This is a genomic window from Burkholderia singularis (assembly GCF_001718875.1).
GTDB lineage: Bacteria > Pseudomonadota > Gammaproteobacteria > Burkholderiales > Burkholderiaceae > Burkholderia > Burkholderia singularis.
In genome coordinates this window covers 112,621-169,400 of sequence record NZ_CP013448.1, presented here as the reverse complement: position 1 = coordinate 169,400, position 56,780 = coordinate 112,621, and the positions used below count along the sequence as shown (strand labels likewise).

The 56,780-nt window shown below is 67.1% G+C and carries 51 protein-coding genes (1 of these 51 running past the window's edge); 30 read left to right on the top strand and 21 right to left on the bottom strand.

Translation table 11 applies throughout. The features are described 5' to 3' along the window. The first annotated feature begins 218 nt into the window (after window positions 1–218). Window positions 219–938, top strand: a complete 720-nt coding sequence (locus tag AQ611_RS00790; RefSeq protein WP_069233488.1) for a PepSY-associated TM helix domain-containing protein — start codon at window positions 219–221, stop codon at window positions 936–938. Window positions 939–995: 57 nt separating this feature from the next. Here AQ611_RS00790 and AQ611_RS00785 read toward each other — a convergent pair whose 3' ends face one another. The 5 genes from AQ611_RS00785 to AQ611_RS00765 all read right to left on the bottom strand — a co-directional run bounded on the left by AQ611_RS00785 (window position 996) and on the right by AQ611_RS00765 (window position 7,363). Then, window positions 996–1,847 carry a carbohydrate ABC transporter permease gene (locus AQ611_RS00785; protein ID WP_069233487.1) on the bottom strand — a complete coding sequence of 284 codons (852 nt, stop codon included), beginning with the start codon at window positions 1,845–1,847 and terminating at the stop codon, window positions 996–998. Window positions 1,848–1,856: 9 nt separating this feature from the next. Then, the gene (locus AQ611_RS00780; protein WP_374755099.1) at window positions 1,857–2,840 is read right to left on the bottom strand and encodes a carbohydrate ABC transporter permease; all 984 of its coding nucleotides are present in this window, start codon (window positions 2,838–2,840) and stop codon (window positions 1,857–1,859) included. Between the two features lie 53 nt (window positions 2,841–2,893). Beyond that, window positions 2,894–4,153 carry an ABC transporter substrate-binding protein gene (locus tag AQ611_RS00775; protein WP_069233486.1) on the bottom strand — a complete coding sequence of 420 codons (1,260 nt, stop codon included), beginning with the start codon at window positions 4,151–4,153 and terminating at the stop codon, window positions 2,894–2,896. 84 nt (window positions 4,154–4,237) lie between these two features. Further along, window positions 4,238–6,220, bottom strand: a complete 1,983-nt coding sequence (locus AQ611_RS00770) for a beta-galactosidase (RefSeq protein WP_069233485.1) — start codon at window positions 6,218–6,220, stop codon at window positions 4,238–4,240. 9 nt (window positions 6,221–6,229) lie between these two features. After that, the gene (locus AQ611_RS00765) at window positions 6,230–7,363 is read right to left on the bottom strand and encodes an ABC transporter ATP-binding protein (protein WP_059517324.1); all 1,134 of its coding nucleotides are present in this window, start codon (window positions 7,361–7,363) and stop codon (window positions 6,230–6,232) included. 185 nt (window positions 7,364–7,548) lie between these two features. Between AQ611_RS00765 and AQ611_RS00760 the strand changes: the two genes are divergently transcribed. After that, window positions 7,549–8,586: a LacI family DNA-binding transcriptional regulator gene (locus tag AQ611_RS00760; RefSeq protein WP_069233484.1), complete on the top strand. Its 1,038-nt coding sequence runs from the start codon at window positions 7,549–7,551 to the stop codon at window positions 8,584–8,586. Between the two features lie 224 nt (window positions 8,587–8,810). Here AQ611_RS00760 and AQ611_RS00755 read toward each other — a convergent pair whose 3' ends face one another. The 7 genes from AQ611_RS00755 to AQ611_RS24295 form a co-directional block, all read right to left on the bottom strand. Continuing rightward, on the bottom strand, window positions 8,811–9,836 hold the full coding sequence (locus AQ611_RS00755) for an XdhC family protein (protein WP_069233483.1): 1,026 nt from the start codon (window positions 9,834–9,836) through the stop codon (window positions 8,811–8,813). Window positions 9,837–10,042: 206 nt separating this feature from the next. Continuing rightward, the gene (gene bcaP / locus AQ611_RS00745; RefSeq protein WP_059517332.1) at window positions 10,043–11,446 is read right to left on the bottom strand and encodes a branched-chain amino acid transporter BcaP; all 1,404 of its coding nucleotides are present in this window, start codon (window positions 11,444–11,446) and stop codon (window positions 10,043–10,045) included. 200 nt (window positions 11,447–11,646) lie between these two features. Then, a complete protein-coding gene (gene rqpR, locus AQ611_RS00740) occupies window positions 11,647–12,303 on the bottom strand; it encodes a response regulator transcription factor RqpR (RefSeq protein WP_059517334.1) in 657 nt (218 codons plus the stop codon). After that, window positions 12,300–13,142, bottom strand: a complete 843-nt coding sequence (locus tag AQ611_RS00735) for a sensor histidine kinase (protein ID WP_069233481.1) — start codon at window positions 13,140–13,142, stop codon at window positions 12,300–12,302. The genes rqpR and AQ611_RS00735 overlap by 4 nt, the downstream gene beginning before the upstream one ends. 413 nt (window positions 13,143–13,555) lie before the next feature. Then, complete coding sequence (locus tag AQ611_RS00730) at window positions 13,556–14,326, bottom strand: ferredoxin--NADP reductase (protein WP_059517954.1); 771 nt, start codon at window positions 14,324–14,326, stop codon at window positions 13,556–13,558. A gap of 214 nt (window positions 14,327–14,540) precedes the next feature. Continuing rightward, entirely contained in the window at window positions 14,541–15,350 is an 810-nt protein-coding gene (locus tag AQ611_RS00725; protein WP_059517338.1) for an endonuclease/exonuclease/phosphatase family protein, read from the bottom strand. Window positions 15,351–15,355: 5 nt separating this feature from the next. Further along, entirely contained in the window at window positions 15,356–16,051 is a 696-nt protein-coding gene (locus tag AQ611_RS24295) for a hypothetical protein (protein WP_231935879.1), read from the bottom strand. A 340-nt stretch (window positions 16,052–16,391) separates the two neighbouring features. On the opposite strand from AQ611_RS24295, the gene AQ611_RS00715 reads away from it, so the two are divergent. The 10 genes from AQ611_RS00715 to AQ611_RS00670 all read left to right on the top strand — a co-directional run bounded on the left by AQ611_RS00715 (window position 16,392) and on the right by AQ611_RS00670 (window position 27,862). After that, the gene (locus AQ611_RS00715) at window positions 16,392–17,372 is read left to right on the top strand and encodes an AAA family ATPase (RefSeq protein WP_069233479.1); all 981 of its coding nucleotides are present in this window, start codon (window positions 16,392–16,394) and stop codon (window positions 17,370–17,372) included. Window positions 17,373–17,496: 124 nt separating this feature from the next. Continuing rightward, a complete protein-coding gene (locus AQ611_RS00710) occupies window positions 17,497–18,609 on the top strand; it encodes an NAD(P)/FAD-dependent oxidoreductase (protein ID WP_082711930.1) in 1,113 nt (370 codons plus the stop codon). A 295-nt stretch (window positions 18,610–18,904) separates the two neighbouring features. Continuing rightward, entirely contained in the window at window positions 18,905–19,219 is a 315-nt protein-coding gene (locus AQ611_RS00705) for a high-potential iron-sulfur protein (RefSeq protein WP_059517348.1), read from the top strand. 191 nt (window positions 19,220–19,410) lie between these two features. Beyond that, window positions 19,411–20,706 carry an MFS transporter gene (locus tag AQ611_RS00700; RefSeq protein ID WP_069233478.1) on the top strand — a complete coding sequence of 432 codons (1,296 nt, stop codon included), beginning with the start codon at window positions 19,411–19,413 and terminating at the stop codon, window positions 20,704–20,706. 160 nt (window positions 20,707–20,866) lie between these two features. Next, the gene (locus tag AQ611_RS00695; protein ID WP_059517352.1) at window positions 20,867–22,495 is read left to right on the top strand and encodes an ABC transporter substrate-binding protein; all 1,629 of its coding nucleotides are present in this window, start codon (window positions 20,867–20,869) and stop codon (window positions 22,493–22,495) included. A 112-nt stretch (window positions 22,496–22,607) separates the two neighbouring features. Next, entirely contained in the window at window positions 22,608–23,618 is a 1,011-nt protein-coding gene (locus AQ611_RS00690) for an ABC transporter permease subunit (RefSeq protein WP_069233477.1), read from the top strand. A 97-nt stretch (window positions 23,619–23,715) separates the two neighbouring features. Further along, window positions 23,716–24,633 (top strand): ABC transporter permease subunit, encoded by a 918-nt coding sequence (locus AQ611_RS00685; protein WP_059517356.1) that lies wholly within the window; start codon window positions 23,716–23,718, stop codon window positions 24,631–24,633. An 82-nt stretch (window positions 24,634–24,715) separates the two neighbouring features. Next, on the top strand, window positions 24,716–25,708 hold the full coding sequence (locus AQ611_RS00680) for an ABC transporter ATP-binding protein (protein ID WP_069233476.1): 993 nt from the start codon (window positions 24,716–24,718) through the stop codon (window positions 25,706–25,708). Beyond that, window positions 25,705–26,721 (top strand): peptide ABC transporter ATP-binding protein, encoded by a 1,017-nt coding sequence (locus AQ611_RS00675; protein ID WP_059517360.1) that lies wholly within the window; start codon window positions 25,705–25,707, stop codon window positions 26,719–26,721. The genes AQ611_RS00680 and AQ611_RS00675 overlap by 4 nt, the downstream gene beginning before the upstream one ends. A gap of 40 nt (window positions 26,722–26,761) precedes the next feature. Continuing rightward, window positions 26,762–27,862: a TraB/GumN family protein gene (locus AQ611_RS00670; RefSeq protein WP_374755100.1), complete on the top strand. Its 1,101-nt coding sequence runs from the start codon at window positions 26,762–26,764 to the stop codon at window positions 27,860–27,862. Between the two features lie 201 nt (window positions 27,863–28,063). On the opposite strand, the gene AQ611_RS00665 is transcribed toward AQ611_RS00670, so the two are convergent. From AQ611_RS00665 to pxpB, 5 genes are all read right to left on the bottom strand, one after another. Next, a complete protein-coding gene (locus AQ611_RS00665; RefSeq protein ID WP_069233474.1) occupies window positions 28,064–29,020 on the bottom strand; it encodes a DUF979 domain-containing protein in 957 nt (318 codons plus the stop codon). Beyond that, window positions 29,017–29,829, bottom strand: coding sequence for a DUF969 domain-containing protein (locus tag AQ611_RS00660; RefSeq protein ID WP_083237192.1), 813 nt, complete (start codon window positions 29,827–29,829; stop codon window positions 29,017–29,019). The genes AQ611_RS00665 and AQ611_RS00660 overlap by 4 nt, the downstream gene beginning before the upstream one ends. A 303-nt stretch (window positions 29,830–30,132) precedes the next feature. After that, window positions 30,133–30,879, bottom strand: coding sequence for a 5-oxoprolinase subunit PxpA (gene pxpA, locus AQ611_RS00655; protein WP_069235074.1), 747 nt, complete (start codon window positions 30,877–30,879; stop codon window positions 30,133–30,135). Between the two features lie 56 nt (window positions 30,880–30,935). After that, window positions 30,936–32,012 (bottom strand): 5-oxoprolinase subunit C family protein, encoded by a 1,077-nt coding sequence (locus AQ611_RS00650; protein ID WP_069233473.1) that lies wholly within the window; start codon window positions 32,010–32,012, stop codon window positions 30,936–30,938. Next, window positions 32,009–32,665, bottom strand: a complete 657-nt coding sequence (pxpB, locus tag AQ611_RS00645; protein ID WP_069233472.1) for a 5-oxoprolinase subunit PxpB — start codon at window positions 32,663–32,665, stop codon at window positions 32,009–32,011. The genes AQ611_RS00650 and pxpB overlap by 4 nt, the downstream gene beginning before the upstream one ends. An 880-nt stretch (window positions 32,666–33,545) precedes the next feature. Between pxpB and AQ611_RS00635 the strand changes: the two genes are divergently transcribed. Together AQ611_RS00635 and AQ611_RS00630 are read left to right on the top strand one after the other, a co-directional pair. Beyond that, window positions 33,546–35,264: a type III effector HrpK domain-containing protein gene (locus AQ611_RS00635; RefSeq protein ID WP_231935877.1), complete on the top strand. Its 1,719-nt coding sequence runs from the start codon at window positions 33,546–33,548 to the stop codon at window positions 35,262–35,264. 22 nt (window positions 35,265–35,286) lie between these two features. After that, entirely contained in the window at window positions 35,287–35,748 is a 462-nt protein-coding gene (locus tag AQ611_RS00630; protein ID WP_069233470.1) for a GNAT family N-acetyltransferase, read from the top strand. 274 nt (window positions 35,749–36,022) lie between these two features. Here the strand turns inward: AQ611_RS00630 and AQ611_RS00625 are convergent, their stop codons facing one another. Next, a complete protein-coding gene (locus AQ611_RS00625) occupies window positions 36,023–36,622 on the bottom strand; it encodes a 5-formyltetrahydrofolate cyclo-ligase (RefSeq protein WP_059517372.1) in 600 nt (199 codons plus the stop codon). Window positions 36,623–36,643: 21 nt separating this feature from the next. Here AQ611_RS00625 and AQ611_RS00620 point away from each other — a divergent pair, with 21 nt between their 5' ends. The 4 genes from AQ611_RS00620 (at window position 36,644) to AQ611_RS00605 (ending at window position 41,766) form a co-directional block, all read left to right on the top strand. Further along, window positions 36,644–38,599, top strand: coding sequence for a lytic transglycosylase domain-containing protein (locus AQ611_RS00620; RefSeq protein ID WP_069233469.1), 1,956 nt, complete (start codon window positions 36,644–36,646; stop codon window positions 38,597–38,599). 219 nt (window positions 38,600–38,818) lie between these two features. Beyond that, the gene (locus tag AQ611_RS00615; RefSeq protein WP_069235072.1) at window positions 38,819–39,778 is read left to right on the top strand and encodes a complex I NDUFA9 subunit family protein; all 960 of its coding nucleotides are present in this window, start codon (window positions 38,819–38,821) and stop codon (window positions 39,776–39,778) included. Window positions 39,779–39,880: 102 nt separating this feature from the next. Further along, complete coding sequence (locus tag AQ611_RS00610; RefSeq protein WP_069235071.1) at window positions 39,881–40,528, top strand: glutathione S-transferase family protein; 648 nt, start codon at window positions 39,881–39,883, stop codon at window positions 40,526–40,528. Beyond that, window positions 40,525–41,766 carry a multifunctional CCA addition/repair protein gene (locus AQ611_RS00605; RefSeq protein WP_069233468.1) on the top strand — a complete coding sequence of 414 codons (1,242 nt, stop codon included), beginning with the start codon at window positions 40,525–40,527 and terminating at the stop codon, window positions 41,764–41,766. The genes AQ611_RS00610 and AQ611_RS00605 overlap by 4 nt, the downstream gene beginning before the upstream one ends. Window positions 41,767–42,143: 377 nt before the next feature. Here AQ611_RS00605 and AQ611_RS00600 read toward each other — a convergent pair whose 3' ends face one another. The 3 genes from AQ611_RS00600 to flgA form a co-directional block, all read right to left on the bottom strand. Further along, a complete protein-coding gene (locus AQ611_RS00600; protein WP_069233467.1) occupies window positions 42,144–42,584 on the bottom strand; it encodes a flagella synthesis protein FlgN in 441 nt (146 codons plus the stop codon). 79 nt (window positions 42,585–42,663) lie between these two features. Then, entirely contained in the window at window positions 42,664–42,987 is a 324-nt protein-coding gene (gene flgM / locus AQ611_RS00595) for a flagellar biosynthesis anti-sigma factor FlgM (RefSeq protein ID WP_059517382.1), read from the bottom strand. A gap of 133 nt (window positions 42,988–43,120) precedes the next feature. After that, window positions 43,121–44,482, bottom strand: coding sequence for a flagellar basal body P-ring formation chaperone FlgA (gene flgA / locus AQ611_RS25280; RefSeq protein ID WP_069233466.1), 1,362 nt, complete (start codon window positions 44,480–44,482; stop codon window positions 43,121–43,123). Window positions 44,483–44,715: 233 nt separating this feature from the next. On the opposite strand from flgA, the gene flgB reads away from it, so the two are divergent. The 12 genes from flgB to flgL form a co-directional block, all read left to right on the top strand. After that, a complete protein-coding gene (flgB, locus tag AQ611_RS00585) occupies window positions 44,716–45,201 on the top strand; it encodes a flagellar basal body rod protein FlgB (RefSeq protein WP_069235070.1) in 486 nt (161 codons plus the stop codon). 125 nt (window positions 45,202–45,326) lie between these two features. Next, window positions 45,327–45,752 carry a flagellar basal body rod protein FlgC gene (gene flgC / locus AQ611_RS00580; RefSeq protein ID WP_059517386.1) on the top strand — a complete coding sequence of 142 codons (426 nt, stop codon included), beginning with the start codon at window positions 45,327–45,329 and terminating at the stop codon, window positions 45,750–45,752. A 76-nt stretch (window positions 45,753–45,828) separates the two neighbouring features. After that, complete coding sequence (flgD, locus tag AQ611_RS00575) at window positions 45,829–46,656, top strand: flagellar hook assembly protein FlgD (RefSeq protein WP_069233465.1); 828 nt, start codon at window positions 45,829–45,831, stop codon at window positions 46,654–46,656. 27 nt (window positions 46,657–46,683) lie between these two features. Then, window positions 46,684–47,928, top strand: a complete 1,245-nt coding sequence (flgE, locus tag AQ611_RS00570) for a flagellar hook protein FlgE (RefSeq protein ID WP_059517390.1) — start codon at window positions 46,684–46,686, stop codon at window positions 47,926–47,928. 27 nt (window positions 47,929–47,955) lie between these two features. Then, window positions 47,956–48,717 (top strand): flagellar basal-body rod protein FlgF, encoded by a 762-nt coding sequence (gene flgF / locus AQ611_RS00565; RefSeq protein ID WP_059517392.1) that lies wholly within the window; start codon window positions 47,956–47,958, stop codon window positions 48,715–48,717. 41 nt (window positions 48,718–48,758) lie between these two features. Beyond that, entirely contained in the window at window positions 48,759–49,547 is a 789-nt protein-coding gene (flgG, locus tag AQ611_RS00560) for a flagellar basal-body rod protein FlgG (RefSeq protein WP_059517394.1), read from the top strand. A gap of 196 nt (window positions 49,548–49,743) precedes the next feature. After that, window positions 49,744–50,415: a flagellar basal body L-ring protein FlgH gene (gene flgH, locus AQ611_RS00555; RefSeq protein ID WP_059517966.1), complete on the top strand. Its 672-nt coding sequence runs from the start codon at window positions 49,744–49,746 to the stop codon at window positions 50,413–50,415. A 200-nt stretch (window positions 50,416–50,615) separates the two neighbouring features. After that, window positions 50,616–51,803, top strand: coding sequence for a flagellar basal body P-ring protein FlgI (locus AQ611_RS00550; RefSeq protein ID WP_069235069.1), 1,188 nt, complete (start codon window positions 50,616–50,618; stop codon window positions 51,801–51,803). An 11-nt stretch (window positions 51,804–51,814) separates the two neighbouring features. Further along, the gene (gene flgJ / locus AQ611_RS00545) at window positions 51,815–52,768 is read left to right on the top strand and encodes a flagellar assembly peptidoglycan hydrolase FlgJ (protein WP_069233464.1); all 954 of its coding nucleotides are present in this window, start codon (window positions 51,815–51,817) and stop codon (window positions 52,766–52,768) included. A 220-nt stretch (window positions 52,769–52,988) separates the two neighbouring features. Continuing rightward, window positions 52,989–53,747, top strand: a complete 759-nt coding sequence (locus tag AQ611_RS00540; RefSeq protein ID WP_069233463.1) for a flagellar brake protein — start codon at window positions 52,989–52,991, stop codon at window positions 53,745–53,747. Between the two features lie 283 nt (window positions 53,748–54,030). Continuing rightward, window positions 54,031–56,022, top strand: a complete 1,992-nt coding sequence (gene flgK, locus AQ611_RS00535; RefSeq protein ID WP_069233462.1) for a flagellar hook-associated protein FlgK — start codon at window positions 54,031–54,033, stop codon at window positions 56,020–56,022. 16 nt (window positions 56,023–56,038) lie between these two features. Beyond that, window positions 56,039–56,780: the 5' portion of a flagellar hook-associated protein FlgL gene (flgL, locus tag AQ611_RS00530; protein ID WP_069233461.1), read on the top strand. The gene runs 491 nt beyond the window's last position; 742 of the gene's 1,233 nt are visible here — the first part of the coding sequence; the start codon lies at window positions 56,039–56,041; the stop codon falls past the right edge of the window.

Below are 56,780 nucleotides of genomic sequence, written 5' to 3'. Positions count from 1 at the left end.
CCGTGGCGCACGTTCAGGCCGTGTGCCGCACCAGCCAAACCGGGAAACCTGCCGCGCGTCGATACGCCAGCGCGCCGTGCGTCACCGGCACATCCGCGTTTTCCGGATTGAACCTCGCGTCATTTTATGTAATGATATCCATTCTCATTTAATTCAAACGGGCGGCACGCGATTCGATTGCGCGCCGCCCGCTGTTTTGTGCGAATGGAATCCGAAGCGTGAACGCGCCTGACTCGATCGAAAAAAATGCCCGCGTCGTCGTGCCGTATCCAGGGGCGGCGCGCCGTCTGGACGCCGGTGCGCTGGCCGAGCGCCGGCGCCGTTCGCGTCGCGCGACGTTCATCAAATGGTTGCGCAAGGTACACGGCTGGATTGGCCTCTGGGGCGCGGCGCTGGGCCTGCTGTTCGGCATAACGGGCGTGCTGCTCAATCATCGCGCGCCGCCGATGAAAATTTCGACCGGCGAGCCGCAGGTCACGCAATTGCAGCTCGCGCTGCCGTCGCCCGCGCCCGCGACGCCCGCCGCGCTGGCCGATTGGGTGCGGCGCGAACTCAAGGCCGATGGTCAGCTCGGCCGGGTCCGCAAGGAGCCGGCGCAGCCGGTGGCATGGGGCGAGCGGCGCGTCACGCAGCCCGAGCGCTGGCAGTTCGGCTTTTTCGGCCCAAGCGGCAACGTGCAAGCCGAATATTGGGTGGGCAACGGCTACGTGTCGGTGAAGCGCACCGAGAACGGCTTTCTCGCGACGATGAACAACCTGCACCGCGGCACCGGAATGAATCTGTTCTGGATTCTGCTGACGGACACGATCGCCGGATCGATCGTGCTGCTGTCGCTGACGGGCGTGCTGCTGTGGACCGAACTCAATAAGCGCCGCACGATCGGTGTCGTGCTGGTGGCGGGCTCGATCGCGGCGGCGTTGGCGGCGGGGTTCGCGTAAGCGCCGCCGGTTGGGCAGGCGCGATGCGCATCGCCCGAGGCGGCGCATCCAATCCGCTTATCCTTTCGTTGCGCCGAACGTGATGCCCGCGACGAAATTCTTCTGCATCGCAAAGAACATTGCCACCGACGGCAGCGCGGCGAGAATCGAGCCCGCCGACACCAGGTTCCACGACGTCGTCCATTGCCCCTTGAGCGCCGCGACGCCCGCCGTGATGGGCGCCGCGTCGTCACCCTGCGTCAAGCACAGCGCCCAGAAATAGTCGTTCCAGACGAACGTGAACACCAGGATCGCGAGCGCCGCGAGCGCGGGCCGGATCAGCGGCAGCACGATCCGGTAAAACACGGTCCATTCGCCCGCGCCTTCGACGCGCGCCGCCTCGATCAGCTCGAACGGCAGTTGCTTGATGAAGTTGCGCAGGAACAGCGTGCAAAAGCCGGTCTGGAACGCCACGTGAAACAGAATCAGCGCTTCCACGGTGTTGAAGAGCCCAAGCCTGAGCGACAGATCGCGCACCGGAATCATCAGCACCTGCACCGGCACGAAATTGCCCGCGACGAACGTGCCGAACAGCGCCGTGTTGCCGCGAAAACGGTAGGTCGCGAGCGCGTAGCCGGCCATGGCCGCGAGCGCGATCGAGCCGAGCACCGACGGCACGGTGATTTGCACGCTGTTCCAGAAGTAATGCAGCATCGGCGAGGTCGTCAGCGCGTCGCGATAGTTTTCGATCATCGACAAATGTTGCGGCCAGCCCCAGTAATGGCCTTGCGCGAGTTCCTCGGTCGAGCGTACCGACGTGACGAACACCGCGAGCATCGGCAGCAGCCACAAGACGAGCGCCACGGGCAGCGACAGCTTGTACAGGCCGCGCGGCACGGGCTTCCATTGTTGAACCGGCAGCGGAAACATCGCGGCACCTCACTGTTCGTTGCGCAGCATGCGGCGCAGTTGGAAGACGATATAGACGAGCATGATCGCGAACAGCACGACGGCGATCGATGCGGAATAGCCGAGGCGGTAGTACTTGATCGCCTGGTCGTACATGTAATACGCGAGCACGGTCGAGCTTTCGAACGGCCCGCCGCCCGTCATCACCGAGATCAGATCGAAGCTGCGCAGCGCGCCGATCACGGTGACCACGATCGCCATGAAGGTGGTCGGCCGCAGTTGCGGAAGCACGACGTGCCAAAACAGCGTGAAACCGCGCGCGCCCTCCATCCGCGCGGCCTCGATCTGCTCGGCGTTGAGCGTGGTGAGGCCCGTCAGGTAGAGGATCATGCAATACGCCGTTTGCGGCCATAGCGCGGCGAGCACGATGCCGAGCGTCGCGTAGCGCGCATCGCCGAGCACGGGCACGCCGTGCCCGACGATCAGCGCGAGCAGGCCGAAGGTCGGATCGTAGAACCACGAGAAGATCAGCCCGACGACCACGCCGGACAGCACGAACGGCGCGAAGCACAGCGATTTCACGAGCCGGATGCCGCCGACCGATTGGTTCAGGTACAGCGCGAACGCGAGGCCCGCCGCCGGCGCGAGCATGAAAAGCGCGAGCCAGATCAGGTTGTTTTTGAGCGCGGTGTAGAACGTCGGCGCGTGCAGCAGCTCGACATAGTTCGCGATGCCGACGAACGTGCGCTCGGTCATGCCATCCCAGTTGTAAAGGCTCAGCCATGTCGTCGACAGGATCGGCCAGATCACATAGACAGCCACCATCGCGCAAGCGGGCGCGAGAAAGAAGCAGGCCGCGCGCCGCTGCGCGCGCGCGGCGCGCGAGGGCCGCCGCCGTGCGGGCGCAGCGGCGGCGCCGAAAGCGGCGGGGCGCGCCTCGGTTGCGGCGGCGTCCCGGCTCGGTGAGGCGGCTGAATGAGCGTCGGTTTTCGGGGAGGCGATCGATCGGGTCACGGCGGGCTCCTGAGCCGGGGGGGCGGCGGCGCGTGGCCGCCGCATCGTCACTGTCACTTGTTGTAGATCCGCTTGCGCACCTGCTCGAGCTGCGCGAGCACGGTATCGAGCTGCGCCGGATCGGCGACGAACCGTTGCATCGCCTTCATCCCTTCGTCGGCCATTTCCTTCGTCATGTCGCGATCGTAGAACTGGGCGACGCCGCCCTGGGTGTTCGCGAGGATTCGGAAGCCGATGCGCGAGATCGGGTCCTCGGGCTCCGGCGACTTGCTGTTCGCCGACAGCGAGCCGAGCCCCTGCGCAAGCTTCGCGCCGATCTCCGGCGTTTCGACGAACGCGAGAAACGTGCGCGCGTCGGCCTTGTTCCTGGCCTTGGCCGGAATGTGCAGCGATTCGACGGGGCCGTCCTCGGCGCCCGGCACCTTCGGATCGATGGTCGGGAACTGGAAATAGCCGATTTGCTGCTTCATGCCGGACGGAAAGCCCGCCGCGATGAACGTGCCCATCAGCATCATCGCCGCCTTGCCTTGAAACAGGAATGGCTGCGCGCCGTCGAGATCGTAGGACAGCGCGTTGTCGATGAAATAGCCGGCGTCGATCAGCGATTTCCATGTCGTATAGACCTTTTTCACGCGCGCATCGGTGTAAGGCACGTCGCCTGCCATCAGCCGCTGATGGAATGCGTTGCCGTTGATGCGCAGGTCCAGATAGTCGAACCAACCGGCGAGTGTCCACGCGTCGCGCCCGCCGACGGCGATCGGCGCGATGCCGGCCGCCTTCAACTTTTTGCACGCGTCGATAAACGCGTCCCACGTCTTCGGCTCGTCGGCGACGCCGGCTTTGTGCAGCAGATCCTTGCGGTAGAACACGCCCCACGAGTAGTAGACGGTGGGCGCCGCGTATTGCTTGCCCCGATACGACGACGCATCGCGCGTGGACGCGTACATCGTGTTCCAGCCGTGGCTTGCCCAATCGGCGCTGAGATCCTCGAACAGGCCGCGCCGCGCGTAATAGGCCATCCGCTCGCCCGCGTGCCAGTTGACGACGTCCGGCGCGACAGTCGTGAGCCACGCCGGCAGCTGGACCTTGTATGCCTCCTCGTCGACGAACGTCGCTTTCACGTCGATATCGGGGTGCGCGCGGTGGAATGCGTCGAACGTCGCCTGCCATACCGCACGCTGGCTCGCCCCCTTGAACGCGACGTTGATTGCGAGCGTGCCCGCGTGCGCGGGCGGCGCCGCGCCGGGCGCGGTCATCGCGACGGCGGCCGCGGCGGCGAGCCCGGCGGCGAAACGGATGGGGCGATGGGTCATGGGTTGTCTCCGATGTCGTTGGTGTGAATGAGCGGCGCGGCGTCTCGGCGGCCGGATGCGGGGGGGCGGGCGTCGATATCGATGTCAGTGCCGAAAAACGGCGACGCCGCGCGGCTCGACCTGCGCCGTGCCGAGCACGAACGCGCCTGGCGCGACGGAGTCGAGCGCGTAGGGCGCGTCGCCGTAGTTGAAGACGTAGGTGAGCCCGCCGCGGCGGCTCATGCGCACGCTGTCGCCAAGCGGCACGGGCGCGAGGCCTGCTTCGGCGGCCGCATCGGCGAGCAGGCGCCCGGTGGTCGTATCGTCAAAGAGCGCGGCCCAGTACTGAAGGCGGCCGGATGCGATGCACGCCGGATGGCCGTCGGCGAAGCGCGCGCGCACGTCGGCGCGCGCTTCGTCGCGCAGCTCGACGAGATCGCGCCAGCAGCGCGCAGAGCCGGTGAACGCGGAGCCGTCGCGCGCCTTGCCGGTCACGCGTTCGGCCACGTTCGGCCGCAGCGATTCGACCCGCCACACGCGGACCGGCATCAGCGGCGCGAGCGGGCCGGGCGGCAGCGTCGGCGGGATTTGCAGATCGCGCGTCTTCGAGCCGGTGCGCGGCCCGAACACGACGTGCGCGCTCGTCGCCGCGAGCCGGGCGGCGAAATCGTCGGGCACGATGGGCAGCGGCGGCACCATGACGAGCCGGTAGCCGTCGAGCGGCGCATCGGCTGGGATCACGTCGACGTCCAGGCCGAGCGAGCGCAGCGCCGAGTAATACTCGAACGCGATGCGCGGATAGTGGAAGTCCGCGCCTTGCGGATGCACGTCGAACAGCCACTTCGCTTCGTAGTCGTAGATCAGCGCGACCGGCGCGCGAACCGCGCCGTCGGCGCCGCCGCCGGTGGCGGCGCGCAGCGCGGCTATCTCCTGCGCGACCTGCGCCGCTTCGTGGCCGCCTGCGTCAAGCTGGTTGTCCGGCGTATTGAGGCCGGCGTGCATCTGCTCCTGCGCGAACGGCGCTTGCCGCCAGCGGAAGTACGACACGCAACCCGCGCCGTGCGCGAACGCCTCCCAGCTCCACAACCGCACCATTCCCGGCAGCGGCGCCGGATTCCAGCTTGCCCAGTTGACGGGGCCCGGCTGCTGCTCCATGACCCAGAACGGCCGCTTCGACATCCCGCGATAGACGTCGTGATTGAACGAAGCGAAATCCGGATGCCCGGTGCGCAGCCAGCGCGCCTTGACCTGCGGCGCGAACCATTGCTCCTCGAGCGCGCCGAGCGGATAGCTGTCCCAGGCGGCGAAGTCCAGATCGCGTGCGACCTGGTAATGATCGAATTCGGTGAACAGTTGCATGAAGTTGTGCGTGACGGCGCGCCCCGGCGAGTGCGCGCGGATCACGTCGACCTGCATCCGGTGATAGCGCGCAAGCTCGTCGGACGCGAATCGCCGGTAATCGAGACGATGCGACGGATGCGCTTCGGTTACCGTGCCGACTGGCGCGTCGATCTCGTCGAAGCTGCGGTATTCCATGCTCCAGAACACCGTGCCCCATGCGCGGTTCAGTGCGTCGATCGTGCCGTAGCGCGCCTTCAGCCATTCGCGAAAGCGCGCCAGCGCCGCGCTCGAGTAGTTGACCACAGTCAGGTGGCAGCCCAGTTCGTTGTCGGTCTGCCAGTAACGCACGGCCGGATGCCGACCGTAGCGCTCGGCGATCGCCGTGCAGATGCGTTTCGATTCGTCGTAATACACCGGCGACGAGAAATCGTAATGGCGGCGCGAGCCGAACCCGCGCGGGCGGCCGTCGGCGCCGATCGGCAGGATGTCCGGATGGCGATCGATCAGCCATTTAGGCGGCGTCGCGGTGGGCGTGCACATCACGACGTCGAGCTGTGCCGCGCCGAGCACGTCGATCGCGCGATCGAGCCAATCCCAATCGTATTCGCCCGGCGACGGCTCGATGCGGCTCCACGCAAACTCGCCGATGCGCACCTGCTCAATGCCGAGCGCTTTCATTCGGCGGGCGTCGTCCGCCCACATCGATTCGGGCCAATGTTCCGGGTAGTAACAAACGCCGATGCGCATGCCGAGTCCTCAAACGTGATGATGGTGAGCGTCGGCGCACGCGGGCACCGCGCGGCCGTTTTCGGTGAACAGATGCAGCGCGCTTGCATGAAGCCGCACGCGCTCGCCCGCGTGCAACCGGGCATCGCCGGGCACTTTCGCGACGATCGGCGCGCCGTCGGGCGCGTCGAGATGCACATAGCTCAGCTCGCCGAGCGGCTCGACGAGCGTGACAGTGCGCGTGAGCGTGGCCGGCCGTTCGCCGGCGAGCGACAGATGCTCGGGGCGCACGCCGAGCGTCACGGTTTCGCCGGGGCGCAGCGCTCGGCCGTCGCACGGCACCGTCACCGTTTCGCCGCCGGCAAGCGTGACGGCCGCGCCGTGCGCATCGCGCGCGGCAACGATGGCCGGCAGGAAGTTCATTTGCGGCGAGCCGAGAAAACCCGCGACGAACCGGCTGCTCGGGTGGTGATAAAGCTCGAGCGGCGTGCCGATCTGCGCGATGCTGCCGTATCGCGCGGCGTCGTCGCCCGCGTGCAACAGCACGATCTTGTCCGCGAGCGTCATCGCTTCGGTCTGGTCGTGCGTGACGTAGACGACACTCGCGTTCGCGAACTGCTGATGCAGCCGGGCGATCTCGATGCGAGTTTGCACGCGCAACGCCGCATCGAGGTTGGACAGCGGCTCGTCGAACAGAAACACGCCGGGCTCGCGCACGATCGCGCGGCCGATCGCGACGCGTTGCCGCTGGCCGCCCGATAGCGCTTTCGGCTTGCGTTCGAGAAGCGCGTCGAGCTGCAGGATGCGTGCGGCGTCGCGCACTCTGCGGTCGATCTCGGGTTTCGGCATGCGCTTGAGCTTCAGGCCGAACGCGATGTTTTCGTAGACCGTCATATGGGGAAACAGCGCGTAGCTCTGGAACACCATCGCGACGCCGCGCTCGGCGGCGGGCACGTCGTCGACGCGCCGGCCGTCGATCCACAGCTCGCCGTCGCTCGGCTCCTCGAGCCCGGCGATCATCCGCAGCAACGTCGATTTACCGCAGCCGGACGGCCCGAGGAATACGCAGAATTCGTGCTCGGCGATGTCCAGGTCGACGTCGCGAATGACGGGCGTATTGTCTCCATAAGCTTTCTGCACGCGTCGCAACGAAATGCTCGCCATTGTCTCCGTCTCCATGCTCTAATATGCGCATGATTAAGCGCTTAATCGTTTATCTCAAAAAAGCGCGCGCCAGAATTTGCGCATGCGTGTTGCCCGTGCTGCGGCGACCCGATGTGCGACGATGTTGGGCCAGTTTCTGACGCGAATCAAATATTGGATAGTTTTCCCAAATAATAGGATGCCGAATGACGACATTGAGCGAAGTCGCGCGGCGCGCGGGCGTGACTGCCGCCACCGTGTCGAACGTGCTGCGCGGCCGCGGCCGCGTGGGTGCCGATACGCGCGAGCGCGTGCTGGAAGCCATCCGCGCGCTCGGCTACCGGCCGCATCTTGCCGCCCGTGCATTGGCCGAGGGGCGTGCGCCAACCGTCGCGCTGATGGTATCAAGCATTGCGAACCCGTTCTATCCGGAATTCGCGCTGGCGGCCGAAAAGGCCGTGCGGCGCAACGGGCAGTTCCTGATCGTCTGCAATACGAACAATAATCCGGCGCAAGGGCGGGCGTACCTCGATCAGATCGCCGGCACGATTTCCGAAGGCATGCTCGTGACGAATGCGAACCTGCATCTGCCGGATCTGCTCGACGTGTTCCGGCGCGGCGTGCCGGTGGTCCTGTGCATGTGGGAGCGCCCGGAGGCGCCGCCGCACGCGTTGCCCTGCGTGGCGGTCGATTTCCGGCTGGCGGGGCGGCTGGCGGCGCAGCATCTGATCGCGCTCGGGCATCGCGAGGTGGGCGTGATCGTCGGCGGCGGCTCGCAAACGGGCGTGCACGCCGCGCGATTCGACGGCTTTGTCGACACGATGCGCGAGCACGGCCTGCCGATCGCGGCCGTCGAGTGCGCGCCGGACACGATCGACGGCGGCGCGTGCGCTGCGCATCGTCTGCTCGAGGCGAAGCCGCGTCTGACCGCGCTGTTCGCGACGAACGATCTGCCCGCGATCGGCGCGCTGCATACGGCGGCCGAGTGTGGCAGACGGGTGCCGGACGATCTGTCGGTCATCGGCATAACGAACATTCATCTGGCGAGCGACGTGCGCCCCGCGTTGACGACCGTGGCGATTCCGATCGACGAGGCAGCGGATCTGGCGGTTGAACTGCTGAACGAGTTGCGCGAGGAGAGCGGCCGGATTGACGACAGGCCGCGCGGCGGCGCGCGCGTGCGCACGACTCGCGCGCCGCAGTTGCTGGTGAGGGGATCGACGGCGAGGGCGGCGCGTCAATGAAGGCGGGTTATGCGTTGCGCGCCAATACGTGGCGCAGCTCCCAGCCGGTGTGACTTCCGTGAAAATCCTGCAAATAAGTTCCGGCCACGGACGCGCTTGCCGGATGGGTTGCGCGATCGCTCACGGAATTTTCCTCACGCACGCAATCAGCGTAAACGAAGCGGCACGCGTTGCCCGAAGTTTGCAGTTGGACATAGCCGTTGCCCGCCTATGCACCGCGTCGATCAAATTCCACAAACCGCGCCGTTGGCCGCATCGCGCTCGCGTGCCGCTTTTGCCCCTTCGACTTGCAGGATCGTCGGCAGCGACACGCCGTTCTTCGCCGCCGTGACCTCGGCAAGGATCGACACCGCGATCTCCGGCGGCGTGCGGCTGCCGATGTAGATACCCGCCGGTCCATGTAGCCGCGCCAGTTCCGCGGCGCTCAAATCGAACTCCCGCAGCCGCTCGCGCCGTGCCGCGCTGTTGCGCCGCGAGCCGATCGCGCCTACGTAGAACGCCGGCGTTTTCAGCGCTTCCATCAGCGCCAGATCGTCGAGCTTCGGATCGTGCGTGAGCGCGACCACTGCCGAGCGGGCGTCGAGCCGCATGTCGAGCACCGCGTCGTCCGGCATCGTGCGCACGAGCTGCGTGCCCGCCACATCCCATGCGTGCGTGTATTCTTCGCGCGGATCGCACACCGTCACCTGGTAGTCGAGCCCCACCGCGATCTGGCACAGATACCGCGACAGTTGCCCTGCGCCGATCACGAGCATCCGGTAGCGCGGGCCATGCACCGTCACGAGGCGCGCGCCGTCGAATGCAAGCCCGTCGCTCGCGCGCGCGGGCGCGAGCGTTGTCGCCCCCGTGGCCAGTTCGAGTGTGCGCGTGACAAGCCCGCCGCGCGCAAGCGCGTCGCACAGCGCCGCAATGCCGGATGCCTCCGACAGCGGCTCGAGCACCAGCTCGATCGTGCCGCCGCACGGCAGGCCGAAGCGGTGCGCCTCCTCGGCCGTCACGCCGTACTTGATCGCCTCGGGCCGCACGAACGACGCAATCCCCGATGCCTGCACGCGCGCGATCAGATCGTCCTCGATGCAGCCGCCCGACACCGAGCCGACGACGAGGCCGTCGTCGCGCACCGCGAGCATCGCGCCTTCGGGGCGCGGCGACGAGCCCCAGGTCCGCACCACCGTCACCAGCAGCGCGCGGCGGCCGTCGGCTAGCCAGCGCGCGCTCGTGCGCAGTACGTCGAGATCCATGCTTTCCATGATCCGGTTCCTTCGATGGCGCGGCCGCCGGCAGGCGGCCGCTCGATGGCGCGATTATGGCGCGTCCGGAAAAAGCGTGCAGATGCCGGCGCGCATGCCAAAAAACAAACCCCTCGTTTCGAAAAACGAGGGGTTTGCCGGCGATCGCCGGAAGCGGCGGGGCCGCCGCGCGGAGGCATCGCGAAGCGGCGGCGGGCGCTGACGTTTCAGTCCGTCTGCACGCCTTGCCCGAGCTTCGAATGGCGGCGCGAGTACGCGAAGTACACCACCAGGCCGATCACGAGCCACACGACGAATGCAATCCACGTCGTCGGTTGCAGATTGAGCATCAGGAACAGGCACGCGGCCACGCCGAGCAGCGGCACGACGGGCACGCCCGGGCAGCGGAACGCGCGCGGCAGGTGCGGGTGCGTGCGGCGCAGCACGAGCACCGCGACCGATACCATCGAGAACGCGGCGAGCGTGCCGATGTTGATCAATTCGGCGAGCACGTTGAGCGGGATCAGCGCGGCGATCAGGCCGAAGAACAGGCCGACGAGCCAGGTCGTGAGAAACGGCGTCGCGAAGCGCGGATGCACGCGCGACAACGCGCCGGGCAGCAAGCCGTCGCGCGACATCGCATAGACGATCCGCGTCTGGCCGTAGCTCATCACGAGAATGACGGTCAGCATCCCGACCACCGCGCCAAGATCGATGAAGCCCGCAACCCATTTCTGGCCCGCCACCTGCAGCGCGTAAGAGATCGGATGCGAGACGTTCGCGTAGTTCGACCACGGCACGATGCCCGTTGCGATCGCCGCGACCGATACGTACAGGAACGCGCACACGGCGAGCGATGCGATGATGCCGATCGGCAGATCGCGCTTCGGATTCTTGACTTCCTCGGCCGCCGACGACACCGCGTCGAAGCCGATGAACGCGAAGAACATCACCGCTGCCGCGCCGAATACGCCCGACAGGCCGTGCGGCATGAACGGCTTCCAGTTCGCGGGCGTCACATGGAACGCGCCCACCACGATCACGAGCAGCACGACCGCGACCTTGACGAACACCATCAGGTTGTTCACGCGCGTCGATTCACGAATGCCGATCGACAACAGCGTCGTGATGACGAGCATCACGGCGAACGCGGGCAGGTTGAACCACGTGACGACGCCCGGCAGCGCGCCCGGCGCGGCGGTGAGCGCGGTCGGCAGCGAGAGGCCGAAGCCTTGCAGCAGCGACTGCAGATAGCCGGACCAGCCCACCGACACCGCGGACGCGGCAAGCCCGTATTCGAGCATCAGATCCCAGCCGATGATCCACGCGGCGAGTTCGCCGAGGGTGGCATACGAATAGGTATAAATCGAGCCGGCGACGGGGATCGTCGACGAGAATTCGGCATAGGACAGCGCGGACAGCCCGCACGCGATCGCCGCGATCACGAACGACAGCATCAGTGCGGGGCCGGCCTGCACGGCGCCCGTGCCGGTCAGCACGAAAATGCCGGTGCCGATGATCGCGCCGATGCCGAGGAAGGTGAGGTCGACTGCGCCGAGGGCTTTTTTCAGGCCGGCTGCCTGTGCGCCGGCAATCATCCGGTCGACGTTTTTCTTGCGAAAGAGGGACATTACGGGAAAAAGTGCCTGCGGCGCGCGGGGGCACCGGACGAGTGGAAAACCCGCCATTTTAACGGATACGGCGCGTCTGCCGATGCATCGCGTTACGCGTGCGCGTTGCGGGAAGAAAATGAATCGCTCAATGAAAACAACCGGTTGCGCATGGCGGCGCAATGCGGCGCGCGTGCGGCGTGATGGGCGGCAGGCGTGCGCTATGCGCCGATCGCGGGATTCATGTCGACGAGCCGGTTGCTCATCACGTAGAACGTCAGCTCCGCGTTGTTCGACAGCTTCATCTTTTCCAGCAGCCGGGTGCGGTACACGCTGACCGTCTTCACCGATAGCGACAGCGTATGCGCGATATCGGTCAGGCGCTTGCCCGATGCGATCATGCAAAGCGTCTGATACTCGCGGTCGGACAGCTTTTCGTGCGGCAGCGGCTCGTTTTCGAACGACACATATTCGGCAAGCGCCTCGGCCATCGCCGGGCTCACGTATTTGCGGCCCGACGCGACCTGGCCGATCGCCGACACCATCTGCGACGCATTGGCCGTCTTCGACAGATAGCCCGCCGCGCCTGCCTTCAGCGCGCGCACCGCATACTGATCCTCGCGGTACATCGAAAACATCAGCACCGGCGTGCGCGGCAGCTTGCGCTTGAGGCGCTTGAGCACTTCGAGCCCATTGATGTCGGGCAGCGAGATATCGAGGAGGATCACGTCGAAGCCGGTCTTCTCGACTGCGGCGAGCGCGTCGGCGCCGTTTTCCGCCTCGACCACGTCGCGCGCGATGCCGCGGTCGATCAGCAACTGGCGCACGCCCTGGCGGACGATCGCGTGATCGTCGATGAGCAGAATGTTCAGACTCATCGTGCCTCCTGCCACGGACTTTCGGCCGGCGCGGCAACGAGCGCCGCCCACGCGAAGCGCGCGCGCAGCGTGGTGCCGCCGGTGTTCGGTACGCCGAGCATGAGCGTGCCGCCCGCCGCTTCGCAGCGCGCGCGCATGCTGCCGATTCCGTAGCCGTGCCGGCATGCGAGCGGGATGCCCGTGCCGTCGTCGGCGACGGTGAGGCTCAGATGCGTGGTGTCGGCGTCGATGCGCACGTCGACCGCCGAGGCGCGCGCGTGCTTTGCAACGTTTGCGAGCGCTTCCTGCGCGACGCGAAAGACGGTGAGCGCGCCGTCGGCGCTCAATCGCGCGATGCGTGCGTCGGCGGCGCAGACGAAGCGGGTGCGCAAGCCGGTGCGCTCGCCGTGCGCGCCGATCCATGCGGCGAGCGTGCGGGCAAGCCCGAGATCGAGTGCCGGCGTGCGCAGCGTGTCGATCAGGCGGCGGTTCGTCGCCGTTGCTGCATCGAGCGCCTGCTGCGCGAGCGCGAGCGCGCGGCGGCACGCGTCAGGCGAATCGGCGGGCAGCCAGGTCTCGACGTTTGCGAGCGCGAAGCGCGCGGCGGTGAGTTCGGCGCCAAGCCCGTCGTGCAGTTCGCCGGCGAAGTGGCGGCGCATGGATTCGTCGTCGGCGGCGTGCTCCGCGGCCGCGCGTTCGGCATGCGTGCGGACGCCGCGCGCGCTCGCGCGGCGGCGCGCAACCGGCACGGCGTGATGCTTGGCGGGACGGGAAACGAAGGGAAAGGCGGCATCGGCCGACGCATCGATCGACGGCGCGGCGGCGTGGGCCTGGGACGGCGCAATAGACGGCGTATCCATGACTCTCCCTTTCGGTCAGAAAGCTAATCAGACACACAATGGGACGGCTGCCGACCCAGTCAACCGGCGCGGCCTTACCGGATCGAATCAGCGATGCGCCCTGGAAATATTATTTACAACTAGTAACATTTGGTCTGGCACTGTAACAGTGCATGGGACCGTTTTCACGCGCCGCGCATGATATCTCAAAATTACCGCTTCGGTCATGCCAGACGGACGTTTCCAGTCGGATAACGTGACTCGCCGGCATTTCCGGTGTAGGAATAATACCGACAAGCGGTTTCCTGAAACGACGCGCAAACTTGTAACTATTTTGAGATACAAATATGACGTTTTGTAACTATGTTGCCAAGAGCTGACATAAAAAAACCGGAGACTGAGGCTCCGGTTCTTGACGTGGGTCGAAAAAAAGATCAGTCGACGAACGCGCGTTCGATCACGTAATGGCCCGGGGCGCTGTTCTTGCCCTCGACCAGGCCCGCTTGCTTCAGCAGCTCGGTCGTGTCGCGCAGCATGGCGGTGCTGCCGCACAGCATCACGCGGTCATGCTCGGGCGAGAACGGTGCGACGCCCAGATCGGAGAACAGTTTGCCCGTCGCGATCAGATCGGTGATCCGGCCTTCGTTCTCGAATTCCTCGCGCGTGACGGTCGGGTAGTAAACGAGCTTCTCCTTGATCACGTCGCCGAGGTATTCGTGGCCCGGCAGATCGTGCTTGATGAAGTCCATGTAAGCGAGTTCGCCTTTCAGCCGGCAGGTGTGCGTGAGAATTACCTTGTCGAAGCGCTCGTAGATATCCGGATCGCGAATGATCGACATGAACGGCGCGAGGCCCGTGCCCGTCGACAGCAGCCACAGCGTCTTGCCGGGCAGCAGGTTGTCGGCAACGAGCGTGCCAGTCGGCTTTTTGCCGATCAGCACGCTGTCGCCCACCTTCAGGTGCTGCAGGCGCGACGTGAGCGGGCCGTTCTGCACCTTGATGCTGAAGAACTCGAGGTGCTCCTCGTAGTTCGGGCTGACGATGCTGTACGCGCGCGCGAGCGGCTTGCCGTCGACTTCGAGGCCGACCATCGTGAATTCGCCGTTGTTGAACCGCAGCCCTTGATCGCGGGTGCAGGTGAAGCTGAACAGCGTATCGGTCCAGTGATGGACGGACAGGACGGTAGCGATGTCGTATTTGCTCATGGATTCGAAAACGGCGAAAAACGAGAGCACCGGCGCGTGATCCGCAGACCGCGGCCGACAGGCGGGCGCGAAGCGCGCGCCTACTCGATATAACTGACGATTGGAAGACCGGCTATTTTACCTTGCTTGCGCGAATCGCGGGTCCGATTGCCGGGACGGCGTCAAGGCTTTGGGCGCGCGCGGCCGCGCCCGCGCGCGCCGGGGAGCGGCGCGCCTAGTCGAAGCGCAGCCGCGCAACATACGGCAGATGGTCGGACAGCCACGCCGCCTCGTCGGCCGGCGCGCGCCATTCGAGCGGCGTGAGCCCGCGCACGAACATCTTGTCGAGCGCGAGCGCGGGCGAGAATGCGGGGAACGTGCGTCCCGATTCGCCGAGCAGCGTCGCGACTTCGGATAAGCCGATCTCGTTGAAAAGGGGGATCGAATCGTTGCGCCAGTCGTTGAAGTCGCCCGCGAGGACGAGCGGCCCCGTGTTCGCGTTGCGCTCGATCCAATGCGCGATCCAGTTCATCTGCCGCAGGCGCGCGGCGCGCGTGAGCGCCAGGTGCGCGCACATCAGCGTGACGGGCTCTGCCGCGCCCACCAGCGTCGCGCGCGCGACGAGCAGGCCGCGGCGCTCGAAACGGTGCGCGGAGATGTCCCAGCGGCCGCCGAGATCGAGCGGATGCGGCGACAGGATCGCGTTGCCGTGCCGCCACGACGGTTTGAAGACGTTCAGTCCGAGCGCGATCTGCCAGTCGAGCGAGCGCGCGATCTCGGTGGCCTGGCAATGCCAGACATCGTCGACCGGCTCCTCCATCTGCGCGCCGAAGCCCGGCGCGAGCACGGGCCGCGGCATGCGCCGCGCCATCGCTTCCTGCAGGAAATAGACGTCGGCGTGCGTTGCCTGCACCCAGCTGCGCATCGCATGCCATGCGGTGAAGCCGAGCGGCGAGCGGCCCTTGTGCAGGTTCCAGCTCACCGCGGTGATTTCGTTGGCGACAGGCCGCGGTTCGGCGAGCGCGAGCGGTTCGGGCACGTGCATATCGGTCAATTCTCGACGACGCGGGCGCGCACGCGGTAGACGAGTCGCGGATCGCGCTCAGCGAGCGTCCAGTCGGTCCACTGGACGGCGCGCGCGTTCAGGCCCGGATGGCTCGCGACGATGCGTCGCGGCGAAGCGGAGCACGGCGCGCTGCTCGCCGTGCGCGCGGCGTCGCTGTCGGGGAACGTTTCCTGCACGTCGATCGCGAGCGAGACCGCATCGTTTTCGACGTAGAGCGGCGCGACCGTGATCGTTCGTGAAGGCACGGCGGCGGGGCGGGCGGACGATGTGTCCTCGGTTGCGGCCGGCGCCGATGCGGATGCCGCATCGGCGCTCGCCGCATTCGACAGGCCGACGGATGCGCCCGGCGCCGCCGCCCCGTCCGATGCTCCCCATGCGCGCGCCGTGTCCGTTGCCGTGCCCGCCGTGCCGCAATCGCCGCCGGACGCGGCGGCAAAGCGGTGCGTATCCGAGCGCGCTTGGCCGACTGTGGTTTTCTGCTTGAACGTGTCGACCGTTTGACCGTCGCGCACGACTTGAATCTCCCAATCGATGACGGGCTGCGAGCCGGGTTGAGACGCGGGCGATGAATCCGGCTGTGAAGCGCTCTGCGCATACGCGCCGCCGGCCGCGCCGACGAGCGCGGCCGCCGCGCCGGCGTCGAGCAGCAATTTTCTGGCGAGGGCGAGGCAGGCAGGCATCTTGCGTCTAAACGAATGAACCAACTTCAGACCGTGCGGGTTCGGGCGCGGTTCATCTTTTTTCCGCGCCGCCGCGATCGGCAGCTTTAACGGGATTGAGTGCGCCGCGCGGCGTTCCAAGCGCGCGTGCGCGGCAAACCAACGAAGGACGCACCGCGAACGCACGGACGGGATGTGCGGCACGATATCGGCGTGAATTGACGATGATACGCGTGCCGCGCGGCGCTTGCATGTTAGCAGCACCCCGGGGCGGCTGCTCGCTTGCGTGTGTTCTTCGGCTGGATACACTGAAGTCGTAAGGGTTAAGGGCCGCATGGCGGTAAGCAAGACGAGGTGGGCAATGACGACGGCGATGGTGAAACAGGAACTGGCGGTGGCGTCGTTCAGCACGGTCTACGATATGGAGCGCGTCGAGACGGCGTTGAACGACTTGAACGAAGGCGCGAGCGACGCATTGCGCGCGACCTACGAGAAAATGCTGAAATCGGGGAATTTGCGCTTTTGCGTGAAGCCGACGCGGATGCCCGCGTTCGATTCGCTTGCCGAGGCGCTGCCGAATTTCGCCGAACCGCTCGACGACGTGCGCAAGCAGGTTGCGCTCTGTTTGGAAACCGACGACCGCCTCGAATTGATGCCGATTCTGCTGCTCGGCGCGCCGGGCATCGGCAAAACGCATTTCGCGAAGGCGCTCGCGAAAATGCTCGGGACCGCTTACCACTACGTGCCGATGAGTTCGCTGACGGCGGGCTGGGTTTTGTCGGGCGCTTCGTCGCAGTGGAAAAACGCGAAACCGGGCAAGGTGTTCGATGCGCTCGTCAACGGCTGCTATGCGAACCCGGTGATCGCGATCGACGAAATCGACAAGGCGGGCAGCGATGCGCAATACGATCCGCTCGGCGCGCTTTACGCGCTGCTCGAGCACGACACCGCGCGCGCGTTCGTCGACGAGTTCGCCGAGGTGCCGATCGACGCGGGCAACGTGATCTGGATCGCGACCGCGAACGATGCGCATGCGATTCCCGAGCCGCTGCTGAACCGGATGAACGTCTACGAGATCGAGCCGCCCGATCCGGCAGGCGCGCGCCGGATCGCGCAGACCATTTACATGGAGATCCGTAATGCGCACGCGTGGGGGCGGCGTTTTCCCGAGACGCTCGGCGACGATGCGCTCGACGTGCTCGCCGCGATGCCGCCGCGCACGATGCGCCGCACGCTGCTGCACGCGTTCGGCGCGGCGCGGCTCGATGGGCGCGACATCATCGCGCCGTGCGACATCGACGTCGACGAAAGCGCGGGGCGGCGCCGGCCGATCGGGTTTTAGCGCGCGCCGGCGGTCGTGCTTGCGCTGGCGCCCGGTATGGCGCGTCGCGCGTCCCGCGTCGCGCATCCATCGCGGGCGCGACGTACAATCGAAAATCCTGCTTTCAAGCGCGTGAGCGACGCGAATGACGATGGAGCGGATAGATTGTGTGGTGATCGGCGCGGGGGTGGTGGGTCTCGCGATCGCGCGCGAGTTGGCCGCGCGCGGGCGCGAGACGCTGATCGTCGAGGCGGCCGATGCGATCGGCACTGGAATGAGCGCGCGCAACAGCGAAGTCATACACGCGGGAATCTACTATCCACGCGGTTCGTTGAAGGCGTCGCTGTGCGTGCATGGGCGCGATCTGCTGTACGATTTTTGCGAAACCCACAACATTCCTCATAAGCGTTGCGGAAAGCTGATCGTCGCGACATCGGCGGGACAGGCCAAGCAGTTGAAGGCGATTGCCGCGCGCGCCGAGGAAAACGGCGTGCTCGATCTGCTGACGCTGTCGCGCGACGAAGTGCAGGCGCTGGAGCCCGCGCTCGAATGCGTCGAGGCGCTGTTCTCGCCGGGCACGGGCATCGTCGACAGCCATCAACTGATGCTTGCGCTGCTGGGCGATGCCGAGCGCGGCGGCGCCGTATGCGCGCTGCGCTCGCCGGTCGAATCGGTCGACGCGGCGGGCGGGCGCTTCGTGGTGCGCGTCGGCGCAAGCGCGCCCGCCGAGATCGACGCCGCGTGTGTGATCAACAGCGCGGGGCTCGGCGCGCAAGCGCTCGCGCGGCGCATCGGCGGGCTCGATCCGCGCTGGGTGCCGCCGCTTTATTTGGCGCGCGGCAATTATTTCAGTCTGTCGGGGCGCGCGCCGTTCAACCATCTCGTCTACCCGGTGCCGGACCGGGCCGGGCTCGGCGTGCACCTGACGCTCGACCTGGCGGGGCACGCGCGTTTCGGGCCCGACGTCGAATGGATCGATACGTTGCGCTACGACGTCGATCCGCGCCGCGCCGACGCGTTCTACGCGGCAATCCGCACTTACTGGCCCGGCCTGCCCGACGGCGCGCTGCAACCGGCATACGCGGGCGTGCGCTCGAAGGTGGCGGGGCCCGGCGAGCCGGCCGCCGATTTCGTGATCCAGGGCGCTGCGCAGCATGGCGTGCGCGGGCTCGTGAACCTGTTCGGCATCGAATCGCCGGGGCTGACGGCGTCGCTCGCGATCGCGCAGCGCGTCGGCGAGATGATCGCGCGCGCTTGAGCGCGGCGCGCGCGGCCGGTGCGGCGCGTGGGCGCCGGCTGTTGGCGAATCCTTTATCTCCGGCATCACTCGCGCCACAGCCACGCGCATGAAGCGTATGCTTACTTGTGCTGACGAGGGTCCGTTCACGCTAAACCCGAGCGGGCAGGCGAGCGCGTCTGGCCGCATAGAGGGCCGCCGCGCGCGTTGCCGCGGCTTTGAAACGTCGAGGCGGCGGGCGCGCAGCCCGTGATTGGCGTGAGCAGCCTCCGGAAGCGACATCCCCACAATATATATATAGTTGGAGCGAATTCCCATGAAGACGTCTCGCAGGGTTTTCCTGATGACGAGTGTCGGCGCGCTGTCGGCACTCGCGTTGACGCGCGAAGCGTTCGCCGCCGATCTGCCGATGCTGGCCGAAACCGATCCGACCGCCGGCGCACTCGGCTACAAGTCCGATGCGACCAAGGTCGACAAGGCGAAGTACCCGAAATACGCAGCCGGCGAGACATGCTCGGGCTGCATGCTGTATCAGGGCAAGAAAGGCTCGGCGTCAGGGCCGTGCGGCGCGTTTCCCGGCAAGCAGGTCTCGGCGAAGGGCTGGTGCAGCGCGTTTACCAAGATGGCCTGACGAAATCGCGTAGCGCGGCGCGCGGCAACCCCGCAGCGGCGCCTCTCGGCCGTGCAAACGCCCGTTGTGTCCGTCGACACCGGGCGTTTTTTTATCGCTTGAAATCGGTTCCGCCGCTTTCTACACTCGCTGACGGCGGCACGCATCGCAGGCGCGCGTTGGTCCGGCGCACGACGACAACGAGGGGCGGAATGGCAACGGTTGCGGCTTCGACGAAATCGGCAGGGCGCGTGTTGAACCGGCGTGCGGTGGCGGCGGCCGTGATCGGCAACGCGCTCGAATGGTACGACTTCACCGTGTTCAGCTTCATGGCGGTCGTGATCGCCGAGCTGTTCTTTCCGACGTCGAACGAATATTCGGCGTTGCTGCTCACGACCGCGACGTTCGGCGTCGCGTTCTTCATGCGGCCGATCGGCGGCATCGTGCTCGGGCTCTACGCGGATCGCGCGGGGCGCAAGGCGGCGCTGTCGCTCGTGATCCTGCTGATGACGGCGGGTATCTTCCTGCTCGCGTTCGCGCCGACTTATGCAGCGATCGGCGTCGGCGGGCCGTTGCTGATCGTGCTTGGGCGTCTGTTGCAAGGATTTTCCGCCGGAGGCGAATTCGGCAGCGCGACCGCGTTGCTGATCGAGGCGGCGCCGCTGTCGCAGCGCGGCTTCTACGGCGGCTGGCAAATGTCGAGCCAGGCTGCGGCGCTGCTCGTCGGCGCGCTCGCCGGCGCGGCGGTGACGCGCGGGCTGTCGGCCGATGCGCTGCACGCATGGGGCTGGCGCGTGCCGTTTCTGCTCGGGCTGCTGATCGGGCCGATCGGGTTTTATCTGCGCCGGCATCTGGTCGATTCGGAGGCGTTCGTGCACGCGCGCGATCGCGCGCCGCGCGTGACGCTGCGCGAAGTGTTCATGCGCCACGGGCGCGCGCTCGCGTGCGGGCTTGGCTCGGTGATCGCGCTCACGGTGACGATCTACGTGCTGATCAGCTATCTGCCGACGTTTGCGGTGAAGCAACTGAAGCTGCCATACGCGCAGTCTTTCTATGCGGTGATCGCCGGCAACCTGCTGTTGACGGTGCTCTCGCCGCTCGCGGGCGCGTGGTCCGATCGGATCGGGCGCAAGGGCTTGTCGTTGTGGGCGCTCGGGCTCACGCTCGTGCTGATCTATCCGCTTTTCGTCTGGCTCGACTCGCAGCCGAGCATTGCGCGGCTCGTACTCGTTCAGGCGATTCTGTCCATCACGCTGGCGGGCTATTACGGGCCGTTCGGCGCGATGATCGCCGAGTTGTTTCCGGCCAATGCCCGCTCGACCGGGTTGTCGATCGCGTATAACGTCGCCGTGATGCTGTTCGGCGGCTTCGGGCAGTTCATCGTCACATGGCTCATCAAGGCGACGGGTACGCCGCTTGCGCCCACTTATTATGTGATGACGGGGCTTGCGTTATCGTTCGTCGCAATCGCGTGCGTGCCCGCCAAACGCGCCGATCAGGATGGGTAGCACGCATGCGCCGGGGCGCCGCCCGGCGCGCCGGGCGATGCGGCGAGGGCGTTTCGCCGCCGCACCGGTATTTTTCTCCAGCTTGTTGCTGTTACGAAAGCTCAAGTAATATCCGGCTACGCCGGCCCAGCCGGCCCCGAACTGGAGACTGGAGGAAATAATGGAACATAAACGACTGCTGCGCGCCCTGCGTGTTACCGCCACGGCGGGCGTCGCAGCGGCATCGCTCGGCATCGCGGGCTCTGCATTCGCGCAGATCCCGAACAAAACGCTCGTCTACTGCTCAGAAGGCAGCCCGGCGGGCTTCGATTCCGCGCAATTCACCACCGGCGTCGATTTCACCGCGGCGACGTTCCCGATCTACAACCGCCTCGTCGAGTTCGAGCGCGGCGGCACCAAGGTCGAGCCCGGTCTCGCCGAGAAATGGGATATCTCCGCCGACGGCAAGGTTTATACGTTCCATCTGCGCCACGGCGTGAAGTTCCACACGACCGAGTTCTTCAAGCCGACGCGCGAATTCAATGCGGACGACGTGGTGTTCACGTTCGAGCGCATGCTCGATTCGAGCCAGCCGTTCGCGAAGGCGTACCCGGTGTCGTTCCCGTACTTCACCGACATGGGGCTCGACAAGCTGATCGCGAAGATCGACAAGGTCGATCCGTACACGGTGCGCTTCACGCTGAAGGAGCCGAACGCGCCGTTCATCCAGAACATGGCGATGGAGTTCGCGTCGATTTTGTCGGCTGAATATGCGGACCAGTTGCTCAAGGCCGGCAAGGCCGCCGACATCAACCAGAAGCCGGTCGGCACGGGCCCGTTCATCTTCCGCAGCTACACGAAGGACGCGACGATCCGTTTCGATGGCAATCCTGACTATTGGAAGAAGGGCGCGGTGAAGATCTCGAAGCTGATCTTCTCGATTACGCCGGACCCCGGCGTGCGCGTGCAGAAGCTCAAGCGCAACGAATGCCAGGTGATGAGCTATCCGCGCCCGGCCGACATCGCCACGCTCAAGAGCGATCCGAACATCGACATGCCGTCGCAGGCGGGCTTCAATCTCGGCTATCTCGCCTACAACGTCGAGCACAAGCCGCTCGACAAGCTCGAAGTGCGCGAGGCGCTCGACATGGCGATCAACAAGAAGGCGATTCTCGAGTCGGTCTATCAAGGCGCGGGTCAGGCCGCATCGGCGCCGATGCCGCCCACGCAGTGGTCGTATGACAAGAATTTGAAGACCGCCGCCTACGATCCGGCGAAGGCGAAGGCGCTGCTCGCGAAGGCGGGCTTCCCGAACGGTTTTTCGATCACGCTGTGGGCAATGCCCGTGCAGCGCCCGTACAACCCGAACGGCAAGCTGATGGGCGAGATGATCCAGGCCGACTGGGCGAAGATCGGCGTGCAGGCGAAGATCGTCACCTACGAATGGGGCGAATACATCAAGCGCGCGCACGCGGGCGAGCAGGACACGATGCTGATCGGCTGGACGGGCGACAACGGCGATCCGGACAACTGGCTCGGCACGCTGCTCGGCTGCGACGCGATCAAGGGCAACAACTTCTCGCGCTGGTGCTACAAGCCGTTCGACGAGCTGGTGCAAAAGGGCCGCGTGACGTCGGGGCAAGACGCTCGAACGAAGATCTACACGCAGGCGCAGCAGATCTTCGCGCAGCAGGTGCCTTTTACGTCGATCGCGAACTCGACCGTCTATCAGCCGGTGCGCAAGAACGTCGTCGATATGCGCATCGACCCGCTCGGCTATGCGCGCTTTGACGGCGTGAGCGTGAAATAACGGCTAAAACGCGCCGCCGGCAGGCCGATGCACGATAATGACCGGCGACGAGGGGCCATGAGCCTCTCGTCGCCGGTCGCACATTTCCCACAAGAAAATATCGAGAAGCGTCATGTTCCGATTCGTTCTGCGCCGCGTGGGCATGGTGATTCCGACTTTCGTCGGCATTACGGTGCTCGCGTTCGCGCTGATTCACCTGATACCGGGCGACCCCATCGAAGTGATGATGGGCGAGCGCGGCGTCGATCCCGCGATGCACGCGCAGGCAATGCATCGCCTCGGGCTCGACGAGCCGCTGCCCATCCAGTACCTGCATTACGTCGGCCGTGCGCTCAAGGGCGATCTCGGCACGTCGATCATCACCAACACCAGCGTGATGAGCGAATTTCTGGCGCGCTTTCCCGCCACCGTCGAGCTGTCGATCTGCGCACTTGTCTTCGCGCTCGCCGTCGGGCTGCCCGCCGGCGTGTTCGCGGCGCTCAGGCGCGGCACGCTCGTCGATCACGGCGTGATGGGCACCGCGCTTGCCGGCTATTCGATGCCGATCTTCTGGTGGGGCTTGATTCTCATCATGGTGTTTTCCGCGTATCTCGGCTGGACGCCCGTGTCGGGGCGCATCGCAGTCGAGTACGAGATTCCTCATGCGACAGGCTTCATGCTGATCGACACGCTGATTTCCGGCGAGGAAGGCGCGTTCGCGTCGGCGGTGAGCCATCTGATCCTGCCCGCGATCGTGCTTGGCACGATTCCGCTCGCGGTGATCGCGCGGATGACCCGCTCGTCGATGCTCGAGGTGCTGCGCGAGGATTACATCCGCACCGCGCGCGCGAAGGGCTTGTCGCCCGCGCGCGTCGTCGTCGTGCACGCGCTGCGCAACGCGCTGATTCCGGTCGTCACCGTGATCGGCTTGCAGATCGGCACGCTGCTCGCGGGTGCGGTGCTGACCGAGACGTTGTTCTCGTGGCCGGGCGTTGGCAAATGGCTGATCGACGCGATCGGCCGGCGCGATTACCCGGTCGTGCAAGGCGGGATTTTGATGATCGCGACGCTCGTGATCGTCGTGAACCTGGCTGTCGATTTGCTGTACGGCGTGCTCAATCCGCGCATTCGCCATACGAGGTAATCGACATGCATTTTCCTACTCGTATCCGTTCGTTGCCCCAGCCGCCGGCTGCGGCGGCGGCACTCGGCCGCGCATGCGCGGCATCGCGGGAGGCGTAATGAGCGATATTCAAAACGCGATGCCGCCGCAGGCGGCCGCAGCCGGCGCTCGCGCGCTCGCGCTGCGCGAATTCTGGGCGAACTTCTCGCGCAATCGCGGCGCGGTCGGCGCGGGCGTCATCGTGCTCGTGCTCATTGTCGTCGCGCTGTTCGCGCCGCTGATCGCACCGCACAGCCCGATCGAGCAATACCGCGACTACGTGAAGATTCCGCCCGCATGGCTTGCGGGCGGCAACTGGCAATTCGTGCTCGGCACCGACGAAGCCGGCCGCGATATTCTGTCGCGGCTGATGTACGGCGCGCGGATGTCGTTCTGGATCGGCTTCGTGTCGGTCGTGCTCGCGCTGATTCCGGGCATCGTGCTTGGCCTCGTCGCCGCGTTTTTCCAGAAATGGGCCGATACGCCCGTGATGCGCGTGATGGACGTGCTGCTCGCGCTGCCGTCGCTGCTGCTCGCGGTGGCGGTCGTCGCGATCATCGGGCCGGGGCTTACCAATACGATGTTTGCGATCGCGATCGTCGCGCTGCCCGCATACGTGCGCCTCACGCGCGCATCGGCGCTGGGCGAGCTGCAGAAGGAGTATGTGACGGCATCGCGCGTCGCGGGGGCGGGCACGCTGCGGCTGATGTTCTCGCAGGTGCTGCCGAACTGCACGGCGCCGCTGATCGTGCAGGCGACGCTCGGCTTCTCGTCGGCGATTCTCGACGCGGCCGCGCTCGGCTTTCTCGGCCTCGGCGTTCAGCCGCCGACGGCCGAATGGGGCGCGATGCTCGCGTCCGCGCGCGACTATATCGACAACGCGTGGTGGATCGTCACGATGCCCGGCCTGTCGATCCTGATTTCGGTGCTGGCGATCAATCTGCTCGGCGACGGGCTGCGCGATGCGCTCGACCCCAAACTCAAACGGATGGCCTGAATGAAACGATTTCCACGTTTTCGTCGTTCGCCGCGCGGCGAACGGGCGGTCAGCATTTTGGTAGCCGCCGGCGAGCATTGATATGAGCAATCTATTGACGATCCGCAATCTGGCGGTGAATTTCAACGGGCTGCCGGCCGTGGCCGGTGTCGATTTGTCGATCGCGCGCGGCGAGGTGGTTGGCGTCGTCGGCGAATCGGGCTCGGGCAAGAGCGTGACGATGATGGCGCTGATGGGCCTCATCGATGCGCCCGGCATTGTCAGCGCCGACGAGGTCACGTTCGACGGCATCGATCTGCTGAACGCGAGCCCGAAGGCGCGCCGCAAGATCATCGGCAAGGACGTTGCGATGGTGTTCCAGGATGCGCTGACGAGCCTGAACCCGAGCTATACGGTCGGCTATCAGATCAGGGAAGTGCTGAAGCTGCACGAGAGCCTGCGCGGCGATGCGCTGAACAGGCGCGCGCTCGAACTGCTCGACCAAGTCGGGATTCCCGATGCGAAGAACCGCATCGATACATTTCCGCACCAGATGTCGGGCGGCATGAATCAGCGCGTGATGATCGCGATGGCGGTCGCGTGCAATCCGAAGCTGCTGATCGCAGACGAGCCGACAACCGCGCTCGACGTGACGATCCAGGCGCAGATCATGGATCTGCTCGTCACGCTGCAGAAGGAGCGTGGCATGGCGCTCGTGCTGATTTCGCACGATCTCGCGGTGGTGTCGGAAGTCGCGCAGCGCGTCGCGGTGATGTACGCGGGCGAGATCATCGAGACGAACCGCGTGCCGGATATCTTCGCGCATCCGCATCATCCGTACACCGAAGCGTTGCTCGCGGCCATTCCCGAGCACAACGCGGGGGCGAAGCGGCTGGCCGCGCTCGCCGGCATGGTGCCGGGCCGCGACGACCGGCCAAGCGGCTGCTTGTTCGCGCCGCGCTGCAAGTACGCTGTCGACGATTGCGCGAAAGCGCATCCGGCGCTCGCCGAGCTGGCGCCCGGCGCCGCGATGCGCGCGCGCTGCATCCGGCCGCTGAATCTGCGGGCGGCCCACACTGAAGGAGGCGCGCAATGAACGCCATTCTCGACGCGCGCGAGCCTGCCGTGCGCGACGACGTCGTGCTTATCGCCGATCGGCTCGCGAAGCACTACACAGTCAAAAAAGGGATGTTCGGGCAAGGCACCGTGAAGGCGCTGAACGGCGTGTCGTTCACGCTCGCGCGCGGCAAGACGCTTGCGGTCGTCGGCGAATCGGGCTGCGGTAAATCCACGCTTGCGCGGCAGCTCACGATGATCGAGCCGCCGAGTTCCGGCCATCTGTCGATCGACGGCTGCGATGTGGCGGGCGCGAGCCCGGCGACGATCGCCGAGCTGCGCCGCCGTGTGCAGATGGTGTTCCAGAATCCGTTCGCGTCGCTGAACCCGCGCAAGACCGTCGAGCAGACGCTTGCCGAGCCGCTTGCGATCAATACCCGGCTCACCGTGGCCGAGCGCACGCAACGGGTCGCGCAGATCATGCGCACGGTCGGCCTGCGGCCCGAGCACGCGAAGCGCTATCCGCACATGTTTTCGGGCGGCCAGCGCCAGCGCGTCGCGATTGCGCGCGCGATGATCCTCGAGCCGCAGATCGTCGTCGCCGACGAGCCGGTGTCCGCGCTCGACGTATCGATCCAGGCGCAGATCCTGAATCTCTTCATGGATCTGCAGGATCAGTTCAAGACGAGCTACGTGTTCATCTCGCACAACCTCGCGGTCGTCGAGCATATTGCCGACGACGTGATGGTGATGTACTTCGGCAGCGTCGCCGAGCTTGGCGACAAGAAGACGATCTATGCGCGGCCGCGCCATCCGTACACGCGCGCGCTGATGTCGGCGACGCCCGCGATCTTCGAGGCGGATCGCAAGATCCAGATCAAGCTGCAAGGCGAATTGCCGTCGCCGCTCAATCCGCCGTCGGGCTGCGCGTTTCATCAGCGTTGCCCGTATGCGGTCGAGCGCTGCCGCGCCGACGAGCCGAAGCTGCGCGACGTCGACGGCCGGCTCGTTGCGTGCCACCGCGCCGAGGAGGTGGGGGACGTGCATGCCTGAAGCGGTTGCGGCGCGCAGTGCCGTGCGCCGTCCGCGCCGGATGGGCCGGCGTGCAACGCCGCCCGCCGGTTTGCCGATTCGATGCTGGCGCGCGCGGGCGCTCGTGGGCGCCGCGCTCGTCGGCGCATGCGTGACGGGCGGCATCGCGTGGCCGCCCGGCGATGCGCGCGCGGCGGCCGCGGCCGCGACAGCGCCCGTGCCGCAATCGACGATTCTATCGCCGGGCTTGCCGTTGCCAGGGTTTCACGTGCCGCCGCCTGTGTCGTCGAACGGCACCGTCGCAAGCGGCTCGGTGCGCACGCAGCCCGCGCGGATGCCGTTCTATGTCGCGACGAAGGGCAAGGTCACGCTCTATCTGCTCGGCACGCTGCATGTCGGCGATCCGGCCGACTATCCGAGCACGCAGCCGTTTCGTCAGCCGATTCTGGCGGCGCTCGCTGCGTCGCCCACGCTGGCGCTCGAATTGTCGCCGGACGATCTGCTCGAATCGCAGGACGACGTGTCGAAGTACGGTATCTGCAATTACGCGTGCCTGCCGAGGCTGCTGCCTGCGCCGCTATGGCAGCGGCTCGCGGGCCGGCTGCGCGGCAATGCGGCCGCGCTTGCCGGCATTCGCAACATGCGGCCGTGGCTGGCGGCGCTCGTCGTCGAAACCTACGATTCGCTGTCCGCGGGGCTGCAAACCGAATACGGCACCGAGGCGCAGCTGCAGAATATCTTTTTGCGCAAGAAGGGCGGCAAGGTCGTCGGGCTCGAGACGCTTGCCGAGCAGATGCGCGCGTTCACCGGACTCACGCTCGCGCAGCAGCGCGAGATGCTGGCGCAGGATCTCGTGCAGACGCCCGCGCAAAATGCCGATGACGTGCGTGCCCTGCATCGCCTCTGGCGCATCGGCGATGCAGACGCGATCGCGGCGTGGGCGGTGGCGAAGACCGAGCGGCTCGCGCGCGCGAAGCCGATTGCCGAGTCGATCGACAACAAGATCGTCTACGAGCGCAACCGCCGCTTCGTTGCGAGGATGACGGCGATCGCCGGGCCGAACAGGCCGCTGTTCGTCGCGATCGGCGCGCTGCATCTGGGCGGGCCGAAAGGCGTGCTCGAACTGCTGAGGGCGCAGGGGTATCGGGTGGACGCGGGCTGAGGGGCGGCAGCGCGCTCAACGGTGCGCCGGTGCGTACCGCCGGCTGCTGCCCGCGGCGTGGTCCATGCCGTGAAAGGAAACCGGTTCGCGCCGGTTCGCGCCGATCCTCCGGCCGGTTGCGGCAGGCGATTCGGACGATGGGGCCCCCGAGCCCATCGCAACATCATGAGCGCGCGCTTCGCGCGTAGCACGCGCCTTCGCTCATCGAAACATCAACGCATTCAGCAACACGATATTCGTCGCGAGCAACGCCAGCGCGGTCGGAATTTGCACGCGGATCACGCCGTTCTTGTCCGGCAGCTCGAGCAGCGCGGCAGGCACCATGTTGAAGTTGGCCGCCATCGGCGTCATCAACGTGCCGCAGTAGCCGCTGAACATGCCGATCGCGGCCATGACGGCCGGATCGCCGTGGAATCCGCCGACGAGAATCGGCACGCCGATTCCGCCCGTCATCACCGGAAACGCGGCAAAGCCGTTGCCCATCACCATCGTGAACAGCGCCATGCCGATGCAGTAGACGGCAACCGCGACGAGCCGGTAGTCGAGATTCACGTAGGCGATCGTCAGATGCGTGACCGCGCGGCCCACGCCCGCCTCTGCGAAGACGAGCCCGAGCATGCCGAGCATCTGCGGCAGCACGGCCGCCCACGACAGCGCGTCGACGAGGCGCCGCGCCTCGTGCAGCGACTGGCCGACGGTGCCGCGCGTGATTCGGCACGCGATACCGAGCGCGATCACGCAGCCGATCCCGAAACCGATCAGCGTGACGTTTTTCGGCTCGACGAGCGGTGCGCCGCCGATGTGCAGATGGCTCGCCGCAAGCGTGATCGCCACGGTGACGAACGGGATGGCGAGCGCCGGCACGAACAACCGGTTGCCGATGCGCGCCGCGCTGGCGCGGCGTTCGCTGTCGGACGGCAGCCGGGCTTTACCCGCCGTCACGCCGCCGCAGCCGGCAATCAGGGCCATCACGATGGCGATCGCGCCGACCCATTCGACGGGCAGCCGGTCGCCGGCGACGAAGACGAGCGCATACAGCAGCCAGAAGCCGCCCGCCGTGAAACGGCGCGGATGCGAGCGATCGGCGATGATCGTCGCGCTGACCGCGAGCAGCACCGCGCCGGCGAGCCAGTAGAGCGCATGGATGGTGAGCGTCATGCGTGATCCGCCCGGCGGGGGGTGGCTTTCGCGTCCGCTGCGGGCGTGCCGCGCCCGGTTTGACCCGCGTGCTGCGCGCCATCGGCCGCGGGCGGCCCGTCTGCGTGTCGAGCGGCGGCGAGGCCGCCCAGTTCGCGTTCGAGTTGCCGGTCGAGGCGCCAGAGCCTGAAGCCGTGGATCGCGAGTGCGGCGAGCGCGGTCGGGATGCCCCACAACGCGACGTGCATCGGCTCGACGCTCACGCCGGCCTCCTTGAGGAACGTCACCATCAGCACGATAGCGCCGAATGCAACGAAGATATCCTCGCCGAAAAACAGGCCGACGTTGTCGGTCGCGGCCGCGTAGGCGCGCAGCCGATGACGGGTCGCGTCGGGCAGCGGGCCGAAGCGGTTTTCGGCGGCGCCTTCGGCCATCGGCGCGATCAGCGGGCGCACCATCTGCGGATGGCCGCCGAGGCCGGTGAGGCCGACGGCCGCGCTCAACTCGCGCACGATCAGATAGATGATGAGCAGACGTCCGGCGGTGGCCGCGCGAATCTCCGCGATCCAGGTTTGCGCGCGCTCGCGCAGCCCGTGCCGCTCGAGCAGCCCGATCACGGCGAGCGGCAGCAGAATGATGAGCGGGATGTTGCGGGTTTTCAGAAAGCCAGCGCCGATTGCGGCGAGGATCCGCGCGGGGGGGAAGTGTGCGCTCGCGGCCGTCGCGATCGCGGCGAGCGCGACGATCAGCATCGGATTGAAGCGCAGCGCGAAACCGGCGACGATCACGGCGACGCCGACGAGCGGCCATAGGCTGACGGTGTCCGACATGGGCATATCCTCCTGACATGGGTGGTCGAGCACCGTCTTTGCGCGACGGTGGGAAGCCGGGGACCGGGATTGGATGCCGGAGCGTGCGCTTCATCGGCGTGGGTACGCGCGGTGTGCAAGCCCGTCGAGATCCTCGTCTCGACGGGTATTGTGGCAAAGTCGCGCGGGATTTCCCAGCGCGGCCACATGCGGCGTGCGACGCGCTAACTCGCGCTCGGGCCAAAGGCGGGCGCGCGCATCGCGGAGGCGCCAATCAGCGCGCTCGAGCGTGCGGACGTGGGCGCGCGCGAAAGGCGGTTGCGTCTACGCCGCGCCGGGCGCTTGCACGCCGATGCCGGCCGCGTTGAGCGCTGTACGGATCCGGCGCGCGAATGCGAGCGCGTGCGGCCCGTCGCCGTGCAGGCAGACCGTTTGCGCGTCGAGCGGCACCCATTCGCCCGTCACCGCACGCACGCGCCGTCCGCGAATCATCTCCAACGTGCGGGCGAGCATCTCGGCTTCGTCGTCGACGAGCGCGCCGGGTTCGGTGCGCGGCACGAGCGAGCCGTCGGCGCGGTAGCCGCGATCGGCGAATACCTCCTCGATGGCGGCGAGCCCCGCGCGTCGCGCGGCGGCAATGAAGCCGCTTTTCGCGAGCCCGAACACCGCGAGCGACGGATCGAAATCGCGGACTGCCGAGATAACCGCGTCGGCGATCGCCGGATCGCGCGCGGCCTGGTTGTACAGCGCGCCATGCGGCTTCACGTGCGCGAGACGCCCGCCTTCGGCCAGCGCGATCGCCGACAGCGCGCCCAGCTGATAGAGCACGCCCGCGTAGATTTCGCACGCGGGCAGGTTCATTTCCGTGCGGCCGAAGTTCTCGGGATCGTGAAAGCTCGGATGCGCGCCGATCGCGACGCCCTTGTCGAGCGCCCAGCGCACGCAATCACGCATCGCTTGCGCGCTGCCCGCGTGCCAGCCGCATGCGATGTTCGCCGACGTGACGAGATCGAGGAGTGCCTCGTCGGAGCCGCAGCCTTCGCCGAGGTCGGCGTTCAAATCGATATGCATGGCGTTCGCATTCCCAGGTTCGGCGCCGGCGCGCGTGCGTTCTCGCCGCCGGCTCATCAAGCGGCTGCGCCGCGTGCGGCAAGCGCGCGCTCGCGCGCCTCGTCGCGCATTTCGATGGCGACATCGATTTGGCGCAAATACGCGCGCTCGGCGTCGAGCGCCGCGCGCGCTGCGTCTGCCGTCACGCGGACAAAGCGGATCGGCAGGTTCAGCCGCGCCTGCGCGAGTTTCCACAGATCCGCGCGGATCACCGAGCCGATCCGCGGATAGCCGCCCGTCGTTTGCGCATCGTTCATCAGCACGATCGGCTGGCCGTTGCCGGGCACCTGGATCGTGCCGGGCAGCACCGCGTGCGACAGCAGATCGTCGCGCCCGTCACGCGCAAGCGCCGTGCCCGCGAGCCGGTAACCCATCCGGTTGCTGCTCGGCGTGACGATCCATTCGTCGTCCCAGAACGCCTGCTGTGCGGCCGGCGTGAAGCTCGTGTACTGCGGGCCGGGCAGCACGCGCACGGGCATCGCCCACGACGCATGCGTGTGTTTGTGGCGGCGTGCCGTGTCGACGCGCGCGAACGAACACCAGGCGGGCGCTTTCAGGCCGAATTCGGGCGCGCCGGGCGCGACGCACCCGGGCGCGTCCGGCGGCGGCGCGCCGGTTGGCAGCCGGTCGCCGTCGCGTAACACGCGTCCGCCAAGTCCGCCGAAATGCGATGCCAGATCGGTGCTGCGCGAACCGAGCATCGGCAGCACGTCGATGCCGCCCATCACGCACAGATAGCCGCGCATCCCGCGCTTCGCGGCAGGCAGCGTGAGCGTTTGCCCGGCCGCGACGGGCACGCTCCACCATGAATAGACCGGCTTGCCGTCGAGCGTCGCGCCGAATTCGGTGCCGGTGATCGCAATGCGCGTGGCGCGCGGGAAGCGAAACGACGCGGGCCCGAGCGTGATTTCGATCGCCGCGGCCTCGGGCCGGTTGCCGACGAGGCGATTGCCGACTTCGAGCGCGAGCGTGTCGAGCGCGCCGCTCTGCGCGACGCCGAGATGGCGGTAGCCGTGGCGTCCGAGATCCTGGACGCTCGAAAGCGGCCCGGCGCGCAACACTTCAATGCCGCCCGTGGCGTGGCTCGATGTCATCCGGTATGTACTCCCGCAACGGTGAAGCGCACGCGATCGCCCGGTTGCAGCAGCGTGGGCGGCGTGCGCGCCGGGTCGAACAGCGTGAGCGGCGTGCGGCCGATCAGTTGCCAGCCGCCGGGCGCCGCGGCCGGATAGATGCCGGTCTGCTCGCCGCCGATGCCCACCGAGCCGGCCGGCACTTCGACGCGCGGCATCGCGCGTCGCGGCGTATGCAGCGCGCTTTCGAGGCCGCCCATGTAGGCGAAGCCCGGTTGGAAGCCGAGGAAGAACACGATATAGCTGCCGCCCGCATGACGCCGCACGATTTCGTCGGCGGCAAGCCCGGTGTGTTTGGCGACCGCGCCGAGGTCGGGGCCGAATTCGCCGCCGTAGTCGACCGGAATCTCGATTTCGCGGCTGCTCTCGGCAATGCCGTCGGCGTCGCGCCACGCGGCTTTCATTAGCGGTGTAAGCGCGTCGGCGGTGGTCGCGAGCGGATCGAACACGATGGTCAGATTATTCATGCCGGGTACGACGTCGACAACGTGCTGCCAGCCCGCCGCCGCGTGCGCGACCGCCCAGACGCGGCGCTGGCATTCCAGCGTCGCGGGAGGCGGCGTCTCGCAGACGATGGCGGTATCGCCGAGCGGGTAGATGCGTGGAGTGATCATCGATGGGAGGCTGGCGGCATTGGGCCGTGTCACGAATAGATTACCAACAAAATGTTGACGGCTTGCCGCCGAAGGCGACCGGAGGATTCCGGCACGGAATTGTACGGCGCACGTGCCCATGCGAATTTCCGGCGCCGGGCGCACGCTTGTCGAACCTCGTTCGAGGGCATGTTTATAACACGCTCTCCCGTCCGTTCGGGCGGCAGGCGTCGCCGTGCATGGCGGGCATTTCGCCGGCGCGCGACGCGGCGCACGCGCGCGCCGCGCGCCGGCGTGTCGCGGGGCCGTTGGAGACGGGCGAGGGGCGAAGGCGAAGGCGAAGGCGAAGGCGAAGGCGAAGGCGAAGGCGAAGGCGAAGGCGAAGGCGAAGGCGAAGGCGAAGGCGAAGGCGAAGGCGAAGGCGAAGGCGAAGGCGAAGGCGAAGGCGAAGGCGAAGGCGAAGGCGAAGGCGAAGGCGAAGGCGAAGGCGAAGGCGAAGGCGAAGGCGAAGGCGAAGGCGAAGGCGAAGGCGAAGGCGAAGGCGAAGGCGAAGGCGAAGGCGAAGGCGAAGGCGAAGGCGAAAGACGGGTCGAAACATCGATCGAGACGCCACGCGCAAAACGCGCCGGCAAACCCCGGCGGACGCGCAGCATGGAGCCGGGCGCGGCGCACAGGCCGCCGTCGCCGCGCGCGAGGCGCGCCAAGCTGCGGCGCGCGCGGATTTCGATGCTCGGCGGCGCACCGCACGGACCCGTTTCGCAACGCTGGATGCGGTTTCGGGCGCCTGTGGTCCGGCACAGCCGGCGGTGTTTAAAGTGAAAGCACAAGCCCGTGTTGAACCCCGGCTTGTCGGATGGAGCGGTCAAGCCATGCCGTGTCTTCCTGAAGGAGTTCGCACGCCATGGTCAGCCTATCTTTTCCCCTCCCGGCAACCGATTCGACGGCCGCGGCAAGCGGCCGCACGCACGCGGACAAGCTTCGACAAGGCGCCGCGACGGCGTTCGCCATCGACGCGCTGCTCAATGAAAGCCTGCGTGTGCCGGCGCGCCGCCGCTTCAGCACCACGACAGCGTCCGCGTCGCGGCGATTGAATACGGCGCGTGCCGATCAGCCAGCCGACAGGAATGCCCAGGCGGCGAGCGACGGTTCGTATGCGCTGCTCGATGCCTACAGCGCGCAAAGCGACGCGGCCGATCTCGCGCAATGGTCCGATTTGGCGGCCGACGATCAACGCATGCCGCTCGAGCGGCCGATTGCCGCGATGCAATTTCTGGCAGGCGAGCCGAGCGCTTCCGGACAACGGCCGACGGCCGGGCAGATCAGCGCGGCGCTGAATTTCGTCTATGACAATCCGTCGCTGAGGACCGCGCTGCAGAATAAACGCGCGCTCAAACCGGATGGCGGCATCGATCGCGGAAGACTCGGCGATTTTCTGAAGGACGCCCGAACCAACCTCGCCCTTGCCGACAAGAACATCAAGGAATACCAGGCAAAGCATCCGGACGCGACGCGCGACGCGCTGAACATCGCGCGCGCTGCCGCGCTGCTTCAGGCCTACTTGCCTATCGCAGGCGAGTCGGCGGGACACCGGTCGAACGGCAAGGACAACAACTACGCCGGCGGCAAGAACGGCGGCGGATTGACGAGCCGGCAGCAAATCGGCGCATTGCAGGACAACGAAGGCTTCAGCGCGTCGCTCAAGGCGGCGGCGAAGGCCTGGTCCAGCAAGGGCGCGTTCGATGCGATCGATCGAAGCGGCGACGACAAGGCGACCAAACCGCGCAGCGACGATCTCACGGCCAATAATGTGTCGAATTTCGTGCTGAAAGATGCACCGTCCGACGAGGCGGCCGAGCAGGATTTTCTATGGCGGGCGAGCGTGCGCAACATTACCGCCGATACCGATATTCAGTCGCTCGGCCCGGACGTGCTCGCCCGGCCGCAGAACTATGCCGCTCGGCAAAAAGCGGCCGTGATGATCAAGTTGATGGAGACGCTGGTCGATGTCGTGGCCGGCGGCGCGGATGGCTTGCGCGACGTCCGCATCACGGTGGCCGAATTGCAGCGGGCGATCGCGGCGCTTGCGAACGATCCCGCGGCGGCCGCGTATCTGCGGAAAACCGCGCCGCCGCAGATGCAGAGCCTGAGCGCGATGTTCGAGCAGGCTGGCGGCAATGCCGGCGGCGTGGCGGCGGGTTCGGTGGCGGAGCTGGCCGGCCGGCCTTCTCTGCGCGATGCGGCGGCCGCGGTCAAGAACGTCACGGATAAAGTCAAAGACGCCCGGGGCGCGATCCAGGAGGCGAAGACCGCTGCCGAGCAACTGTACAAACTAACCGGCGCCGCGGGCAAGGAAATTGCCGAACGCGCGGCGTCGCGCGTGCTGGGCCTGACCATGCGTGCGGGCGTTCGCGGTGCGATGGGTGCGCTCACGGCTACGATGGGCGCCTTGGCCGGCACCGGGCCCGCCGGGTGGGTGCTCGACGCCGTGCTGGTCATCCCGGATATCGTGCTGGGCGTGCTGTGGATCGTGGAATTGATCCGCAAGCATCAGCGGCAGGCGGCCTTCGCCGATAACGTGAATCCGACGCTGCGGCAGTTCGGCATAGCGTTGCCGAGCTGAGTCCGGCCGCATCGGTTCGATGATGAGCAGGCTGTTGTTCGAGCGTAGCGACGAAGTGATGCACTTCGTCGCCAGTATGACGGGTGAGCGTCGCTATGACTATTGCGCGACGATCGGGCTCGAGAACGACGGGGACATCGTCGCGGGCGTGCTCTACCAAGGGCACAACGGGCCGAACGCGCTGATGCATTTCGCGTGCCGGGGATCGCGCCATTTGATTACGCGCGCGTTTGTCTGCGCCGCGTTCATGTACCCGTTTCAGGTGCTCGGATGCAACCGGGTGACTGGGCTCGTGCGCGCGGACAACGACGGCGCGCAGCGTCTGGGCGAGCATCTCGGCTTCGTGCGCGAGGGCGTGATGCGCGAGGGCGCGGGGGACGGCACGAACTTCGTCCTGTACGGCATGCTGCGGCGCGAGTGCCGTTTCTTGCATAGCTGTTATTTGAGCGCGCTGTTGGCCGAACTGGACGCCGGGCCGGCCTGAAGCGCGCCGGCCGCGTGCGCGATGCGGTAATCGCGGTACGGGCGCATCGCGCGGCTGCGGCGCACGGCGGTAAAGTGCGGCGGTAAAGCGCGGTGATAAAGCGCGAGAACAAAGCGCGGAGGCAAAGCACGGCAGCAAAGCGCAGTGGCAATGCCCGGCGATAAAGCGCGGACGCAAAGCCTGGGGGCAGAACGCGAAAGAAAGTATGACGACAAAGCACGACGGCAAAGCACGACGGCAATATGCGCCCGCCAAGCCCGGCCATGCCGATGCGTCAGCCAGGCATCGCCCGGCAGGTCCGCGTCTCGGTGACGATCCAGTCGAGCGGCAGGTCGTGCGCGTCGCGCGGCAGTTCGGGCACGCCACATGCGTCGTATGCGATGCCGATCGTCACGGGCCGCCCGCCACCCGGCCATGCGGCGAGCGTGCGGTCGTAATAGCCGCCGCCGTAGCCCAGCCGGAAGCAGGCGTCGTCGAAACCCACGCACGGAATCAGCAGCAGATCGGGCACGACCGGCGCGCCCGACGCCGGCTCGGGAATCCGGTGGCGGCCCTCGCGCATCGGCGCGTCGGGCGTCCATAGATGGAATGCGAGCGGCGCACGCGGCGTTTCGATGACGGGCAGCGCGGCTTGCCGGCGGGCATTGCCCGCCAGCCATGCGGCGATCGTGTCGCGCGCGTCGAATTCGCCCGGCAGCGGCCAATAGAAGCCGACCGAGCGCGGCGCGCACGCATCGAGCGCCGCGAGCACGCGTTGTGCGAGCGCGCCGTGCGCGTGCGGCGCGCGATGCGCGTCGAGGCGGCGCCGGGCCAGCGTTTCGCGCAGCGTTTGCTTCGGATTCGACGCCGGGGCGCGTGCTATGCTTTCGCTCACTTCCGTGCTCCGTTCACAACGATGTCAACCAGTTTTCACCGAGTATATCGCGCGGCGGCAACGCTTCTTGCCGCCGCCGTGCTGGCCGTGGGGACGGCCACCTGTGTCGCGCAGACCGCCGACGACCCATCGTCTTACGACGATCAAATCTTCGTTCAGCTTCGCGAGGCCGCGCGCAAGAACGATGCGGGGCGCGCCGCGCAGCTCGCCGCGCTGATTCCGAATTATCCGGCGCCGTCTTATCTCGAATATTTCCAGATCAAGCCGCAATTGTTCGATTCGACCGGCCGCGCGCGGATCGACGCGCCCGACGCGCCGGTGCTGTCGTTCCTGTCGCGCTACGACGGCCAGGCGATCGCCGACCGGATGCGCAACGATTACCTGCTCGTGCTCGGCGCGCGCCACGACTGGCGCAATTTCGACGAGCAGTACAAACGCTTCGTGCTCGACGACGACACGCAGGTCAAGTGCTACGCGCTCGAATCGCGCGCGGCGCGCGGCGAGAACGTCGCCGATATGGCACGCGATCTGCTCGTCGATCCGAAGGTCTACGGCGATGCGTGCGTCGACCTGATCGGCGCGCTCGCCGCGAACAAGCAGTTCTCGAGCGACGACGTATGGGCGCAGGTGCGTTTCGCTTACGAGCAGAATTACACGACCACGGGCGGTAAGATCGCCGACATGCTCGGCGAGCGCCCGGTGGGCTTCGAGCAGGCGACGAGCGCGCCGCCGCTGTTTCTCGCGCGCGGCATCGGCGCGGATGCGACGTCGCGGCAGCTCGCGCTCATCGCGATCACGCGGATGGCGCGCAACGATCCGGATGCCGCGGCGGGGCAACTGACGTCGCTCGCGCCGTCGCTGTCCGCGGCCGAGCAGGCGGCCGGCTGGGGCGAGATCGGCTTTCAGGCGGCGCTCAAACGCATGCCGCAGGCGGTGGTGTGGTATCGGCAATCGATGAATGCGCGGCTGTCGAATGCCGCCTACGAATGGCGCGCGCGCGCGGCGTTGCTGGCGGGCGATTGGCCGATGGTGCGCTGGTCGATCGAACAGATGCCCGCGTCGCTGCGTGACGATACGACGTGGATCTACTGGCGCGCGCGCGCGCTGAAGGCAAGCGGCGACACGCTGAAGGCGAACCAGGAATTCGAGCGGATCGCCGGGCAGTTCAATTTCTACGGTCAGCTTGCCGGTGAGGAACTGGGGCAGAAGACCGTGATTCCGCCGCGCACCCGGGTATCGGACGCGGAGATCGACGCAATGCGCAAGGTGCCGGGTTTCGCGCTCGCGCAGCGTTTCTATGCGCTCAATCTGCGGCTCGAAGGCAATCGCGAGTGGAATTGGCCGCTGCGCGGGATGACCGACAGGCAGTTGCTCGCGGCAGCCGAGTACGGCAAGCGCATCGATTTGCTCGATCGCACCGTCAACACGGCGGATCGCACGACGTCGGAGCACGATTTCACGTTGCGCTACCCGTCGCCATATCGCGATATCGTCGAGCGCTACGCGCAGCAAAACGGGCTCGACGTCGAGTGGGCGTATGGGCTGATCCGCCAGGAATCGCGCTTCATTACGAATGCGCGTTCGTCGGCGGGCGCGGGCGGCCTGATGCAACTGATGCCGGCGACCGCGCAACTCGTCGCGAGGAAGCTCGGGTTGGGCCCGTTGTCGCGCGGGCAGATGCATGACATCGATACGAACGTGCAGCTTGGCACCTGGTATTTGTCCGACATCTACCAGAAGTTCGACAATTCGGCGGTGCTCGCCACGGCCGGCTACAACGCGGGGCCGGGGCGGCCGAGCCAATGGCGTCAGGCGCTCGCGCGGCCGGTCGAGGGCGCGATTTTCGCGGAGACGATTCCGTTCAACGAGACGCGCGACTACGTGAAGAACGTGTTGTCGAACGAAACGTTTTATGCGGCGCTGTTCGAGAAGAAGCCGCAGTCGTTGAAGGCGCGCCTCGGTTTCATCGCGCCGTAATCGTAACGAGCCGTAACGAGCGCCGCGCGCATGCCGCAAGCGCGTCGGCGTGCATTGGAATGCGGCGTATCCCGGCGCGGCCGGGCAGGCCGGCGCGCCACCCGCCGGCCGCCGCCAAGATGCGGCCGGTGGGTTGGCGCACCGCGCCTGTCGACGCGTATGCGCCGCCGCCGCTGTTCGCCGCTTGGCTGCGCGGCGGAATATGGATGGGCCAAGATCATGCAGCGCCAGACCATCGCCGTCATCGGCGGCACCGGCTTCATCGGCAGCCGGCTCGTCAATACGCTCGTCGGCGCGGGCGCGCGCGTGCGGATCGCCGCGCGCCGCCGCGAGCATGCGCGTCACCTTGCGATGTTGCCTGTCGAGATCGTCGAGCTTGATGCGTTCGACGAGCGCGAACTGGCCCGCTTCGTCGCGGGCGCTCAGGTGGCCGTCAATCTCGTCGGCGTGCTGCATGGCGCACGGGGCTCACCGTATGGCGAGCGCTTCGCGCGGCTGCATGTGGCGCTGCCCGCGTCGCTTGCCGCCGCGTGCATCGACGCGCGCGTGCCGCGCGTGATTCACGTGAGCGCGCTCGGTGCCGATCCGCACGCGCCAAGCATGTACCTGCGCTCCAAAGGTGACGGCGAAGCCGCGCTCCATGCGCGGGCCGCGATGGGCGCGCTCGATGTGACGGTGTTCCGGCCGTCGGTGGTATTCGGCCCCGGCGATGCGTTTCTTACGCTGTTCGCGCGGATGCAGCGCATGCTGCCGGTGTTGCCGCTCGCGATGCCGGATGCGTTGATACAGCCGGTCTATGTCGGCGACGTCGCGCAGGCGCTCGCAAACGCGTGCGCGCGCGATGCGACGCGCGGCAAAACCTACGAACTCGGCGGCCCGCGCACGTACCGGCTCGAGGCGCTGGTCCGCTATGCGGGCGTGCTCGCCGGGCGCAGCGCGCGGATCGTCAGGCTGCCCGCCGCGCTCGCGCGGATGCAGGCACGCGTATTCGAACTATTGCCGGGCGAGCCGCTGCTCACCCGCGACAATCTCGCGTCGCTGTCGGTGCCCAGCGTGATGACGGGGCCGCTCGCGCCGGAGCTGGGGATTGCGCCCGCGAGCGTCGAGAGCGTTGCGCCGGCGTATATTGGCGACACGGCGCTCTATTCGCGCTTCGCCGGCTGGCGCGCGCGACGCTGACGGTTGGCGCGTGCGACGGAGCGGAACTTCGGCGGGCCGACCGCCGGCTGCGCAGATCGTTCGATCTGCGTGTGGCAGAGCAGGAAAAAGGAAAGGAATCGGATGAAACTCGTCGTCGGAGACAAGAATTACTCGTCGTGGTCGATGCGCCCGTGGGTGCTGATGCGGCACTTTGGCATCCCGTTCGACGAGGTGTCGATCGAGTTGCGCCGCGACGATACGGCGGCGCGGATTCGCGCGTATTCGCCGTCCGGCAAGATGCCGTGCCTGGTCGGCGACGACGGCGTGCCGGTATGGGATTCGCTCGCGATCGCCGAGACGCTCGCGGAGCGTTTCGCGCAGCACGCGCTCTGGCCGCGCGATCCGGCCGCACGGGCGCGGGCGCGCTGCGTATCGGCCGAGATGCACGCCGGTTTTGCCGCGCTGCGCGGCGAGATGCCGCTCGATATTCGCGGCACGCCGCCGGCGCGCGAGCTGTCGCCGGCCGCGCTCGACGACGTCGCGCGCGTCGATGCGATCTGGCGCGAATGTGTGGCCGCGTCGGGCGGTCCGTTCCTGTTCGGTGCGTTCTCGATTGCCGACGCGATGTATGCGCCCGTCGTGCTGCGCTTTCGCGCGTTCGCGGTGGCGCTGTCGCCGCAAGCACGGGATTACGCGGCGAGCGTCGTCGAGCTGCCGGCCGTGCGCGAGTGGATCGACGCCGCGCGCCGCGAGACGACCGTGATCGACGTCTACGGGCCGTCGCGATGAATATCTACGCGGTTGGCGGCGCGATCCGCGATGCATTGCTCGGCCTGCCGGTGCGCGACCAGGATTACGTGGTGGTCGGCGCGACGCCCGAGCAGATGGCCGCGCAGGGCTTCAGGCCGGTCGGCAAGGATTTTCCGGTGTTCCTGCATCCGCGCACGCACGAGGAATACGCGCTCGCACGCACCGAGCGCAAGACGGCGGCGGGCTATCACGGCTTCCAGTTCTATTTCGCCCCCGACGTGACGCTCGAGCAGGATCTCGCGCGGCGCGACCTGACGATCAACGCGATGGCGCGCGCGGTGAGTCCGGACGGCACGCTGATCGGGCCGATCGTCGATCCGTTCGGCGGACAGGCGGATTTGCGCGCGAAGCTGTTTCGGCATGTCGGCGACGCGTTCGTCGAGGACCCGGTGCGGATTTTGCGTGTCGCGCGCTTTGCCGCGCGCTTTGCCGATTTTTCCGTCGCGCCGCAGACCTTGGCGCTGATGCGAGAGATGGTTGCCGCGGGCGAGGTCGATGCGCTCGTGCCCGAGCGGGTTTGGCAGGAGCTTGCGCGCGGGCTGATGGAGGACGAGCCGTCGCGGATGTTCGCGGTGCTGCGCGACTGTGGCGCGCTCGCGCGGATTCTGCCCGAGATCGACGCGCTGTTCGGCGTGCCGCAGCGCGCCGACTACCATCCGGAAGTCGATACGGGCGTGCATGTGATGATGGTGATCGATTACGCGGCGAAGCAACGCTACACGTTGCCGGTGCGCTTCGCTGCGCTCACGCACGATCTCGGCAAGGCGACCACGCCTGCCGAGGTGTTGCCGCGCCATATCGGGCACGAAGCACGCAGCGTCGAGCTGATCAAGCCGTTATGCGAACGGTTGCGGGTGCCGAACGAGTGCCGCGATCTGGCGCTGCTCGTCGCGCGCGAACACGGCAATTTGCATCGTGTGATGGAGATGGGCGCGGCGGCGCTGGTGCGGCTTTTCGAGCGCGCCGATGCGCTGCGCAAGCCCGCGCGTTTCGCCGAGGCGCTGCAAGCGAGCGAAGCCGACGCGCGCGGGCGGCTCGGATTCGGCACGCAGCCTTATCCCCAGGCCGAGCGGCTGCGGCAGGCGCTCGTCGCGGCACGCTCGGTCGATGCGGGCGCGATCGCGCAGCAGTTTGCGGGCCAGCCGGCGCAGATCAAGGACGCGGTGCATCGCGCCCGAGTGCGGGCGGTGGCGCAGGCGATCGGAAGCGGCGAGTAAGTGACGAAGACGTGGCGCGCTGGCAGGGCGGTTGAATCTGGCGGTTAAGCACGGCAGTTGAGCCTGGCGATTGAATCTGGCGGTTAAGCACGGCAGTTGAGCCTGGCGATTGAATCTGGCGGTTGAGCGCGGCGGTTGAACCTGGCGGTTGAATCTGGCGGTTGAGCACGGCGGTTGAACTTGGCGGTTGAACCCGGCAGTTGAACCCGACGGTTGATGCCGACGGCCACCGGGCTGGTGGCCCGATTCGCGCGGCGTGCACTTCGCGCCATGCTTTCATGCGGCGCGGCCGCAAACGGTGCCGATAAGGATCGCGCGGACGCAGGCGGGTCACGCAGCACGCAGCGCACGCGGCGCACGCCGGAACCGGCGGACGGTCAGCGCGTGGCAGCCCCGAGGCGCCCGTCCGGCCCATAGAGCGCGGCGCGCTGCGGTGTCGCGCGCAGCACCGCCAGCGCCTTCTCGTTGTGATCCATCCGGATTCGGATCAGCATCCCGTTGATCGCGTTGGCGTGGCGAGCGCGCTCGGCTGCCTGCTGTAACAACTGCCAGCCGTTCGCGATGCGCACGTCGCCCTCGGCCGCGCGATCCATTCCTTTTTTGCCGGCCGGCAAACCGAGCGACGCGAGCAGCGCGTCGCGCTCGCGTTCGAGGCGTGCGAGCTTGTTGATCAGTTCGAGCTTTCGGGCGACGAGGCCCGGCAGCGCATCGAGCGGCTCGGGCGTCGTCAGCGCTTTTTCCTCATAGGCGAGCAGCGACGCGAACGCCTCGACGCTCGCATGTTCGTCGGTGATCGTGGCCAGCAGTTCGTCTCTCATCTGGTTTCGCTCGGTTTGCCGCGCGTGAGCCCGGCGCGCCGGGGCGTTGCGGCGGCGCGGCCGGATCGGCGCGGGGCGTCTAAGGTTGCTTGAGCAGTTCGCGGGCGGTTTGCAGGATGCCGTCGGCGATCCGGCTCGTATCGATGGACAGCGTGCCGTTGCGGATCGCCTCGCGGATCGACTCGACTTGCGCGACGTCGATATCCGCATTGCCCGATGCGGCGAGGCTGCGCAGCGTCGACGACAGGCCGGACAGGCTCACGTTCGCGTCGCCTTGCGCCGGCGCGCTGGCGGCGCCCGCATCCGGTTGGGCCGCGCCCGGGGCGGCCGGTGAGCGCGCCGTGCCCGGGCCGGCGTTCGATAGCGTCCGGGTGTTCGACGCAGGAGGGGAATCGATTTTCACGATGGCGGTTCCTGTACGGGTTTGGCCACGATAACGGCAGCGCAGGCCCGAACTTTAGTGTTCGCGCGCGGGTAAATCCCTGAATCGATGAAGCTTTGCAATTCTTGACGGTTTGCGCACGCGCAGCGCGCCGCTACAGGGAAATTTCGACGGTGGCCGCATCCTTGACGACCGCGGTGACGATCTGGCCCGCCGCCATGCGCACCCGCACCGGCTGGCCGGGCGCCGCGTTGCCGAGCGCGCTGCCCTCGGCCGAGATCGTGAACCCCGGGCCCGAGGCAATCACCCGCACAGTCTGCCCGATCGACACCGACGCCGCGCTTTTCAGCAGATCCCGGCGCAGCGGCAGCCCGGCCGCAACGCGCGTCAGCGCGCTCGCGCCGACGGCTTGCGTCGGGTCGGTGATTACGGCGAGCGGCAGCAACGTCAGGTCGCCCTCGCGCGCGACGAGATCGGCGGCCGTCAGCGTGTCGCCGGGCGCGAGCGCGCGGGCGGCGACGTAGTAGGTCGCCTGCACGGTGAGCTTGGCTTGCAGATAGAGCGTCCACGGCCGCTCGCCCGCGCAGCGCACGCCGACCGTCGTGCGGCCCCACAGGCGCGCGCCTGTCGGCAGGAACGGTTCGAGCGTCGCGCACGCGGCCAGCCCGCGCGGGAGCGCGGGCGCGACGGTGACGGTGACCTTGCCGGGCAGCCCTGCCGCCTGCTGCTGCAGGAAGGCAAGCGCTGCGCTGCGGATTGCTTCGCTGTCTTGGCCTGCGGCGGTCGGCATGGCCGGAGAGGGCCGCGCGGCGGCGTAAGCCGGCCGGGATGCGTTTGCCGATGCGCAAAGCGTTCGCGCGGCCGATGTTTGCACAACGGCCGCGCTTGATCCCGGCGCGTCGGCGCAGGCCGGCAGCGGCGGCCTGGCTGGTATCGCGCGCGGCGCGCCGGCCGCACCGCGCGCGGCGAGTGTGTGAGGCGCGATGGAGGCGGGCGCGTCGTCGGAGCGCGGCGCGCCGGGAATGGCTGGTGTCGGCTCGAGGTGCCGCGGCTGACGCGGCACGCGTGGCGGCGCTGCGGCCGTTCGCGCGTCGGCCGTTGCGGTGACGGCGGCGGTGCCCACATCCTGCGAGGCGACGGGCGCGACTTGCCATGCATATTCGCGCTGCGCGTGCGCGGCGACGGCGCGGCCGGCCGGCACGCGCTGCGCGGCCATGCCCAGGGGCGCGTCGTCCGTCGTCGCGGAAGGGCCGGCGCCGAGGGCAGCGCTGCTTGCCGCCCGGGCTTTTCCAGTCTCGCCGCTATTGGCCGCATCCGCCGCGCGAGGGCTTGCCGTCGCATTCGCGAGCGCCGTTTCGGCCGATTCGCCACGTCCCGGAATCACGATCATGCCGCTGTCGGCCGGTTGCGCGGCCTGCGCCGCGCAGGCCCAGCCCGCCGCCGCCAGCACCCACGCGAGCGCCGCGCGCCTGCCGGTGATGCGCGGTGCGCCGTCGGTCGTCGCGCGTGGCGTCATCGCCCCCTCCTCGAAACCGGAACCGTCCAACTGTCGTAAGTAAGTGTCTGTCACGCGTCGCATTCTAGGGACGGGGGCGAGCCCGCAAACCGCGAATAGAGGGCCGCTTTGCCGGTTATTCGTCCGATTGCCCGTTGCATGGCCCGTCTACGATGCGTTCCATCGGAAAAAGCCCCTTCGCCGTGCGTGGCGGCGGGGCGATGCATCTTCAGATCTTCAGACGGAGCACGCAGATGCTGGACAAACTCGACGCCGAATTCGCGTTCGGCCGCCAGGCGCTCGATGTGCGCGCGTATCGGCAGGAACTGCTGTCGTCGAACATCGCGAACGCCGACACGCCGGGCTATCGCGCGCGCGACGTCGACTTCGCGTCGACGCTCGCGCGCGCGCTCAAGCCGGCCGGCGCGCGCGGCAACGCGGCGGCGCTCGCCCTCGCGCAGCCGGCGGGCGTGACGAGCGCCATGGCGATGACGGCCACCTCGGACGCGCACATGGCCGGCGCGGCGAAGCTGATTCCGACGGGCGGCCCGGGCGACGACTACGGCCGCGCGCAATACCGGATTCCACGCCAGCCGGCGCTCGACGGCAACACCGTCGATCTCGACATGGAGCGCGTGCAGTTCGCCGACAACGCGCTGCATTTCCAGTCCGGCATGACGGTGATCACGCAGCAGATCAAGACGATGATCGCCGCGATCACGTCGAACCCGGGTTCGTGACGCTCGGCCCAAAAGATTCAAGCGATTCAGGCGATTCACGCGCGTTTTTCCGCGCGCCGCGCACCGCGCGAAACGGATGACGAGCGCGCCGCGCGCTCAACGCACAAGCCAGCCAGGAGCATTGCATGCCTTCGTTGATGAACATTTTCGATGTCGCGGGTTCGGCGATGTCGGCGCAGTCCCAGCGCCTGAACGTCACCGCGTCGAATCTCGCGAATGCCGACAGCCTGACGGGCCCCGACGGCAAGCCGTACCGGGCCAAGCAGGTGGTGTTCGCGACCGCGCCGATCGGCCGCGCGCGCACCGCGTCGGGCCAGGGCGTCGGCGGCGTGAATGTCGCGCGGGTGATCGACGATCCGTCGCCGATGAAGACGTCCTACGATCCGTCGAACCCAGCCGCCGATCCGAACGGCTATGTGACGATGCCCAACGTCGATCCGGTACAGGAGATGGTGAACATGATCTCCGCGTCGCGCTCGTATCAGGCCAATGTCGAGACGCTCAACACCGCGAAGCAGTTGATGCTGAAAACCCTGACGATCGGCAATTGAGCCGCGTCGCAGCGGCCTTCGATCACGTCATCCCGTCATCCCGCATATAGCAGACTTCGCAGGAGCGCGAAACCGAATGACCTCCTCTTCGACCACCATCGGCAGCAACGGCGCGAACGTGACGAACCTGCCCTACGACACGTTCAGCGCGAACGGCCAGTCGTCGTCGGCGAACGGCGCGAACGGCACCAGTGGCACGAACGGCACGAACGGCACGAACATCAACGCCGCCAGCTCGCTGCCGGCGTCGTCGGCAGCCGACCTGCAAACCACGTTCCTCAAGCTGCTCGTCACGCAGTTGCAGAACCAGGACCCGACGAACCCCGTGGACAGCTCGCAGATGACGTCCCAGCTCGCGCAGATCAACACCGTGAGCGGCATCGCGCAATTGAACGCGTCGCTGACGTCGCTGTCGTCGCAGCTCACCGCGAGCCAGCAGACCCAGGCGGCGATGCTGATCGGCGCGAACGTGCTCGCGCCGGGCAGCGACGTGGCGGTGAAGGGCGGCGCGGCGTCGCCGTTCGGCGTGCAATTGACGAACGCCGTGACGAATCTGACGATCACCGTGAAGAACGCGGCGGGCGTGGTCGTCAACACGATCAACGCGGGCGCGCAGCCGGCCGGCACCGTTCCGTTCAATTGGAAGCCGACCGACGTGGCCGGCAACGCGTTGCCCGACGGCACGTACACGATTTCGGCGAGCTATACCGACGTGTCCGGCAAGCAATATGCGCCGCCCACGCTTGCCGCCGCGCGCGTGCAAAGCGTGGTCAAGCAGGCGGACGGCGCGCCGGGGCTCGTGCTGTCGAGCGGCAAGACGGTGGGCCTGAGCCAAATCGCGTCGATCTTCCCGAACCCCGCGACGAGCGCGCCGAACGGCGGCGCGCCGTCCACCACCAACTGACACAGATTCTGCGCAACGGAGACCGAGATGGGTTATCAACAAGGTTTGAGCGGCTTGGCGGGCGCGTCGAGCGACCTCGACGTGATCGGCAACAACATCGCGAACGCGAACACGGTCGGCTTCAAGGCGAGCACCGCGCAATTCGCCGATATGTATGCGAATTCGGTTGCCTCGGCGGTCAACAATCCGATCGGCATCGGCACGATGCTGTCGTCGGTGCAGCAGCAGTTCAGCCAGGGCACGATCCAGTCGAGCACGTCGTCGCTGAACGTCGCGATCAACGGCAACGGCTTCTTCCAGATGTCGAACAACGGCGTGATCACCTATTCGCGCGACGGTACGTTCCAGCGCGATAAAAACGGCTATATCACCAATGCGCAGGGGCTGAACCTGATGGGCTATCAAGCCAACGCGAACGGCGTGATCGACATGGCCGCGACGGTGCCGCTGCAGGCGCCGACGGCCAATATCGCGCCGACCGCGACGACCAAGATCACCGGCCAGTTCAACCTGAACGCGCAGGATCCGCTGCCAGCGACGTCGCCGTTCAGCTTCAGCGATTCGACGTCGTACAACTATCAGACGTCGGTGCAAGTGTTCGATTCGCTCGGCGGCTCGCAGAACGTGAACGTCTATTTCGTGAAAAGCGCGACGTCGGGCGAGTGGGAGGTGTATGCCGGCCAGCAAGGGCAGGCGCCGACCGATCTCGGCGCGGTCAAGTTCAACACGGCCGGCGCGATCGCCGGCACGACGCAGGCGGGCAGCGGCGCGCCGACGCCCAATGTCGGCCAGTTCTCGTTTACGGTTCCGACGTCCACCGGCGCGGCCAATCCGCTGAATCTGACGCTCGATCTGTCTGGCACGACCCAATACGGTGGCAAGAACGGCGTGAACGATCTCAGACAGAACGGCTTCGCGAGCGGTGTGTTGACGACGTTTACGGTCGGCTCCGACGGCAAGCTGACCGGCAATTACTCGAACGGCCAGACCGCGACGCTCGGCCAGATCGTGCTTGCGAACTTCAACAACCCGAACGGCCTCGTGAACGTCGGCAACAACCAGTACGTCGAGACTTCCGCATCGGGCGTGCCGCAGATCTCGGCGCCCGGCAGCACGAACCACGGCACGCTGCAAGGCAGCGCGCTCGAAAATTCGAACGTCGACCTGACGGGCCAGCTCGTCAAGCTGATTACCGCGCAGCGCAATTACCAGGCGAACGCGCAGACGATCAAGACGCAGCAGAGCGTCGACCAGACGCTCATCAACCTGTAACGGCCTTCGCGGATTCGAGCCAGCCTCATGGACCGACTGATCTACACGGCGATGACGGGCGCGACGCAGGCGCTCGAGCAGCAATCCGTCGTCGCGAACAATCTCGCGAACGCGTCGACAACCGGCTTCCGCGCGCAGCTCGCGACGTTTCGCGCGGTGCCGATGAATTTCGACTCCGGCGGCGGCAACGTCGACCCGGCGACCACACGCACCTATACGCTGGCATCGACGCCCGGCGCGGATTTCACGCCGGGCCCGATCGCGCAGACGGGCAACCCGCTGGACGTCGCGGTGCGCGGCGCGGGCTGGCTCACCGTGATGCTGCCCGACGGCGGCGAGGCGTACACGCGCGCGGGCAACCTGCACGTCGACGCGAACGGGCAGCTCGTCACCGCGAACAATCTGCCCGTGGTCGGCAACGGCGGGCCGCTCGCCGTGCCGCCGAACGCGCAGGTGACGATCGGCGCGGACGGCACCGTGTCGGCACTGATGCCGGGCGATCCGCCGACGGCGGTGGCGATCGTCGATCAACTGAAGCTCGTCAACCCCGATCCCGCGGCGCTCAAGCGCGGCGACGACGGCCTGTTCCGCACCGCGGACGGCAACCCCGCCGATGCCGATCCGGCCGTGAAGGTCGTGCCGAATTCGCTCGAAGGCAGTAACGTCAACCCGGTCGCGGCGATGGTGTCGATGATCGGCAACGCGCGCGCGTTCGAATGGCAGACGAAGCTGATCCAATCGGCCGACCAGAACGAGCAGGCGGCCAACCAATTGCTGAATTTCAGTTGATGCCGGCCGTTCGCCGAGCGCTTTCCTTCAGGAATCCATAAATGAACCGCTCTCTCTATATCGCCGCGACCGGCATGAGCGCGCAGCAGGCGCAGATGGACGTGATCTCGAACAATCTCGCCAACGTGAGCACCACCGGCTTCAAGGGCTCGCGCGCGGTGTTCGAGGATCTGCTGTACCAGACCGTGCGCCAGCCGGGCGCGAACTCGACGCAGCAGACCGAGTTGCCGTCCGGTTTGCAGCTCGGCACGGGCGTCCAGCAAGTGGCCACCGAGCGGCTTTACACGCAAGGCGCGTTGCAGCAGACCGGCAACTCGAAGGACGTCGCGATCAACGGCCAGGGCTTTTTCCAGGTGCTGATGCCGGACGGCACGACCGCGTACACGCGCGACGGTTCGTTCCAGACCAATGCGCAGGGCCAGCTCGTCACGTCGAGCGGCTATCAGGTGCTGCCGGCGATCACGATACCGCAGAATGCGACGGCGCTTACGATCGGCAGCGACGGCGTCGTGTCGGTCAAGCAGCCGGGCTCGAACAACGCGATTCAGATCGGCTCGCTGCAGATCGCAACGTTCGTCAATCCGGCCGGGCTCGATGCGAAAGGCGAGAACTTGTTCGAGGAGACCACGTCGTCGGGCGTGGCGAATCCGGCGCAGCCGGGGCAGAACGGCGCGGGCACGCTCAGGCAGGGCTATGTCGAGGCGTCGAACGTGAACGTCGTGCAGGAGCTTGTCAACATGATTCAGACGCAGCGCGCATACGAAATCAACAGCAAGGCCGTGACGACGTCCGACCAGATGCTGCAGACCGTCACGCAGATGGCGCGTTGAAGCCGCGCATCGTTCAGTCAGCCATCCAGCCATGATGCAGGTTCGTTTTCTTTCGCGCATGGCGCGGCGCGCCGCCGCGCTGGGTTCGCTCCACACGGGGCGGCCGCGCCGGCCGCCGGCCCATGCCGGTTGCTGCCTGGGGGCGGCCGGCCGCGCCGGGCCGCTTGCCGCCGCGCCGCGTCGCGCGCGCTCGGGCATGAGCGCGGCCGCGTTGGCGAGTGCCGCCGCTGTCGCGCTCGCGCTGGGTGCGGGCTGCGCGCAATTGCCGCGCGAGCCGATCACGCAGCAGCCGATGACGGCCGCGCCGCCGCTGCCGCCTTCGATGCAGGCGCCCGGCTCGATCTACAACCCCGGCTATGCAGGCCGGCCGCTGTTCGAGGATCAACGCCCGCGCAACGTCGGCGACATCCTGACGATCGTGATCGCGGAGAACATCAACGCGACGAAATCGTCAGGCGCGAACACGAACCGGCAGGGCAACACGAACTTCGACGTGCCGACGGCCGGTTTTCTGGGCGGCCTGTTCAACAAGGCGAATCTGTCTGCCGAAGGCGCGAACAAATTTACGTCGACGGGCGGCGCGAGCGCGGCGAACACGTTCAACGGCACGATCACCGTGACGGTGACGAACGTGCTGCCTAACGGCAATCTCGTCGTGTCCGGCGAGAAGCAGATGCTGATCAATCAGGGCAACGAATTCGTGCGCTTCTCGGGCGTCGTCAATCCGAACACGATTTCGGGCGCGAATTCGGTCTACTCGACGCAAGTCGCCGACGCGAAGATTGAGTATTCGGCCAAGGGCTATATCAACGAGGCCGAAACGATGGGTTGGCTGCAACGCTTTTTTCTCAACGTATCTCCGTGGTGACGGCGATGCGCGTTCCGATGGATGGTTCGATGCGTGATCCGCTCGCGCGGGCGCAGCGCCCGCGGCTTTGGCCGGCAGCCTGCGCCATGATTGCGATGATGATGCGCGCCGCTGCCGCTGCCGCTGCCGCTGCCGCTGCCGCTGCGCGCGCGCGATCGACTGCAGGCGCAGCCGAAACGGCAGACGCCCGGGCCGATCGCATGGCGCGCGTGGCTGCGGTGCGCGGCCGCACGGTTGCCGTGGCACGCTGCGGGTTCGCTGCCGTACTGCTCGCCATTAGCGCATGCGTGCTCGTCGCGCCATGCGCGGCGCACGCGGAGCGTCTGAAGGATCTCGCGCAAATTCAGGGCGTGCGCGATAACCCGCTGATCGGCTACGGCCTTGTCGTCGGCCTCGATGGCACCGGCGACCAGACCATGCAGACGCCGTTCACGACGCAGACGCTCGCGAACATGCTTGCGAATCTCGGCATTTCGATCAACAACGGCGCAACGAATGGCGGCGGCGCGTCGACGCTGTCGAACATGCAATTGAAAAACGTCGCGGCGGTGATGGTGACGGCGACACTGCCGCCGTTCGCGCGGCCGGGCGAGGCGATCGACGTGACGGTGTCGTCGCTCGGCAATGCGAAGAGCTTGCGCGGCGGCACGCTGCTGCTCACGCCGATGAAGGGCGCGGACGGCCAGGTCTATGCGCTCGCGCAGGGCAATCTCGCGGTCGGCGGCGCGGGCGCGAGCGCGAACGGCAGCCGGGTGCAGGTGAACCAGCTTGCGGCGGGCCGGATCGCCGGCGGCGCGATCGTCGAGCGGGCCGTGCCGAATGCGCTCGCGCAGATGAACGGCACGCTGCAACTGCAATTGAACGATATGGATTACGGCACCGCGCAGCGGATCGTCTCGGCGGTCAATGCGAGCTTCGGGCCGGGCACTGCGACGGCGCTCGACGGGCGCACGATCCAGCTGGCCGCGCCCGCCGATTCGGCGCAACAAGTCGCATTCATGGCGCGGCTGCAGAATCTCGACGTGAGCCCCGAGAAGGCCGCGGCGAAGGTGATCCTGAACGCGCGCACGGGCTCGATCGTGATGAACCAGATGGTGACGCTGCAAAGCTGCGCGGTCGCGCACGGCAACCTGTCGGTGGTCGTCAACACGCAGCCCGTCGTGTCGCAGCCGGGGCCGTTCTCGAACGGGCAAACCGTCGTCGCGCAGCAATCGCAGATTCAATTGAAGCAGGACAACGGCGCACTGAAGATGGTGACGGCCGGGGCGAACCTTGCCGACGTGGTGAAGGCGCTGAACGCGCTCGGCGCGACGCCGGCGGACTTGATCTCGATTTTGCAGGCGATGAAGGCAGCCGGCGCACTGCGCGCGGATCTGGAAATCATCTGAGGGGCATCCGGATGACGAATTTCACGAAGGCAAACGATCTGTCGCAGCGCTTCGCGCTCGATATGCAGGGGTTCGACGCGATGCGCGCGAAGGCCGCGACGGCCGCGCCGCGCGACGGCGTGAAAATGGTCGCGGGCCAGTTCGACGCGATGTTCACGCAAATGATGCTCAAGAGCATGCGCGACGCGACGCCGTCCGGGGGGCTGCTCGATTCGAGCGCATCGAAAATGTATACGTCGATGCTCGATCAGCAGCTTGCGCAGCAGATGTCGTCGAAGGGCATCGGCGTTGCCGATGCGCTGGCCAAGCAGCTGCTGCGTCAGACGAACGGCGCGTTTGGCGCGGCCGGTGCGCCGGATGCGCAGGACGAAGGCGGCCTCGCGGCGATGAGCGCGCTCGCGGCCGCGTATGCGGGCGCGCCTTCGCGCCACGGCGCGCTCGCGAGCCGCGGCTATTCGGCGGCAAGCGCGCTGATGCCGCCGAAGGGAGGCGGCAGCGGCGGCGACGGTTCGGCGCAGGTGGACGCATTCGTCGACAAGCTGGCCGGCGCGGCACAGGCGGCGAGCGCCGCCACGGGCGTGCCGGCGCGTTTCATCGTCGGCCAGGCGGCGCTCGAATCGGGCTGGGGCAAGCGCGAGATTCGCGGCGCGGACGGCGCGACGAGCTATAACGTATTCGGTATCAAGGCGACCAAGGGCTGGCGCGGGCGCACGGTGTTGGCTGTGACGACCGAATACGTGGAGGGCCGGCCGCGCCGCGTCGTCGCACAGTTCCGCGCATACGATTCATACGAGCATGCGATGACCGACTATGCCAATCTGTTGAAAAACAATCCGCGTTATGCCGGCGTGCTGAACGCCGGACAGAGCGTAGAGGGTTTCGCGCACGGTATGCAGAAGGCGGGCTACGCGACTGATCCGGCCTATGCGAAGAAACTGATTTCGATCATGCAGCAGATTGGCTGATGGCCGATGCCGCGCGCCCCTGCGGCATCGAACTGAGAGATTGCCGGGGATTCGCGCGGTTTTGACGTTTGCTAACAAAAATATAAAACGGATTCGATCTAAACTTTGCGCTGCTGTTGCCGCTAAATGCAAGAGACCAGTGATCGGGCGCACTGAGCCCGGTCTTTCCGCGCCTCGGGGAAGCAGGACATGGGCGCATCAAGATAAATACCGGCAAGCCATGAACACCGAACAATCGACTCGTCAGGGCGAAGGCGCCATTGCGCCTACCGGCCATGATTTCGGTCGCCGTAATCCGCTCGAGATCGGCGTGCAGTTGCGCAATCTTGTCAATCGCAGGGATTTTTTAACCGTCGAATATCGCGGCGGCCAGCTCGTTACCCGCATTCTCGACGTCGATGTCGGCGCGCGAACCTTCGTGTTCGACTGGGGCGCGCTCGCCGAGCAGAACGCGGGCATGCTTGCCGCCCCGTGCTGCGAGTTCCGCGCGGCGCCGGACGGCATACGCGTTGAATTCTCCACCGCGCCGCCGCGCGAAACCCGCTTCGAAGGTTTGCCCGCGTTCGAAGCCGATTTTCCCGAGGTGCTTTACTGCGTACAGCGCCGCGAGTACTTCCGCGTCGATGCGCCGCTCGTCGATCCGTTCGTCTGCCGCGGCAAGTTGCCGGACGGCGAGCATTTTCTGTTCGAAATCCACAATCTGTCGCTCGGCGGCCTCGGGTTGCGCACGGCCGACGAACGCGTCGCCGCGCTCGAACTCGGCACGACGCTATGCGATGTCGAGCTGAACCTGAACGGGCACGGGATGCTGTCGCTCGACCTGCAACTCGTCGCGCACAGTTCCACCCGCGCGCCGAGCGGCACATGCCGTCATCAGCTCGGGTTTCGCTTCGTGTCGCTGCCGGGCAGCACGGAAAACACGTTGCAGCGGCTCATCACGCAGCTCGAAATGAAGCGGCGGCAGCTCGCGCGCACGTAGCGCAGCGTCTGCGCGCCGGCCGCGCCTATCCGCGCGGGCGAGCGGCCGAGGCCGGGTGTGGCGCGCATGCGTATGCATACGCATGCGCGCGCTGGCGCGATGCGCGGTCGGCGGTATGGCCGGCGCGTCCGCCGTTCGTCCTGTTTCATGCGCCGGGCTCCGCCCGGCCGTTTCGGCGCGTTCGCCGCTTCGCGCGCGGCCTCAATTTTTCCGACGCGCGGCCGTTATCCCTGGAATCCACGCAACCCGGCGGCCGCGGCGCGGCCGGCTAATAGGATCGCGCATGTCCAATATCCTCATGAACCTTGGGGTCAGCGGCCTGAACGCCGCGCTCTGGGGGCTCACCACCACCGGCCAGAACATCAGCAATTCGGCCACACCCGGCTATTCGGTCGAGCGCCCCGTGTTTGCGGAGGCGGGCGGCCAATACACGTCGAGCGGCTATCTGCCGCAAGGCGCGACGACGGTGAGCGTCGAGCGCCAGTACAGCCAGTATCTGTCGGACCAGCTCAATGCCGCGCAAACGCAGGGCAGCGCGTTGTCGACGTATTACACGCTCGTCGCGCAGCTCAACAACTACGTCGGCAGCCCGACGGCCGGCATCTCGTCTGCGATTTCGAACTATTTCAGCGGACTGCAGACGGTGGCAAACAGCGCGTCCGATCCGTCGACGCGGCAAACCGCGATGAGCAACGCACAAACGCTCGCGAGCCAACTCGTCGCGGCCGGCCAGCAGTATGCGCAATTGCGTCAGAACGTGAATTCGCAACTCACGAGCGCCGTCTCGCAAATCAACGGTTACGCGGCGCAGATCGCGCAACTCAATCAGCAGATCGCGGGCGCGAGCGCGCAAGGGCAGCCGCCGAATCAGTTGCTCGATCAGCGCGATCTCGCGGTGTCGAATCTTTCGCAGCTCGTCGGCGTTCAGGTGGTGCAAAGCGACGGCAATTACAGCGTGTTCCTCGCGGGCGGGCAGCCGCTCGTGGTCTCCAGCGCGAGCTACCAGCTCGCGGCCGTTGCGTCGCAGTCCGATCCGAGCGAACTCACGATCGTGTCGCAGGGCATCGCGGGCACGAATCCGCCGGGCGCGGCGCAATATCTGCCCGACGTGTCGCTGACGGGCGGCACGCTCGGCGGCCTGCTCCAGTTTCGCCGCCAGACGCTCGATCCCGCTCAGGCGCAACTCGGCGCGCTGGCGGTGAGCTTTGCCGCGCAAGTCAACGCGCAGAATGCGCTTGGCATCGACCTGTCGGGCAAGCCGGGCGGCGATCTGTTCACCGTCGCGAATCCGGCCGTCTATGCGAATCAGCGCAACACCGGCGGCGCGGCGCTTGCCGTGTCGTTTGCCGACAGCACGCAGCCGCCGTCGGGCGACTATACGTTGTCGTTCGACGGCGCGAAGTATGCGCTGACCGATCGCGCGACGGGTAACGTCGTCGGCACGTCGACTACGCTGCCGGCGACGCTCGGCGGCCTCAAATTGTCGATCACCGGCACGATGGCCGCCGGCGACGCGTTCACCGTGCTGCCGACGCGCGGCGCGCTCGACGCGTTCGCGCTCGCCACCTCCAACGGCTCGGCGATCGCGGCGGCCTCGCCGGTGCTTGCGGCGAGCGCGGCGTCCAACAGCGGAACGGGCGTGATCTCGCAAGGCGCGGTGGGCGCGGGCTACCAGTTGCCGTCCGGCACGACGACGCTCATCTACGACGCGGCGGCGAAATCGCTGACGGGCTTTCCGGCGGGCACGACGGTCACGATCGCGGGCACGCCGCCGACCTCGATCGACATCACGGGCCCGACGACGCGCGTGCCGTATGACGCGTCGCTCGGCGCGACGCTGACGGTGTCGAGCACGGTGCAGCCCGCGCCGGCCGGCGTGATGAACGGCGTGTCCGTCACGTTGTCGGGTGCGCCCGCCGATGGCGACCGCTTCACGATCGCCGCGAACACGGGCCTGAACGACGGGCGCAACGCGCTCGCGCTGTCGAAGCTCGTCAACGGCAAGACGATGAACGGCGGCACGGCGACGCTGACGGGCGCGTATGCGAGCTACGTGAACGCGATCGGCAATGCGGCGAGCCAGTTGAAGGCGTCGAGCGCCGCGCAGACGGCGCTGATCGGTCAGGCCACGGCCGCGCAGCAGTCGGTGTCCGGCGTGAACCAGAACGAGGAGGCGGCGAACCTGATGCAATATCAGCAGCTTTATCAGGCGAACGCGAAAGTGATCCAGACGGCGAACTCGCTGTTCCAGACCGTGCTCGGTCTGTTCAATTGAGCGGGGAGGATGAGCGATGCGTATTTCCAGCGCCCAGCTATACAGCCTGAACGTCGGCATGATGAACGACCAGCAGGCGCAACTCGCGCAGCTTTACCAGCAAGTCTCGAGCGGCATCAGCTTGACGACCCCCGCCGACAATCCGCTCGCGGCCGCGCAGGCGGTACAGTTGTCGGCGGCGTCGGCGGCGCTTGCACAGTACACGTCGAATCAGGCAAGCGCGCTGAGCGCGCTGCAAACGGAGGACACGGCGCTTGCCAGCGTGAACACCCAGTTGAACAGCGCATACAGCCTGCTGATGCACGCGGGCGACGGCGGACTGTCCGACACCGACCGCGCCGCGCTCGCCGCGCAGCTCCAGGGCGTGCGCGACCATCTGCTGACGCTCGCGAACACCGCGGACGGCGCGGGCAACTATCTGTTCGCGGGCTTTCAGACCACGACGCAGCCGTTCTCGAACAAGCCGGGCGGCGGTGTCACGTATAGCGGCGATCCCGGCGCGCGCACCGTGCAGATCGCCGATACGCGCACGATCGCGCAGGGCGACAGCGGCGCGAGCGTGTTCCTGTCGGTGCCGTTTGCGGGAAGCCTGCCGGTGCCGGCCGCCGGTGCGGGCAATACCGGCTCGGGCACGATCGGCGCGGTGAGCATCGCGAGCGCGTCCGATCCGGCCAATGCGCACCAGTTCACGATCACGTTCGGCGGCACGGCGGCCGCGCCGACCTACACGGTCACGGACAATACGGTCGTCCCGCCGG

What these genes read in the sequence shown, in the direction of transcription:
- AQ611_RS00785 (WP_069233487.1), bottom strand. Translation starts at nt 1,847, where the DNA reads ATGTTTCCGCTGCCGGTTCAACAATGGAAGCCCGTGCCGCGCGGCCTG.
- AQ611_RS00775 (WP_069233486.1), bottom strand. Translation starts at nt 4,153, where the DNA reads ATGACCCATCGCCCCATCCGTTTCGCCGCCGGGCTCGCCGCCGCGGCC.
- AQ611_RS00770 (WP_069233485.1), bottom strand. Translation starts at nt 6,220, where the DNA reads ATGCGCATCGGCGTTTGTTACTACCCGGAACATTGGCCCGAATCGATG.
- AQ611_RS00765 (WP_059517324.1), bottom strand. Translation starts at nt 7,363, where the DNA reads ATGGCGAGCATTTCGTTGCGACGCGTGCAGAAAGCTTATGGAGACAAT.
- AQ611_RS00760 (WP_069233484.1), top strand. Translation starts at nt 7,549, where the DNA reads ATGACGACATTGAGCGAAGTCGCGCGGCGCGCGGGCGTGACTGCCGCC.
- AQ611_RS00755 (WP_069233483.1), bottom strand. Translation starts at nt 9,836, where the DNA reads ATGGAAAGCATGGATCTCGACGTACTGCGCACGAGCGCGCGCTGGCTA.
- bcaP (WP_059517332.1), bottom strand. Translation starts at nt 11,446, where the DNA reads ATGTCCCTCTTTCGCAAGAAAAACGTCGACCGGATGATTGCCGGCGCA.
- rqpR (WP_059517334.1), bottom strand. Translation starts at nt 12,303, where the DNA reads ATGAGTCTGAACATTCTGCTCATCGACGATCACGCGATCGTCCGCCAG.
- AQ611_RS00735 (WP_069233481.1), bottom strand. Translation starts at nt 13,142, where the DNA reads ATGGATACGCCGTCTATTGCGCCGTCCCAGGCCCACGCCGCCGCGCCG.
- AQ611_RS00730 (WP_059517954.1), bottom strand. Translation starts at nt 14,326, where the DNA reads ATGAGCAAATACGACATCGCTACCGTCCTGTCCGTCCATCACTGGACC.
- AQ611_RS00725 (WP_059517338.1), bottom strand. Translation starts at nt 15,350, where the DNA reads ATGCACGTGCCCGAACCGCTCGCGCTCGCCGAACCGCGGCCTGTCGCC.
- AQ611_RS24295 (WP_231935879.1), bottom strand. Translation starts at nt 16,051, where the DNA reads ATGCCTGCCTGCCTCGCCCTCGCCAGAAAATTGCTGCTCGACGCCGGC.
- AQ611_RS00715 (WP_069233479.1), top strand. Translation starts at nt 16,392, where the DNA reads ATGACGACGGCGATGGTGAAACAGGAACTGGCGGTGGCGTCGTTCAGC.
- AQ611_RS00710 (WP_082711930.1), top strand. Translation starts at nt 17,497, where the DNA reads ATGACGATGGAGCGGATAGATTGTGTGGTGATCGGCGCGGGGGTGGTG.
- AQ611_RS00705 (WP_059517348.1), top strand. Translation starts at nt 18,905, where the DNA reads ATGAAGACGTCTCGCAGGGTTTTCCTGATGACGAGTGTCGGCGCGCTG.
- AQ611_RS00700 (WP_069233478.1), top strand. Translation starts at nt 19,411, where the DNA reads ATGGCAACGGTTGCGGCTTCGACGAAATCGGCAGGGCGCGTGTTGAAC.
- AQ611_RS00695 (WP_059517352.1), top strand. Translation starts at nt 20,867, where the DNA reads ATGGAACATAAACGACTGCTGCGCGCCCTGCGTGTTACCGCCACGGCG.
- AQ611_RS00690 (WP_069233477.1), top strand. Translation starts at nt 22,608, where the DNA reads ATGTTCCGATTCGTTCTGCGCCGCGTGGGCATGGTGATTCCGACTTTC.
- AQ611_RS00685 (WP_059517356.1), top strand. Translation starts at nt 23,716, where the DNA reads ATGAGCGATATTCAAAACGCGATGCCGCCGCAGGCGGCCGCAGCCGGC.
- AQ611_RS00680 (WP_069233476.1), top strand. Translation starts at nt 24,716, where the DNA reads ATGAGCAATCTATTGACGATCCGCAATCTGGCGGTGAATTTCAACGGG.
- AQ611_RS00675 (WP_059517360.1), top strand. Translation starts at nt 25,705, where the DNA reads ATGAACGCCATTCTCGACGCGCGCGAGCCTGCCGTGCGCGACGACGTC.
- AQ611_RS00670 (WP_374755100.1), top strand. Translation starts at nt 26,762, where the DNA reads ATGGGCCGGCGTGCAACGCCGCCCGCCGGTTTGCCGATTCGATGCTGG.
- AQ611_RS00665 (WP_069233474.1), bottom strand. Translation starts at nt 29,020, where the DNA reads ATGACGCTCACCATCCATGCGCTCTACTGGCTCGCCGGCGCGGTGCTG.
- AQ611_RS00660 (WP_083237192.1), bottom strand. Translation starts at nt 29,829, where the DNA reads ATGTCGGACACCGTCAGCCTATGGCCGCTCGTCGGCGTCGCCGTGATC.
- pxpA (WP_069235074.1), bottom strand. Translation starts at nt 30,879, where the DNA reads ATGCATATCGATTTGAACGCCGACCTCGGCGAAGGCTGCGGCTCCGAC.
- AQ611_RS00650 (WP_069233473.1), bottom strand. Translation starts at nt 32,012, where the DNA reads ATGACATCGAGCCACGCCACGGGCGGCATTGAAGTGTTGCGCGCCGGG.
- pxpB (WP_069233472.1), bottom strand. Translation starts at nt 32,665, where the DNA reads ATGATCACTCCACGCATCTACCCGCTCGGCGATACCGCCATCGTCTGC.
- AQ611_RS00635 (WP_231935877.1), top strand. Translation starts at nt 33,546, where the DNA reads ATGGTCAGCCTATCTTTTCCCCTCCCGGCAACCGATTCGACGGCCGCG.
- AQ611_RS00630 (WP_069233470.1), top strand. Translation starts at nt 35,287, where the DNA reads ATGAGCAGGCTGTTGTTCGAGCGTAGCGACGAAGTGATGCACTTCGTC.
- AQ611_RS00620 (WP_069233469.1), top strand. Translation starts at nt 36,644, where the DNA reads ATGTCAACCAGTTTTCACCGAGTATATCGCGCGGCGGCAACGCTTCTT.
- AQ611_RS00615 (WP_069235072.1), top strand. Translation starts at nt 38,819, where the DNA reads ATGCAGCGCCAGACCATCGCCGTCATCGGCGGCACCGGCTTCATCGGC.
- AQ611_RS00610 (WP_069235071.1), top strand. Translation starts at nt 39,881, where the DNA reads ATGAAACTCGTCGTCGGAGACAAGAATTACTCGTCGTGGTCGATGCGC.
- AQ611_RS00605 (WP_069233468.1), top strand. Translation starts at nt 40,525, where the DNA reads ATGAATATCTACGCGGTTGGCGGCGCGATCCGCGATGCATTGCTCGGC.
- AQ611_RS00600 (WP_069233467.1), bottom strand. Translation starts at nt 42,584, where the DNA reads ATGAGAGACGAACTGCTGGCCACGATCACCGACGAACATGCGAGCGTC.
- flgA (WP_069233466.1), bottom strand. Translation starts at nt 44,482, where the DNA reads ATGACGCCACGCGCGACGACCGACGGCGCACCGCGCATCACCGGCAGG.
- flgB (WP_069235070.1), top strand. Translation starts at nt 44,716, where the DNA reads ATGCTGGACAAACTCGACGCCGAATTCGCGTTCGGCCGCCAGGCGCTC.
- flgC (WP_059517386.1), top strand. Translation starts at nt 45,327, where the DNA reads ATGCCTTCGTTGATGAACATTTTCGATGTCGCGGGTTCGGCGATGTCG.
- flgD (WP_069233465.1), top strand. Translation starts at nt 45,829, where the DNA reads ATGACCTCCTCTTCGACCACCATCGGCAGCAACGGCGCGAACGTGACG.
- flgE (WP_059517390.1), top strand. Translation starts at nt 46,684, where the DNA reads ATGGGTTATCAACAAGGTTTGAGCGGCTTGGCGGGCGCGTCGAGCGAC.
- flgF (WP_059517392.1), top strand. Translation starts at nt 47,956, where the DNA reads ATGGACCGACTGATCTACACGGCGATGACGGGCGCGACGCAGGCGCTC.
- flgG (WP_059517394.1), top strand. Translation starts at nt 48,759, where the DNA reads ATGAACCGCTCTCTCTATATCGCCGCGACCGGCATGAGCGCGCAGCAG.
- flgH (WP_059517966.1), top strand. Translation starts at nt 49,744, where the DNA reads ATGAGCGCGGCCGCGTTGGCGAGTGCCGCCGCTGTCGCGCTCGCGCTG.
- AQ611_RS00550 (WP_069235069.1), top strand. Translation starts at nt 50,616, where the DNA reads ATGGCGCGCGTGGCTGCGGTGCGCGGCCGCACGGTTGCCGTGGCACGC.
- flgJ (WP_069233464.1), top strand. Translation starts at nt 51,815, where the DNA reads ATGACGAATTTCACGAAGGCAAACGATCTGTCGCAGCGCTTCGCGCTC.
- AQ611_RS00540 (WP_069233463.1), top strand. Translation starts at nt 52,989, where the DNA reads ATGAACACCGAACAATCGACTCGTCAGGGCGAAGGCGCCATTGCGCCT.
- flgK (WP_069233462.1), top strand. Translation starts at nt 54,031, where the DNA reads ATGTCCAATATCCTCATGAACCTTGGGGTCAGCGGCCTGAACGCCGCG.